Source organism: Erythrobacter mangrovi (genome assembly GCF_013260645.1).
In the GTDB taxonomy this organism is placed as follows: Bacteria; Pseudomonadota; Alphaproteobacteria; order Sphingomonadales; family Sphingomonadaceae; genus Qipengyuania; species Qipengyuania mangrovi.
Map to the genome: position 1 here is coordinate 2,793,080 of NZ_CP053921.1, position 54,251 is coordinate 2,847,330.

The 54,251-nt window shown below is 63.4% G+C and carries 58 protein-coding genes, 2 tRNA genes and 2 pseudogenes (2 of these 62 running past the window's edge); 33 read left to right on the forward strand and 29 right to left on the reverse strand.

Annotated elements, in window-relative coordinates:
- A protein-coding gene (locus HQR01_RS13875) for a M14 family metallopeptidase (RefSeq protein WP_173215560.1) crosses the window boundary here: on the reverse strand, window positions 1-821 show its 5' portion. The gene continues 319 nt to the left of window position 1, outside the view; only the first 821 of its 1,140 coding nucleotides appear in the window; its start codon is at window positions 819-821; its stop codon lies beyond the left edge, outside the window.
- Complete coding sequence (locus HQR01_RS13880) at window positions 818-1,423, reverse strand: DUF4136 domain-containing protein (protein WP_173215562.1); 606 nt, start codon at window positions 1,421-1,423, stop codon at window positions 818-820. Before HQR01_RS13880 ends, HQR01_RS13875 begins: the two co-directional genes overlap by 4 nt.
- A gap of 135 nt (window positions 1,424-1,558) precedes the next feature.
- On the opposite strand from HQR01_RS13880, the gene galE reads away from it, so the two are divergent.
- From galE to HQR01_RS13895, 3 genes are all read left to right on the forward strand, one after another.
- Window positions 1,559-2,572 (forward strand): UDP-glucose 4-epimerase GalE, encoded by a 1,014-nt coding sequence (galE, locus tag HQR01_RS13885; RefSeq protein ID WP_173215564.1) that lies wholly within the window; start codon window positions 1,559-1,561, stop codon window positions 2,570-2,572.
- A gap of 89 nt (window positions 2,573-2,661) precedes the next feature.
- Window positions 2,662-2,787: a type B 50S ribosomal protein L36 gene (ykgO, locus tag HQR01_RS13890; protein ID WP_029941846.1), complete on the forward strand. Its 126-nt coding sequence runs from the start codon at window positions 2,662-2,664 to the stop codon at window positions 2,785-2,787.
- An 89-nt stretch (window positions 2,788-2,876) separates the two neighbouring features.
- Complete coding sequence (locus tag HQR01_RS13895; RefSeq protein WP_173215566.1) at window positions 2,877-3,491, forward strand: HAD family hydrolase; 615 nt, start codon at window positions 2,877-2,879, stop codon at window positions 3,489-3,491.
- 74 nt (window positions 3,492-3,565) lie between these two features.
- Here HQR01_RS13895 and HQR01_RS13900 read toward each other — a convergent pair whose 3' ends face one another.
- Entirely contained in the window at window positions 3,566-3,907 is a 342-nt protein-coding gene (locus tag HQR01_RS13900) for a CC_3452 family protein (protein ID WP_173215568.1), read from the reverse strand.
- A 187-nt stretch (window positions 3,908-4,094) separates the two neighbouring features.
- Between HQR01_RS13900 and HQR01_RS13905 the strand changes: the two genes are divergently transcribed.
- Window positions 4,095-4,649, forward strand: coding sequence for a winged helix-turn-helix transcriptional regulator (locus HQR01_RS13905; protein ID WP_173215570.1), 555 nt, complete (start codon window positions 4,095-4,097; stop codon window positions 4,647-4,649).
- A gap of 12 nt (window positions 4,650-4,661) precedes the next feature.
- Here HQR01_RS13905 and HQR01_RS13910 read toward each other — a convergent pair whose 3' ends face one another.
- Window positions 4,662-5,480, reverse strand: a complete 819-nt coding sequence (locus HQR01_RS13910) for a hypothetical protein (protein WP_173215572.1) — start codon at window positions 5,478-5,480, stop codon at window positions 4,662-4,664.
- Window positions 5,481-5,688: 208 nt separating this feature from the next.
- Between HQR01_RS13910 and HQR01_RS15150 the strand changes: the two genes are divergently transcribed.
- On the forward strand, window positions 5,689-6,036 hold the full coding sequence (locus tag HQR01_RS15150) for a hypothetical protein (protein WP_188115103.1): 348 nt from the start codon (window positions 5,689-5,691) through the stop codon (window positions 6,034-6,036).
- A gap of 1 nt (window position 6,037) precedes the next feature.
- On the opposite strand, the pseudogene HQR01_RS13920 reads toward HQR01_RS15150, so the two are convergent.
- Window positions 6,038-6,643 (reverse strand): annotated as a pseudogene (locus HQR01_RS13920) (ATP-binding protein); the annotation flags it as partial.
- A 63-nt stretch (window positions 6,644-6,706) separates the two neighbouring features.
- Between HQR01_RS13920 and HQR01_RS13925 the strand changes: the two are divergent.
- Together HQR01_RS13925 and HQR01_RS13930 are read left to right on the forward strand one after the other, a co-directional pair.
- Window positions 6,707-7,144, forward strand: a complete 438-nt coding sequence (locus HQR01_RS13925; protein WP_173215574.1) for a hypothetical protein — start codon at window positions 6,707-6,709, stop codon at window positions 7,142-7,144.
- A gap of 142 nt (window positions 7,145-7,286) precedes the next feature.
- A tRNA-Ala gene (locus tag HQR01_RS13930) sits at window positions 7,287-7,373 on the forward strand.
- A 304-nt stretch (window positions 7,374-7,677) separates the two neighbouring features.
- Here the strand turns inward: HQR01_RS13930 and HQR01_RS13935 are convergent.
- Complete coding sequence (locus HQR01_RS13935) at window positions 7,678-8,631, reverse strand: IS1595 family transposase (protein WP_173215576.1); 954 nt, start codon at window positions 8,629-8,631, stop codon at window positions 7,678-7,680.
- A 104-nt stretch (window positions 8,632-8,735) separates the two neighbouring features.
- Between HQR01_RS13935 and HQR01_RS13940 the strand changes: the two genes are divergently transcribed.
- Complete coding sequence (locus tag HQR01_RS13940) at window positions 8,736-8,960, forward strand: DUF6471 domain-containing protein (protein WP_173215578.1); 225 nt, start codon at window positions 8,736-8,738, stop codon at window positions 8,958-8,960.
- Here HQR01_RS13940 and HQR01_RS13945 read toward each other — a convergent pair.
- Together HQR01_RS13945 and HQR01_RS13950 are read right to left on the reverse strand one after the other, a co-directional pair.
- A complete protein-coding gene (locus HQR01_RS13945) occupies window positions 8,955-9,743 on the reverse strand; it encodes a hypothetical protein (protein WP_173215580.1) in 789 nt (262 codons plus the stop codon). The two genes, HQR01_RS13940 and HQR01_RS13945, sit on opposite strands and share 6 nt — an antisense overlap.
- Window positions 9,744-9,880: 137 nt before the next feature.
- A pseudogene (locus HQR01_RS13950) lies at window positions 9,881-10,795 on the reverse strand (YifB family Mg chelatase-like AAA ATPase); the annotation flags it as partial.
- A gap of 159 nt (window positions 10,796-10,954) precedes the next feature.
- Here HQR01_RS13950 and HQR01_RS13955 point away from each other — a divergent pair.
- The 7 genes from HQR01_RS13955 to yihA all read left to right on the forward strand — a co-directional run bounded on the left by HQR01_RS13955 (window position 10,955) and on the right by yihA (window position 15,296).
- The gene (locus tag HQR01_RS13955; RefSeq protein ID WP_173215582.1) at window positions 10,955-11,266 is read left to right on the forward strand and encodes a hypothetical protein; all 312 of its coding nucleotides are present in this window, start codon (window positions 10,955-10,957) and stop codon (window positions 11,264-11,266) included.
- A gap of 12 nt (window positions 11,267-11,278) precedes the next feature.
- Window positions 11,279-11,893: an alpha/beta hydrolase gene (locus HQR01_RS13960; RefSeq protein WP_173215584.1), complete on the forward strand. Its 615-nt coding sequence runs from the start codon at window positions 11,279-11,281 to the stop codon at window positions 11,891-11,893.
- Window positions 11,894-12,011: 118 nt separating this feature from the next.
- Complete coding sequence (gene rpmH, locus HQR01_RS13965; protein ID WP_006833929.1) at window positions 12,012-12,146, forward strand: 50S ribosomal protein L34; 135 nt, start codon at window positions 12,012-12,014, stop codon at window positions 12,144-12,146.
- 88 nt (window positions 12,147-12,234) lie between these two features.
- The gene (gene rnpA / locus HQR01_RS13970; RefSeq protein WP_173215586.1) at window positions 12,235-12,618 is read left to right on the forward strand and encodes a ribonuclease P protein component; all 384 of its coding nucleotides are present in this window, start codon (window positions 12,235-12,237) and stop codon (window positions 12,616-12,618) included.
- The gene (yidD, locus tag HQR01_RS13975) at window positions 12,615-12,824 is read left to right on the forward strand and encodes a membrane protein insertion efficiency factor YidD (protein ID WP_173215588.1); all 210 of its coding nucleotides are present in this window, start codon (window positions 12,615-12,617) and stop codon (window positions 12,822-12,824) included. Before rnpA ends, yidD begins: the two co-directional genes overlap by 4 nt.
- 70 nt (window positions 12,825-12,894) lie before the next feature.
- Window positions 12,895-14,655: a membrane protein insertase YidC gene (yidC, locus tag HQR01_RS13980; protein ID WP_173215590.1), complete on the forward strand. Its 1,761-nt coding sequence runs from the start codon at window positions 12,895-12,897 to the stop codon at window positions 14,653-14,655.
- The gene (gene yihA / locus HQR01_RS13985; protein WP_173215592.1) at window positions 14,652-15,296 is read left to right on the forward strand and encodes a ribosome biogenesis GTP-binding protein YihA/YsxC; all 645 of its coding nucleotides are present in this window, start codon (window positions 14,652-14,654) and stop codon (window positions 15,294-15,296) included. The genes yidC and yihA overlap by 4 nt, the downstream gene beginning before the upstream one ends.
- Before the next feature lie 86 nt (window positions 15,297-15,382).
- On the opposite strand, the gene HQR01_RS13990 is transcribed toward yihA, so the two are convergent.
- Window positions 15,383-16,126 (reverse strand): thioesterase family protein, encoded by a 744-nt coding sequence (locus tag HQR01_RS13990; RefSeq protein ID WP_173215594.1) that lies wholly within the window; start codon window positions 16,124-16,126, stop codon window positions 15,383-15,385.
- Window positions 16,127-16,246: 120 nt separating this feature from the next.
- Between HQR01_RS13990 and HQR01_RS13995 the strand changes: the two genes are divergently transcribed.
- Window positions 16,247-17,122, forward strand: a complete 876-nt coding sequence (locus tag HQR01_RS13995) for a LysR substrate-binding domain-containing protein (RefSeq protein WP_173215596.1) — start codon at window positions 16,247-16,249, stop codon at window positions 17,120-17,122.
- Between the two features lie 102 nt (window positions 17,123-17,224).
- On the opposite strand, the gene HQR01_RS14000 is transcribed toward HQR01_RS13995, so the two are convergent.
- Window positions 17,225-17,428 (reverse strand): hypothetical protein, encoded by a 204-nt coding sequence (locus HQR01_RS14000; protein WP_173215598.1) that lies wholly within the window; start codon window positions 17,426-17,428, stop codon window positions 17,225-17,227.
- Window positions 17,429-17,513: 85 nt separating this feature from the next.
- A complete protein-coding gene (locus HQR01_RS14005) occupies window positions 17,514-17,933 on the reverse strand; it encodes a VOC family protein (RefSeq protein ID WP_173215600.1) in 420 nt (139 codons plus the stop codon).
- A gap of 208 nt (window positions 17,934-18,141) precedes the next feature.
- Here HQR01_RS14005 and HQR01_RS14010 point away from each other — a divergent pair, with 208 nt between their 5' ends.
- Entirely contained in the window at window positions 18,142-18,801 is a 660-nt protein-coding gene (locus tag HQR01_RS14010) for a glutathione S-transferase family protein (RefSeq protein WP_173215602.1), read from the forward strand.
- Between the two features lie 16 nt (window positions 18,802-18,817).
- Here HQR01_RS14010 and HQR01_RS14015 read toward each other — a convergent pair whose 3' ends face one another.
- Complete coding sequence (locus HQR01_RS14015; RefSeq protein WP_173215604.1) at window positions 18,818-19,285, reverse strand: cupin domain-containing protein; 468 nt, start codon at window positions 19,283-19,285, stop codon at window positions 18,818-18,820.
- Window positions 19,286-19,314: 29 nt separating this feature from the next.
- On the opposite strand from HQR01_RS14015, the gene dapE reads away from it, so the two are divergent.
- Entirely contained in the window at window positions 19,315-20,451 is a 1,137-nt protein-coding gene (gene dapE, locus HQR01_RS14020; protein WP_173215606.1) for a succinyl-diaminopimelate desuccinylase, read from the forward strand.
- Between the two features lie 112 nt (window positions 20,452-20,563).
- Window positions 20,564-21,802, forward strand: a complete 1,239-nt coding sequence (locus HQR01_RS14025; protein WP_173215608.1) for a dicarboxylate/amino acid:cation symporter — start codon at window positions 20,564-20,566, stop codon at window positions 21,800-21,802.
- Window positions 21,803-21,886: 84 nt separating this feature from the next.
- Here the strand turns inward: HQR01_RS14025 and nth are convergent, their stop codons facing one another.
- The 3 genes from nth to dapB are packed head-to-tail and all read right to left on the reverse strand — an operon-like array spanning window position 21,887 to window position 24,141.
- A complete protein-coding gene (gene nth / locus HQR01_RS14030) occupies window positions 21,887-22,537 on the reverse strand; it encodes an endonuclease III (RefSeq protein WP_173215610.1) in 651 nt (216 codons plus the stop codon).
- Window positions 22,534-23,394 carry an ion transporter gene (locus HQR01_RS14035; RefSeq protein ID WP_173215612.1) on the reverse strand — a complete coding sequence of 287 codons (861 nt, stop codon included), beginning with the start codon at window positions 23,392-23,394 and terminating at the stop codon, window positions 22,534-22,536. The genes nth and HQR01_RS14035 overlap by 4 nt, the downstream gene beginning before the upstream one ends.
- Before the next feature lie 18 nt (window positions 23,395-23,412).
- Window positions 23,413-24,141: a 4-hydroxy-tetrahydrodipicolinate reductase gene (dapB, locus tag HQR01_RS14040; protein ID WP_173215614.1), complete on the reverse strand. Its 729-nt coding sequence runs from the start codon at window positions 24,139-24,141 to the stop codon at window positions 23,413-23,415.
- 35 nt (window positions 24,142-24,176) lie between these two features.
- Between dapB and HQR01_RS14045 the strand changes: the two genes are divergently transcribed.
- Window positions 24,177-24,887, forward strand: coding sequence for an NAD-dependent deacylase (locus tag HQR01_RS14045; RefSeq protein WP_173215616.1), 711 nt, complete (start codon window positions 24,177-24,179; stop codon window positions 24,885-24,887).
- Window positions 24,888-24,958: 71 nt separating this feature from the next.
- Here the strand turns inward: HQR01_RS14045 and HQR01_RS14050 are convergent, their stop codons facing one another.
- The 5 genes from HQR01_RS14050 to rpsT all read right to left on the reverse strand — a co-directional run bounded on the left by HQR01_RS14050 (window position 24,959) and on the right by rpsT (window position 30,950).
- A complete protein-coding gene (locus tag HQR01_RS14050) occupies window positions 24,959-27,181 on the reverse strand; it encodes a TonB-dependent receptor (RefSeq protein ID WP_173215618.1) in 2,223 nt (740 codons plus the stop codon).
- Window positions 27,182-27,462: 281 nt separating this feature from the next.
- Window positions 27,463-28,242, reverse strand: coding sequence for a HesA/MoeB/ThiF family protein (locus tag HQR01_RS14055; RefSeq protein ID WP_173215620.1), 780 nt, complete (start codon window positions 28,240-28,242; stop codon window positions 27,463-27,465).
- Window positions 28,239-28,661: a DUF983 domain-containing protein gene (locus HQR01_RS14060; protein WP_173215622.1), complete on the reverse strand. Its 423-nt coding sequence runs from the start codon at window positions 28,659-28,661 to the stop codon at window positions 28,239-28,241. Before HQR01_RS14060 ends, HQR01_RS14055 begins: the two co-directional genes overlap by 4 nt.
- A gap of 112 nt (window positions 28,662-28,773) precedes the next feature.
- Complete coding sequence (dnaA, locus tag HQR01_RS14065; RefSeq protein WP_173215624.1) at window positions 28,774-30,237, reverse strand: chromosomal replication initiator protein DnaA; 1,464 nt, start codon at window positions 30,235-30,237, stop codon at window positions 28,774-28,776.
- A gap of 452 nt (window positions 30,238-30,689) precedes the next feature.
- The gene (gene rpsT / locus HQR01_RS14070; RefSeq protein ID WP_173215626.1) at window positions 30,690-30,950 is read right to left on the reverse strand and encodes a 30S ribosomal protein S20; all 261 of its coding nucleotides are present in this window, start codon (window positions 30,948-30,950) and stop codon (window positions 30,690-30,692) included.
- A gap of 201 nt (window positions 30,951-31,151) precedes the next feature.
- Between rpsT and msrB the strand changes: the two genes are divergently transcribed.
- Window positions 31,152-31,562 carry a peptide-methionine (R)-S-oxide reductase MsrB gene (gene msrB / locus HQR01_RS14075; protein WP_173215628.1) on the forward strand — a complete coding sequence of 137 codons (411 nt, stop codon included), beginning with the start codon at window positions 31,152-31,154 and terminating at the stop codon, window positions 31,560-31,562.
- Window positions 31,563-31,650: 88 nt separating this feature from the next.
- On the forward strand, window positions 31,651-33,813 hold the full coding sequence (locus HQR01_RS14080; RefSeq protein WP_173215630.1) for a PBP1A family penicillin-binding protein: 2,163 nt from the start codon (window positions 31,651-31,653) through the stop codon (window positions 33,811-33,813).
- Between the two features lie 75 nt (window positions 33,814-33,888).
- Here the strand turns inward: HQR01_RS14080 and HQR01_RS14085 are convergent, their stop codons facing one another.
- From HQR01_RS14085 to hflK, 3 genes are all read right to left on the reverse strand, one after another.
- On the reverse strand, window positions 33,889-35,415 hold the full coding sequence (locus HQR01_RS14085; RefSeq protein WP_173215632.1) for a Do family serine endopeptidase: 1,527 nt from the start codon (window positions 35,413-35,415) through the stop codon (window positions 33,889-33,891).
- 143 nt (window positions 35,416-35,558) lie between these two features.
- On the reverse strand, window positions 35,559-36,395 hold the full coding sequence (hflC, locus tag HQR01_RS14090; RefSeq protein ID WP_173215634.1) for a protease modulator HflC: 837 nt from the start codon (window positions 36,393-36,395) through the stop codon (window positions 35,559-35,561).
- 1 nt (window position 36,396) lies between these two features.
- Window positions 36,397-37,533: a protease modulator HflK gene (gene hflK / locus HQR01_RS14095; protein ID WP_173215636.1), complete on the reverse strand. Its 1,137-nt coding sequence runs from the start codon at window positions 37,531-37,533 to the stop codon at window positions 36,397-36,399.
- 117 nt (window positions 37,534-37,650) lie between these two features.
- On the opposite strand from hflK, the gene HQR01_RS14100 reads away from it, so the two are divergent.
- From HQR01_RS14100 to HQR01_RS14115, 4 genes are read left to right on the forward strand one after another with little or no spacing between them, the layout of a single operon-like run.
- Window positions 37,651-38,613, forward strand: a complete 963-nt coding sequence (locus tag HQR01_RS14100) for an Mrp/NBP35 family ATP-binding protein (protein ID WP_173215638.1) — start codon at window positions 37,651-37,653, stop codon at window positions 38,611-38,613.
- Window positions 38,592-40,889, forward strand: coding sequence for a xanthine dehydrogenase family protein molybdopterin-binding subunit (locus tag HQR01_RS14105; protein ID WP_173215640.1), 2,298 nt, complete (start codon window positions 38,592-38,594; stop codon window positions 40,887-40,889). The genes HQR01_RS14100 and HQR01_RS14105 overlap by 22 nt, the downstream gene beginning before the upstream one ends.
- Complete coding sequence (hemH, locus tag HQR01_RS14110) at window positions 40,886-41,914, forward strand: ferrochelatase (RefSeq protein ID WP_173215642.1); 1,029 nt, start codon at window positions 40,886-40,888, stop codon at window positions 41,912-41,914. The genes HQR01_RS14105 and hemH overlap by 4 nt, the downstream gene beginning before the upstream one ends.
- A gap of 38 nt (window positions 41,915-41,952) precedes the next feature.
- The gene (locus tag HQR01_RS14115) at window positions 41,953-43,356 is read left to right on the forward strand and encodes a cytochrome P450 (RefSeq protein ID WP_173215644.1); all 1,404 of its coding nucleotides are present in this window, start codon (window positions 41,953-41,955) and stop codon (window positions 43,354-43,356) included.
- Window positions 43,357-43,472: 116 nt separating this feature from the next.
- Here the strand turns inward: HQR01_RS14115 and HQR01_RS14120 are convergent, their stop codons facing one another.
- Window positions 43,473-43,631, reverse strand: coding sequence for a DUF1674 domain-containing protein (locus HQR01_RS14120; protein WP_173215646.1), 159 nt, complete (start codon window positions 43,629-43,631; stop codon window positions 43,473-43,475).
- Between the two features lie 55 nt (window positions 43,632-43,686).
- Between HQR01_RS14120 and HQR01_RS14125 the strand changes: the two genes are divergently transcribed.
- On the forward strand, window positions 43,687-44,925 hold the full coding sequence (locus HQR01_RS14125) for an RsmB/NOP family class I SAM-dependent RNA methyltransferase (protein WP_173215648.1): 1,239 nt from the start codon (window positions 43,687-43,689) through the stop codon (window positions 44,923-44,925).
- Here the strand turns inward: HQR01_RS14125 and HQR01_RS14130 are convergent, their stop codons facing one another.
- The 3 genes from HQR01_RS14130 to msrA form a co-directional block, all read right to left on the reverse strand.
- On the reverse strand, window positions 44,926-45,747 hold the full coding sequence (locus tag HQR01_RS14130) for a hypothetical protein (RefSeq protein ID WP_173215650.1): 822 nt from the start codon (window positions 45,745-45,747) through the stop codon (window positions 44,926-44,928).
- A 75-nt stretch (window positions 45,748-45,822) separates the two neighbouring features.
- Entirely contained in the window at window positions 45,823-46,653 is an 831-nt protein-coding gene (locus HQR01_RS14135) for a hotdog family protein (protein ID WP_173215652.1), read from the reverse strand.
- Between the two features lie 227 nt (window positions 46,654-46,880).
- On the reverse strand, window positions 46,881-47,411 hold the full coding sequence (gene msrA / locus HQR01_RS14140; RefSeq protein WP_173216441.1) for a peptide-methionine (S)-S-oxide reductase MsrA: 531 nt from the start codon (window positions 47,409-47,411) through the stop codon (window positions 46,881-46,883).
- Window positions 47,412-47,514: 103 nt separating this feature from the next.
- Here msrA and HQR01_RS14145 point away from each other — a divergent pair, with 103 nt between their 5' ends.
- Genes HQR01_RS14145 through folK form a run of 3 tightly spaced genes read left to right on the forward strand, consistent with a single transcriptional unit; the run spans window position 47,515 to window position 49,854 of the window.
- Window positions 47,515-48,405, forward strand: coding sequence for a class I SAM-dependent methyltransferase (locus HQR01_RS14145; protein WP_173215654.1), 891 nt, complete (start codon window positions 47,515-47,517; stop codon window positions 48,403-48,405).
- A gap of 40 nt (window positions 48,406-48,445) precedes the next feature.
- Window positions 48,446-49,321 (forward strand): N-carbamoylputrescine amidase, encoded by an 876-nt coding sequence (gene aguB, locus HQR01_RS14150; protein ID WP_173215656.1) that lies wholly within the window; start codon window positions 48,446-48,448, stop codon window positions 49,319-49,321.
- A 50-nt stretch (window positions 49,322-49,371) separates the two neighbouring features.
- Window positions 49,372-49,854, forward strand: a complete 483-nt coding sequence (folK, locus tag HQR01_RS14155) for a 2-amino-4-hydroxy-6-hydroxymethyldihydropteridine diphosphokinase (protein ID WP_173215658.1) — start codon at window positions 49,372-49,374, stop codon at window positions 49,852-49,854.
- On the opposite strand, the gene HQR01_RS14160 is transcribed toward folK, so the two are convergent.
- Window positions 49,811-50,383, reverse strand: a complete 573-nt coding sequence (locus HQR01_RS14160) for a DapH/DapD/GlmU-related protein (RefSeq protein ID WP_173215661.1) — start codon at window positions 50,381-50,383, stop codon at window positions 49,811-49,813. The two genes, folK and HQR01_RS14160, sit on opposite strands and share 44 nt — an antisense overlap.
- A gap of 128 nt (window positions 50,384-50,511) precedes the next feature.
- On the opposite strand from HQR01_RS14160, the gene HQR01_RS14165 reads away from it, so the two are divergent.
- A tRNA-Lys gene (locus tag HQR01_RS14165) sits at window positions 50,512-50,587 on the forward strand.
- Between the two features lie 99 nt (window positions 50,588-50,686).
- Here HQR01_RS14165 and HQR01_RS14170 read toward each other — a convergent pair.
- The gene (locus tag HQR01_RS14170) at window positions 50,687-52,045 is read right to left on the reverse strand and encodes a sugar-transfer associated ATP-grasp domain-containing protein (protein WP_173215663.1); all 1,359 of its coding nucleotides are present in this window, start codon (window positions 52,043-52,045) and stop codon (window positions 50,687-50,689) included.
- A 142-nt stretch (window positions 52,046-52,187) separates the two neighbouring features.
- On the opposite strand from HQR01_RS14170, the gene HQR01_RS14175 reads away from it, so the two are divergent.
- Window positions 52,188-54,152, forward strand: coding sequence for a TIR domain-containing protein (locus tag HQR01_RS14175; protein WP_173215665.1), 1,965 nt, complete (start codon window positions 52,188-52,190; stop codon window positions 54,150-54,152).
- Window positions 54,153-54,189: 37 nt separating this feature from the next.
- Window positions 54,190-54,251: the 5' end (the start) of a hypothetical protein gene (locus HQR01_RS14180; RefSeq protein ID WP_173215667.1), read on the forward strand. Its footprint extends 190 nt past the window's final position; 62 of the gene's 252 nt are visible here — the first part of the coding sequence; its start codon is at window positions 54,190-54,192; the stop codon falls past the right edge of the window.

The window sequence follows — 54,251 nt, forward strand, 5'->3', positions numbered from 1 at the left end:
CCGGCCAGGAACGCCACCGGGATCGCCTCGTCGCCGTGGACGTCCATCGCGAAGTCGACGCCCGTTTCATCCATGGCGTTGCGGATGGCGAGCACTTCGGGGCTCTTTTCGGGCGTCGGGGTTTCCCATTCGCGGTTGAGGTTCACGCCTACCGCGTTGGTGCGCAAGTGCCCGCGACGCGAACCGTCGGGATTTGCGTTAGGCACGACATGGATGCGGCAACGCTGGCGCAGCTCGCGGCCTACGCTGTCGGTGGGATCGGTGAGCACTTCGAGTGCGCCTTCCATCCACCATTCGGCTTGCGTTTCGCCCGGGTGCTGGCGGGCATAGAGCCATACCTGGAATTCGCCTTCACCCATCTCAAGACAGTCGATCGGCTGCCCGTCGAGCGTGGTGCCGAGATGGCGGTAGGTAACGCCTTCAGACGCGGCGGCTTCGGCCACGAGATCGTGGTGCCGCTCCATGGAATAGGGCGCGAAGTAGGCGAAGTAGGCGATGTCGCTGGCCGGGGCGTAGCGGATGGTCAGCGTGCCGTTGTCGGCGTCCTTGTCCCAGCTTGAGGCTGCTCGGCCCCAGTAGTCGCGGTCCTCGGAGGCGCATGCATCATAGCCGGGCCAACCGCCCGGGTAGGCGCTGCCATTGAGTCCGGTGATCTTCAGTTCCAGCTCGCGCCCGTCGGCACCACTGACGCGAAAGTGGAACCATTGCGCGAATTCGCTCATGTTGTCCTTGCGAACGGCCAGCTTTGCCGTCGCACCGTCCACCGACAGCACTTCGATGTTGCCGCTGTCGAACCCGCAATCGATCCTGATATCGCTCACTCGGAAACCTTCACTTCTATCGTTTCGCCATTGTTGCCGGGGAAGTCCCGGAACAGCGCGGAGGCGACCGTCTGAGCGTTCGCCGCCCCCTGTGCAAGGGGTGAATTCTCGGGTGGCCGGAAATCGGCGCGGCCCTCCCACAGGCTGGAATCGCCATCCTTTTCACCGATTCGCACCGTGAGTTCGGTGCCGATCCGATCCTTGGGGCCGCCGCCAAGATTGATGCCGATGCCAAGGCCTACGCCCGAACCATAGCTGCCGGTCGATCCGCCGACGCCGACATTGACCGGACCACGGCGCTTGCCCGCTTCGATCAGGCCGCGCTGGACACCGACATGCGCGATCAGCCGGGCCGATCCCCGATCGGCTTCGATGAAGCCAAGCCGCACCAGTTCAGCCGCGACTGCCGCCTTATAGGGGGCCAGCTCGAGCGTACTGGAATCGGCACCTGGCATGGCTTCGACAAAGAAGGTTCCACGGCCAACTTCGCTCAGCCGTTCGGGCGCCACAAAGCGCGTGACCTCGACGGGCCCCGTTGGTGTGGCACAGGCTGACAAGGCAAGCGCTGCGGCAAGGCCGAATAGTGCGTGTGAGGCTTTCATCCTGCGATCCTTTCACGTCTCTTCGTGTGGTTGTGACACCGGGCAAGCTGCTGGCAACCACAATCCGCATGGGGACGCTTGCGGGGGCCCCTAGATTCCTTGCCGTTACCAAATCGTATGCTAGGGCCGCGGCTCATGGTCGATAGCAGAAAAGTGCCCGTGCTCGTTACTGGCGGAGCTGGCTATATCGGCAGCCATGCCGTGCTTGCGTTGGTTGACGCCGGCTGGCCCGTCGCGGTCATCGACAATCTTTCGACCGGATTTGCCTTTGCGGTGCCCGACGGTGTGCCCCTCTATGAGGGGGATACCGCCGACGAGGCACTGCTCGCCAGGATCATCGCCGAACAGGGGATCGACGCAATCATGCATTTCGCCGGGTCGATCATCGTTCCTGAATCGGTCGAGAATCCGCTCAAGTATTATGACAACAACACGGTGAAGAGCCGTGCGCTGATTGCCGCGGCCGTGGCCGGCGGGGTCGATCACTTCATCTTCAGTTCGACCGCTGCAACCTATGGTATCCCTGCGGTCGAACGGGCGGCGGAGGATACGCCGAAAGAGCCGATCAACCCCTATGGTTGGTCGAAGTTGATGACCGAACGGATGCTGGCCGATGCCAGCGCTGCGCATGGCTTCAACTTCTGCGCGCTGCGCTATTTCAATGTCGCGGGGGCCGATCCGCAGGCACGCACGGGTCAGTCGACCGCGGGGGCGACGCATTTGATCAAGGTCGCTTGCGAAGCGGCCACGGGCAAGCGCACGCATGTCGGCGTGTTCGGGACTGACTTCGACACGCCCGACGGCACGGGCGTGCGCGATTATATCCATGTTAGTGACCTCGCCGCGGCGCATGTGCTCGCGCTCGAGGCGCTGATCGAGCAGCCGGATCGCTCGTTGACCTTGAACTGCGGCTACGGGCGGGGGTTCTCGGTGCTCGAGGTACTCGATGCGGTCGACCGCGTCACCAATCGTACGATCGAACGGCGGATCGAGCCACGCCGGGCGGGGGAACCGGGACAGCTTATTTCCGATCCTTCGCGGATTCGTGCTACGCTGCCATGGCAGCCGCAATATGCCGACCTCGACACGATCGTGGCCCACGCACTACAATGGGAGCGCCGCCTCGCGGAAATCCGTGGAGACGGTTGACGGGAATCGCTTCCCCCGTTAACGGGCGCGCTTGAATTCGGCGCGTCGGGGGCCCAACTCCGGCGCGTATTTATTTGATGAGATAGACCATGAAGATCCGCAACAGCCTCAAGTCGCTCAAGGACCGCCACCGGGATTGCCGTGTGATCCGTCGTCGCGGGCGCACCTACGTCATCAACAAGACCAACCGCCGCTTCAAGGCCCGTCAGGGCTGATTCGGGCGCGCCGCCCCTTGGCGGCGGCAGTCTTGCAGGCCGGCCCGGCTCCGAAAGGAGCGCGGGCCGTTCGCGTTTGAGGTGACGAAGTGACAGTCTCTGCCGTGGTCTTCGACGTGGGGCGGGTACTCTACCAATGGGAACTCGCCTATCTGTTCCGCCAGATCGTCGACGACCCCGTCCGGCTCGAGAAAGTGATCTCCGAAGTTGTCACCGAAGAGTGGCACTTTCAGCACGACGCGGGCCGTCCGCTGGCGGAGATGGTGCCCGAACGGATCGCGCTTTTCCCGGATTTCGAAGCGGAGATCCACGCCTACGCGACGCGCTTCAACGATACCATTCCAGGGCCTGTGCCCGGCAGCCATGCATTGGTGGACAGGCTCGATGCCGCGGGCGTGCCTCTGTTCGCGATCACCAATTTCGGGGCCGACCTATGGGCGGGATTTCGGCCAACCGCGCCGCTGTTGGATGTCTTCCACGATATCGTGGTTTCGGGTGAGGAGCGGCTGGCGAAGCCCGACCCCGCGATCTTCGCCCTGGCCGAGCAGCGGTTTGGCCATCCTGCCGCAACCATGCTGTTCGTCGACGATAACGCCGCCAATATCGCAACTGCACGTGCCTGCGGTTGGCAGGTCCACCATTTCACCGAAGCCGCACGGCTCGAAACCGATCTCGTCGAGCGCGGTCTCATCACGCAGGCATAAAAAGAGGGCTCCGGCGAACTAACGCCGAAGCCCTCGAGGAAACCCACCGATGGAGAGGGTGGGGGGAAGTCAGATCAGCCGTTGCACTTGGCCAGGGCGTCTTCCGCTAGGGCTTCGCCACGGGCGGTGAAGCCGGTAATGTCGCCATGCTCCTTCTGAAGCTCGCGACACACGCGCAGCGGGCGCGAATTGCTCTTCGGGGCGACGCACTTGGTGCCCTTGCAGCTCCAGGCGACGCCACCGGCGATGACGGTGCCCTTCTCGGCCGGCTTGCTCAGCTCGACGGTGTAGAAGGGTTCGCTGGCGGCAGCAGCGGCTGGGGTAGGGGTGATCGCTGCGCCAAAGGTCAGCGAAGTCCAGGCAACGGCGCCAATGATTGCTCCAAGGCTGGTCGAGCGGGGGAGATTGAGGGTCATGGGGAGGGTCCTTCTCGCTTGCAATTTTCTCAACAGTGATTGCTATTTCTGCAATATAAGTTTCAATTAGCAACCCGTTGCGAATCGCTACCTAGTGGTTTAAGTTGCGCAAAGCAACCCGATTTTTTGAAAAATTTGGCTTCTGAGATTTTCACGCTAAGTAGGTTGCAGGAAGAGGACTGATCTTATGGGCGATATCCGCGAACCGCTGCGTGAACTTACCGAGTGTGGCTTGCCGCAAGCGCTTGAAGTCATGGGAGAACGCTGGTCTTTCATGATCCTGCGCGCCAGCTTTAACGGCCTGCATCACTTCGAGGAATTCCTCAGCGAGCTCGGGATCGCGCGCAATATCCTTTCGAATCGACTAGCAAAGCTTGTCGAGCACGGCATTCTTAAGCGCGATCCCTGCCCCGACGATCGGCGCAAGATCGAGTATCGCCTGACCGACAAGGGCTTCGACCTGCTGCCTGCGATGGTGGCCCTGCGCCAGTGGGGCCAGAAGTACGGCGCCGAGGTGAGCGAGAATCCCGTCCTTGTGGATGAACGCGACCGCCTTCCGATCGGCCCAACCTCGATTCTCAGCCACGATGGCCGCATCCTTGGTCCGTCCGATCTCTACCTGGTCGAACGCAAGAACCTTGGTGTTCGTGCCGACGGTACCCGCGCCGAACCGGTCGGGGCGCTGCAGGCCGGTTCGGTGGTTGCCATCGATGCCGCTCGCGCCGCGCGCGACGCCGCCTGAGCGGATCTTGACCTAGTAGCCGGGAGGCGGAGTGCGGCTGATCGTATAGTCGATCCTGATTCGCACCCATTGGCCGACCTGAGGGCGCCCACCGATCTGCGGTGGGCGAACCTTGAACTGCCAAGCGGCCGCGAGCACCGCGCGGCCGATTCCCGACCCCTGCGGCGATTCACCCACCAGCACGCAGTTCTCCACCCGGAATTTCGGGGCGGTCTGGCAGTTGATCAATCCCCAGCCTGGCCCGGACGCCGTCGAGAGGTAACCAGCCAGCTCGTCGTGCGTCGGCTCGCGATACCAACGCGCTGCATAAAGCGGTTCGCCATTGGGGCCACTGCCTGCGATTCGCTGCGAGTCTCCCGACCGGGCCGTGTCGGCCGGACCCACCGGCCCGGCTGCCTGCGCCGGCTTTGCTGGCGGGACGCGCGCGATGTCTAGCTGCCGCATGGTGTCGGGCGATACGGGAATCAGCGCAGGCGGCTGCTTCTCCGGAGTCGGGATTTGCGGGGTCTCGGGCGGTTCTCTCGGCGGTTCAGGCCGGGGTTGGGGCTGTGCCGCGGCATCTTTCGGGGCCTTATCGGGCTCCTCCGCAGGCTCGGGCGCATCATTCACGTCACTCGCAGCGAAAGTCACCAGCGATTCGTTGTCGGGTTCGCCCTGCGGCTTTGCGGCGCCCAGCGACAGCAACAAGGCGATCAACAAGGCTTCGAACAGGACGGCAAGCGCGATCCCGATCACGCGCTGACGCGTTTCGGGCGGCAATTCGGACCATGCGACGCGCGAGGGCGCACCACCGCTGGAACGAAACTCGGCAATGCGCTGCAGCAAGGACATCGACCTCAAAATCGGCCCAAGGCCGCGCCCGTTTACCGGTCCCCCTCCGCGGCCATGGGCGGGATTGCGGGCGAATTCAAGGCCGCCGTGACGTCACCATAAACCGCAAAAGATAGTTTGGCTGCGTGACGTCATCGTTAAAGTGATCTCAACACGTCGTGGCCATAGAGGACCCAATTCGCGAAGTTTTGAGTGAGCCGGATTCGCTGTGATCGATATCGAAATCCAAAATGAGACGCACCAGACGGTCTTCCAGATCAAGGTCGTGACCGTACCACGCATCGGTGAGGGCATTCGCCTGAAAGAGCCGAACGGTTCCTGGGCGTCATACGACATCCTCGATGTTTGGTACCAGAAGGCCGACTATGGAGACGTGTGGATGCCCTATATCCATGTCCGCATGACGCCGGATGAGCTGAGGGCAGTCGAGATGGCCAAGTCGAACCCCATGGTTGACCGTAGCCAGGCCATGCCGATCGAGCAGTTCCTCGCCAAGTTCGAGGGTGATCGGGAACATGAGACGGTGAGGCTTAACCTCGACCTGAGCGAGGATTGAGTCAGGCGCGCGGAGCCATCCGGCGGTAGCTGAGCGCTTCCGCCAGATGGATACGCCCGACCTCTTCCACTCCTGCGAGATCCGCGATCGTTCGTGCCACTCGCAGCATGCGGGTGTAGCCGCGCGCCGACAGGCGCATTGCGGTCGTTGCCTGCATCAGCAGGTGGCGGCCCTGTTCGTCAGGCGTGGCGAATCGCTCGAGCGCGTCCCCGTCGAGTTCGGCATTGGTGCGTACCCCGGTCTCTCCGGCGCGCGCCGTTTGGCGCTGCCTGGCGGCGAACACACGCGCAGCAACTTCCGCACTGCCTTCTGACGGTGGCGGCAACGCCAGATCGGCGGCGCTGACGGGGTCGACTTCGACATGCAGGTCGATCCGATCGAGCATCGGCCCACTGACCTTGCCCTGGTAATCCGCGGCGCACCGTGGTGCACGACTGCAGGCGAGCGCGGCATCGCCCAGATGTCCGCAACGGCACGGGTTCATTGCCGCCACCAGTTGGACATTGGCGGGAAAGGTGACATGCGCGTTGGCGCGGGCAACGTCGACCTTGCCTGTTTCGAGCGGCTGGCGCAGCGAATCGAGCACAGCGCGCTGGAATTCCGGCATTATGTAGCAAGCGCACCAAATAAGAGGCGGACGCCTACGCCTACGATGTGATACGTATCGAATATGGGGACACAGCACGCAATCACTGCCCTACGCGACAAGCGCGGGGAACTCGCCGGGACCATCGACGCCTTGCAGGATCAACTTCGGCAAGCATTCATCGACATGGACCACATAGACGCCACGCTGCGCATGTTCGTGCCGGATATCGAACTGGACGAGATAAAGCCCAAGCCGCTCCCACCACGTCACAGGGCCTTCAAGGGACAGGTCACGCGCGCAATCCTCGCCATGCTGCGCAAGGAAGGGCCGATGGACGCGAAAGCTATCACGTTGCGCCTCATGGCCGAACGCGAGCTAAACGTGAACGACAGCGGCCTACAGAAGGCGATGCACAAGCGGATAGGGGCGGCACTACGGAACTTGCGGGAGCGAGTGCTGGTATGTTCGGAGAAAGGAAAAGGCGGGTTGCTGGTGTGGAGCCTAGCCAAAAACCCATAGGGCAAAGCCAAGCAGTATCAGGCCGAGCAACAAGGCAAATTCTATCCGTTCTTTCATTTTCGACCCTGTGGATAACTTACGGACGCCTGAAAAGGTGATTCGACTCAACACGCTAGGCGAAGTATTAACCATCCAGACCTTTGGCCGCGTGGCGGAATGGTAACGCACCCCTTTTGCAATGGGGAAGTCCTGTGTAGCGCAGGTGCAGGTTCGAGTCCTGTCGCGGTCTCGCAAAAAGGTTGGAACGGTGAGCGCGCTACACGCTCACCAACCCCCTCATAAATCGAGTCAGTGAATCAGTCAGGCTGGATTCATCGACAAAATCCTATAGCAAAATTGTTGGAATTTTTACGCGCTGCGCGTAGTGCAGCACAGAACGCTCAATTTTCTGCATCGCTACCTGACGTTTGTCAGTGCATTAAATTGGGACGTTCGGCGGGCAGAAATGCCCGTCTCTGGAGAGAGACCAGAGTGGAGACCGCTACAGGTCAAAGGTTGAGGGGGTCAGTCGTAAGGCTGGCCCCCAAACTATTTTAGCGCTGCCAGTACCCCGCCCACTGGCGGCTCTGACGCGATGCCATAGCGGCTTCCAACACCATCGCAGCCTGCCCGCCATTCGAGACGCGGCGGTTATCCTCGCGGAACGAAGCCTCATGCGCATAGGCTTGCAGGTACGGACCTGCGATATGGTGGTGCGTACCAACTTCCATCCGGCGAAGGCGCGAGAAGAAGCTTTCCGCCTGATTGGTGCAAGCAATGCCATCCGAGTACGCAACCGTGTGGTTGATGCGGTACGTATCGAACTTGGCGTGTAGGTCATCCCAGTGCGAAGCTTCGTCGGCATGGACGGTCGACATGTGGTGGATGCTCGCGGAAATCATTTCCCCGCCGCGCGCTTCGCTCTTGGCGACGATGGCAAGCGACTGACCACCGCGTTCGCGGCCCACGACCACCACCTGGCGCTTGCCAGTCTGATTGATTGCAAGGCGACGGTCACGGCGATTGTCCTTGCGATTTGCGGGGCGGACGTGACCGCCAAAATAGGCACCGTCCAATTCGACTTCGCCGGAAAGGGTGCGGCCAATATCTTCGCGCGCCATCGCTTCGCGCAGTTTGTGCGAGAGGACGAAGGCAGTCTTGTATTGCACGTCCAGATCACGGCTCATTTGCAGGGCGCTGATACCCTTTGCGCCATTCACGAAGATGACAATCGCAGCGAGCAGGTCGGTGTACGACAGCTTGCGCGAGGCAAAGATCGTACCGCTGGTGACGCTGTACTGGTGGTAGCAGGCAACGCACTTGAACTTGCGGCGGGTCGAGATGTGATAGGCGTCCGTGCAGCCGCACTTGGGGCACACAGGCTCACCGTCCGTGTCCGGCCAACGCAGGTCACAGAATACACCGTAAGCGGCATCCTCGCCCATGCGAAATACCTTCGCCAGCGAGAGAGTGCGGGCCTTTGCGGAGAGAAGAAAGTGTTGTGCCATGTCATCGTTTCCAGTGCTTATGCACTCTTTATGATGACATCATGTACTCTTGTCAATGGCAAATGCATCGCGTATAGTGATATTTAGCATCACAGGAGCGGCATATGCCCGTCAAGGAAAAGGAATGGGAGGACCGCGTTAAGGGCCTCCTGAAAGCCGAGTTAAAGCGAAAGAACGTGACCTATGCCGAGCTGGTCGGGAGACTGGCGGACATTGGGGTTCACGATACCGAGCCGAACATTCGCAACAAGATCAGTCGCGGTAAGTTTACTTCGGTGTTTCTTGTTCAATGTCTGACGGCAATCGGGGTGACTGAGTTGCGCCTATGACTGATTGTCCTTCAATTTTCGGCGGAGGTCATCGCGCACTTCGCGATTATAATATTCCCCGCCCAACTCTCGTATCTGCTCCTTGAGTTCGGCCAAAACGCCCTTCGACGCGAAATTGCATTCCCCATCTTCGTCCTCAATGACGATTGCCAACTCTACCAATGTGAGGTCGTCATTCACATGATCTTCCTTGTGCAGAAGCTTGAACACCAGCTTTCGGCGCTCCCACAAGGTATCGCGCCCATCCCTTTCCCCTGAGATCAGGTCGATGCAATAGTCTCTGAAATGCAGTGCGGCCACTCTCACCCGGTAGTCATAAGAGAGTTGATTGATGAGGGTGTCGATCTCAACAACAAGCTTATTGATCTGATCGGCGCTATAACCAGCCTGCAACATCGGCTCTGTTTTGAGGTTGGCGATGGCTGACAGCTTCGCCAGCGCCACGCTCAGCGCCTTGCGGTTATCTAGGCTAAATTGGCGCAGGTCGGCCCTGAGAAGCCGCTCGGGCCTTTCGATCTCCCCGACCAGCGCCTCTTTTTCGTCCTGGTCCTCTTTCCAGACGAAATAAGAAGCCGCGACCAAGCGCAGGACAACCACAGCGAGGACTGTCATTGCAACGCCTAGGAAAAGGGTCTCTTGGACTGAGTCTGTCATCTCAGCACCCGCCATCCAAAGCGCGAGCGTGGCAAATGGCACAATTAATATTGTCAGCCTGTCGGTCAGAAGAACCGACTTCTGGGCGGCCCGATTGAACAGCAAGCCAAGATACTTGAGAAAGTTCATAGTAGAGTCTTGCTCCATTTCGCCGCCAAAATGGATTCGGTTCTAGGCGAGGGTCAATCGCATCGCCAGTGATTACAGCCGCCCTCATGCGCAGGGCTTCCGTAATCGGTTTGGTGCGCTTGCTACATAATGCCGTGGAATTCGGGCAATTCGTCGAGGAACAGCACGCCGAGATGGGCAAGGCTCACCTCTCCCGGCTTGACCTTGAGGCCGCCGCCGGTGAGCGCAGCCATGCTCGCCGAATGATGCGGCGCGCGGAACGGCCGGGCGCGGCTGATACGCCCATCCTCCAGCGTGCCCGCGACCGATTGGACCATGCTGACCTCCAGCGCCTCGGCTGGGGTCAGGGGGGGCAGGATCCCCGGAAGGCAGCTCGCCATCAGCGACTTGCCTGCGCCCGGCGGTCCAACCATCAACAGGTTGTGCCCACCTGCGGCAGCGATCTCCAGCGCTCGCTTGGCACCTTCCTGCCCTTTTACCTGCTTGAGATCCGGCCCGGCTCCCGGTTCTTCCACTTCCCCTGGCACGGGTTCGGGCAGGCGTTGCGTGCCCTTGAGGTGGTTGAGTAGGCTCGCCAGGTCGGGAGCAGCGCAGACCGGCACCTCGCTCGCCCAGCGTGCTTCGGAACCCTGCGCATACGGGCAGATCAGGCCCAGCTCCTGCTCGCTGGCATGCAGCGCGGCGAGCAGGACGCCGGGCGAGGGCACTACTCGCGCGTCGAGCGCCAGCTCGCCCACCGCAATCCAGTCGGTCAGCTGCTCGGCATCGGTAACGCCCATCGCCGCGAGCAGCGCGAGCGCGATCGGCAGGTCGTAGTGGCTGCCTTCCTTGGGTAGGTCGGCTGGCGAGAGATTGATGGTGATGCGCTTGGGCGGCAGGGCCAGCCCCATGCTAGCGAGTGCGGCACGCACCCGCTCTTTGCTTTCGCCCACGGCCTTGTCGGCCAGTCCGACGATGTTGAACTTCGGCAAGCCCGGGGCGACCGAGCATTGCACCTCTACGCCGCGAGCCTCGAGCCCGAGATAGGCGACCGTTTTGACCAGCGCGACCAGCGTTAACTCCTACCTCGTGGCAGTCCCCAGTGGATGCGCGCAAGAAATTGATTTGTCGAGAGGAAACCGGACCGTTTCGGTAGTCAAGCGATGCCCTTGCCGGGGTGTTAAGCATGAGCCTTGGGGAGCTGGCAAGCAGCCTGGCTGCATCGGTTCGGCATGCTTCGACTCGCGGCCGCCCTGTTTTCGCTATTGGGTCTTGCCATTGCCGCACCGGCCGCGGCTCAGTCGCTGAACCTCGTCGCCATGCCGATCGTCTATGTGTCGAAGCCAGTTGTGCAACAGGTCCATGCCGGTCGTGCGATTGCTCCCGCAGTGCAGTCCACCACCCGGGTCAAGCAGCAGGAACCCGCCGGCCTCGCGGCCGCACGCACGCAGTACCAGATGTCGGCGACCCCGCTGCCGCTGTGGAAGGCTTCGCCCGCCATCGACCGGCAGTATCGCAACTACAATCGCGGGATCGCGCAATAAGGCCCGTTCCTGGTGCTCGATTCGCGCCGGGTCGCGCTGGTGGGCGAAACCGACCACGGCTCGCCGGGCGCCTTTCGCGCCATGCTGCGCGATTTTCCCGGGCTCGAGCAACTCGACATGGTCGAATGCCCGGGCACGCGCGATGATGTGGCCAACATGAAGCTGGGGCGGATGATCCGCACGGCGGGGATGGTGACGCATGTCCCCTCGATCGGCTCGGTCCGTTCGGGCGCTGTTGAACTGTTTCTTGCCGGGATCGAACGCGACATCGCGGATGGCGCCGAGTTCGCGGTGCATAGCTGGATCGACGACTATGGCCGCGAAGCTGCCGACTACGCCGCCGACGCACCGGAGAATCGCAAGTACATCGACTATTATCGCGAGATGGGGATGAGCACCGAACAGGCACGAGCCTTCTACGATTTCACCAATTCGGTACCCCATCGCTCGGCCCTGTGGTTGGGCGCGCGCGATATGCGTCGCTGGGTGCGCCCGGCATTCCCTGCGTTCGGTGAACGCCGCCCCGTTTCGCGCACGATCGCTCCATCACGAGCGGTCCGCGAAGAGGTGAAGCCGGCTGCGCAAGCCGCCCCTAAACTGGCCTATGCCGACATGACTTTCTCTTGACGGCAAGCGCGCGCTTCCTTATGCGCGCGCCATTCAAGCGGTCACCCCGCCAGGGTGGCCCTTTTTGTTGGTGGCGCATTCCGCTACCGGAACCGGAAATTTTTGAAGGACACTTCCGATGAAGCGGACTTTCCAGCCCTCGAACCTCGTGCGCGCCCGTCGCCACGGTTTCTTCGCGCGCAAGGCGACCCCAGGTGGCCGCAAGGTGCTTCGCGCTCGTCGCGCCCGCGGTCGCAAGAACCTCTGCGCGTGATCTGATCCGCTGCGCCTCGGCGTAGCGAATCACATCGACGACAGCATGCGGGCTCCCCTCGGGGGGCCCGTTCGCGTATGTAAGCCCGATGAAGCGCGACCTCCAGGTGATCCGCAAGCGGAGCGATTTCCTCGCCGCGAATCGCGGGTTGAGGATCGCACGCCCGGGCTTCGTCCTACTCGCCCGCCCCAATGACGGGCACGGCAAGCGCTATGGCATCACGGTCACCAAGAAGATCGGCAACGCCGTGGTCCGCAACCGGATGAAGCGCCGCTTTCGCGAACTGCTGTGGGACGCCCTGCCCGATCAAGGGATGCCCGATCACGATCACATATTGATCGGCCGCGAGGGCGGAGTGGAACGCGATTTCGCCCTTTTGCGCGACGAACTGGCCGCCGCGCTGGCCCGCGCTGCCGAGGGCAAGGGCGACCGGTCACGCCCACCACGCAAACCCCGGAGCCCGCGCGCATGAAATACATATTCATCTTCATCGCCCGTGCCTGGCAGTGGGGACCGAGCCGGATCCTGCCGCCATCCTGCCGCTATGCGCCCTCGTGCAGTCAGTATGCCATCGAGGCGCTTGGCAAATATGGTGCGATCAAGGGTGGATGGCTGGCGACTAAGCGTATAATGCGCTGCCACCCATGGGGCGGCCATGGCTACGACCCGGTGCCATAACAGCACTGTCTTGACTGGCTAAAACACCTCCCCACATTCTGAACTTCGACTGATTACGACAGGACCGACCTTGCAGAACCAGCGTAACCTGATCCTGGCCATCGCGCTTTCCTTCCTGCTGCTCATCGGCTGGGACTATGCGATGCAATATTTCTACCCACAGCCGGAATCGGCCACGGTGGAGAGCCAGCAGGACCCCACTCGCGCCGCCGAGGCCCAGGCACAGAAGACCCAACATTCGCGTACCGGCGGGCTGGTGGACCCGATGGCGCAGGCGCTGGAGAAGACCGAGCTTAAGGCCGCGCTCGCCTCGCCTGAGCGGGTGCAGATCGACGCCCCGCGCGTCGCCGGCTCGATCAACCTGAGGGGCGGCGTGGTCGACGACGTGGTGCTCAAGGACCATCGCGAAACGGTCGACAAGGATAGCGGCCCGGTCCGCATCTTCTCGCCCAACGGTACCGAAGCCCAGTATTTCGCGCAGTTCGGCTGGGTCGGTTCGAACCTCAAGGTTCCCGGCCCGCAGACGCTGTGGCAGGCCGACCGCACGACCCTGACGCCGGCAAACCCGGTCACGCTGCGCTGGGATAATGGCGAAGGCCTGACCTATTCGATCCGCTACAGCATCGACGACGACTACATGATCACCGCCGAGCAGGCGGTGGCGAACACGGGCCCCAACCCTGTGGTGGTGCAGCCCTTTGGCCTTATCAACCGCACCAGCAAGACCGCGAGCCAGGACCTATGGGCCGCACATTCCGGACCGATGGGTGTGTTTGGCGAGATCGCTGATTACGACATCGACTACTCGACGCTTGACGAAGACATGAAGGTTACACCTGAGGGTCGCACAGACTGGGCTGGTTTCGCAGACATATACTGGCTCTCTGCCTTGGTGCCCCAGGATGACAGCGCACCTGAGACTACCTTCCGCGCGATGGGCAACGAGATCTACCGTGTCGACATGATCTATGAACCCAAGACGGTGGAGGCGGGCCAGCGCTTGGCCAACACCTCACGCCTCTATGCGGGGGCCAAGGAAAGCGTGACGCTCGACCGGTATCAGGATGCGGGGATCGAGAAGTTCGGATTCGCCATCGAATGGGGCTGGTTCCGCTGGTTCGAGAAGCCAATGCTGTGGCTGCTGCGCCAGCTGTTCGATGCGGTTGGCAATTTCGGTATCGCCATCATGCTGCTGACACTGATCGTGCGCGGGATCATGTTCCCGATCGCGCAAAAGGGCTTCGCCAGCATGGCCGCGATGAAAGCCATTCAGCCGAAGATGAAGGAAATCCAGGAGAAATACGCCGACGACAAGCCCAAGCAGCAGCAGGAGATCATGGAGCTCTACAAGCGCGAGAAGGTCAATCCGCTCGCCGGCTGCCTGCCCATGTTGCTGCAGATCCCGGTGTTCTTCGCACTCTACAAGGTGCTGATCCTGGCGATTGAGATGCGCCATCAGAAGTTCCTCTGGATCAGCGACCTTTCGGCCCCCGATCCGGCGAACCTTGCCGCGCTGCTCTCACTGGGCGGGATTACCGTGCCCACCTGGCTGATGTTCATCTTCGGCCTCGGCGTGCTTGGCGTGCTGCTTGGCGTGACGATGTGGCTGACCTTCAGGCTCAATCCCACCGCGATGGACCCGGTCCAGCAGCAGATCTTCAACATCATGCCCTGGGTGCTGATGTTCGCGATGGCACCCTTTGCCGCGGGCCTGCTGCTCTACTGGGTGACCTCCAACGTCCTGACGCTGGCGCAGCAGAAGTATCTCTACTCGAAGCACCCGCAACTGACGGCCGCGGCGCAGGCCGATAAGGCCAAGGCAGCGGGATGACCGAAGAGGAGCTCCTTACGCTCGAGCAGAGGGCGAACAAGCTGTTCTCGGGCCGGGTGGAATTCCTCCTTTCGGCGCCCCAGCTCAAGTTCCTGCCCGAACCCGACGTGCCCGAGATCGCTTTCTGCGGTCGCTCGAATGTCGGCAAGAGCACGCTCCTGAACGCGCTCACCGGGCGCAAGGCGATCGCCCGCGCCTCGGTCACGCCAGGGCGCACGCAGGAACTGAACTTCTTCGAGGTGGGCGAGCCGACGCTGTTCCGCCTGGTCGATATGCCCGGCTATGGTTTTGCCAAGGCACCGGTGAAGGTCGTCGAGAAGTGGAAGCAGCTCGTGCGCACCTATCTGCGCGGCCGCCCGGTGCTGGCCCGCACGCTGGTGCTGGTCGATGCGCGCCATGGCCCCAAGGAGGTCGACCGCGAGATGATGAAAATGCTCGACGAGGCGGCGGTCGGCTATCGCGTGGTCCTGACCAAGGCCGACAAGATCAAGGCGAGCGAGCTCGAGAAGGTCGTGGCCGAAACCCAGACCGAGGCGAGGAAGCATATTGCCGCCTATCCGGACATCCACGTGACCAGCGCGGAAAAGGGCATGGGCATAGGCGCGCTTCGCGCAGCGGTGCTGGCCGACGCGGGGGTTTGACCGCTAGGCCACCAAGAACGCATCCTCGTTGGACAACTCCGCTGCGGCAGCGAAGTGGCCGATCATCGCCAACTCCCCACTGTGGGCTAGCCAAACGGCGTGAGGGCGACGGACATCATGACCTGGCCGAACGGGCCGTTGCGATCGAGCAGAATGCCCGAGCCTAGGCCGATCCCGTTGGGCATCCATGTGGTGCGCGAGCGGATGCCGATATCGGGACCTTGCGGGAAATGCGTGACGGCAATCTGGAGGTTCACGTTCGGATCCGCGAGCCTGGGCTGGGAGGGGCGTCCGATGCCGTGCGTCCAATCGGCGGGTCCAAGGATCCGCGCGAGCGGCCTCACGCCTTCGACGATATCCTCGGTGTAGCGGAACCACGCGATCCCGTCGTCGGACCTGCGCGTCTCGAAATTGTCCATCATCCATGGGCCTCCGTGGGGCGCTTTGCGCCTTGGAAGGACGGGCAGGGCGCCGGGATCCAAAGGCATTCGCGGTGCCGGTTCGATAGAACCGATCTCTGTCGTCGCGATGAACACCACCGACGCGCGCGCCGATACATTGCCATTGTCGATGACAGTGCCTGAAAGCACGCTGACGCGGCGGCCTTTTCGGATCACATCGCATGTGGTCAGCAGTGCCCCAGAGCCGGTCGGACGGAGAAACTCGACCGATACCGAGACGGGAAGGCCGAGTCCCTGTTTCTCAGCCTCGGTTTCCAACTCGTGCACCAGCAGCCCGGCGACGGCACCGCCCTGGAGCCCGGCAAAGGGCCCCATCGCCGATGGTGTGCTTTCCCATGAACCATCTTCACGTCTTACAAATGCGGGCATGTCGCCAGAACTCCTCTAAAGCAGTCCTTGGTAGGCATCCCAGATCGACGGGCCTAATGAGTTCGCTTCAAGATTAGTGAAAGAAGTTCATCGATGGCGAAGAGGATCGATCTCCCTTCCATGCCCGCACTGCAAGCGTTCGAGCGAGCTGCGGCACGGTCCTCCTTTGCCGATGCGGCGCGCGATCTCGGTCGGACGCCCTCGGCGGTTTCACACGCGATCAAGGACATGGAGACCCGCCTTGGGGTCACATTATTTGAACGCGTGGGACGAACAGTCCGCGTCACCCAGGCCGGAGCAGCCTATCTTGAAGTGGTGGAGGCCGCGCTCTCGAGCCTCAGGGCGGCGACCCAGCGGATCGCCCGGAGCGAGGAGCGCAATGTGATCCGGATCAGCGCGCTGCCGTTCTTTACCAGCGCCGTATTGCTCCCCAACCTGCCGCGGTTCGAGGCGGCGCATCCGCACTATGACCTGCGCATCGAGACCACCAACGCCTATGCCGATGTGTTGAATGGCGAGGTCGACATCGCGCTTCGTTTCGGTGAGGAGCGTAGCGAGAATCTGATCTGCAAACCGCTGATCTCGGTCTGCGGCCAGCCCGTTGCATCGCCCAGCTACCTGCGTTCCGCTCCGCCGATTAGAGAGCCCTCGGACTTGCAGCAGCACACCCTGATCCATGTCCGATCCAATGTGCAGGCCTGGGATGAATGGTATCGCGCAATGGGTGGCGATCGGCTTGGCTCGACCAGGAATCTAAGCTTCGATTCGATCCTGGGAGCCCTGGACGCAGCGACGAAAGGGCTCGGTATCGCACTCGGCATGTACCCGCTGATCGGCGCTCACAGTGGATATGGCGAGGATCTGGTTCCTGTACTGGGGCCGGCCGTGGCGTGGTCCACACGATACAACTTCATCTGCCAGCGAACAGCTTTGGAGAGCCGCAAGATCCAGGCGACGCTGAAGTGGTTGGAGGATTCGCTCGCAGCCTTCGTCTAGCGGGGGCGCGAGGAATGTCCGCAGTCGGGCCCCTAGCAGAATTGCCGCCCTTGGTTTCCGGAGTTCACCGTCAAAGGTCTGATTATGGGCGGCTAGCTGACCTTAGGTTTCGAGCCAACCTGGTTCGCCGCCTGCCCTTATTCGTTCGATGCGGCGACGGAGCTTGCTTCGATAGGCTTCGGTGTAATTCAAATTGAGTATTTCGCCTTGAAACAGGATGAAATTGGGACGCTCTGCGTCACGCAATTGTCGCATCTGTACCTCAATTGCTCTCCGCCAGATTTCTTCCGATGCCCATTTGCTCATACGAACAACCTATTGATTTTGACTACGTCCGCAATCGGGTCGTCAGCAGAATGTCTGCAAGTATTAGATGACGACCCCAAGCAGGCTATGTGGCAAACAGCATGTCGTCGCTGGCGAAGGCCTTCATCTCCAGCGCATTGCCGCTGGGATCGCGGAAGAACATCGTTGCCTGTTCGCCGGGCTGGCCCTTGAAGCGGATCGTCGGCTCGATTGCGAATTCCACCCCGGCAGCGCGCAGGCGATCCGCCAGCTCCTGCCAGTCCTCCATCCGCAGCACGATGCCGAAGTGGGGCACGGGGACACCGTGGCCATCGACATGGTTGTTCGCCCGGTCGCCCGCCTTGCCCGGGGCGAGATGCGCCACGATCTGGTGGCCGTAGAAATCGAAATCGATCCACTCGTCCGAACTGCGTCCTTCGGCACAGCCCATCGCCCCGCGATAGAAGGCGCGCGCGGCGGCGAGGTCGTCAACGGGAAAGGCGAGGTGGAACGGGCGCAGGCTCATGCCCGCCTTCTATCGCCGCGCATGGCATTTTCCTACAGGCGATCCGGCGTGCCAGCCTGCCGGCATGCTGCCCCAAATCACGCCAGAAAACGCTCGCGCCATCGTGGCGGAATACATTTCAGAACTGTGTTCCATGTGTTCCACCGTTCAGCGTCGACACCGCCGCGATGAACGCCTAACCCCCGACTCGCAGCAGGAAAGGCACCGCATGAAGCTGATCATCGGCAACAAGAACTATTCGAGCTGGTCACTGCGCGGCTGGCTGGCGGCCAAGCAGTCGGGCCTCCACTTCGAGGAAATCGTGGTGCCGCTGTTCGGGGAGAATTGGGAAGCCGACAAGCAGAGCGGGCAGATCCGCCCCTCTTCGGGCAAGGTCCCGCTGCTGTGGGATGGCGATGCAGTGGTGTGGGACAGCCTCGCCATCCTTGACTATCTCGCCGACAAGGTCGGGCGGGACCGCTTCTGGCCCAAGGACGAGGCTGCGCGGGGCATGGCCCGATCGATGGTTGCCGAAATGCACTCATCCTTCCAGGCCCTGCGCGGCGAATGCCCGATGAACGTGCGCAAGCGCTTCGACGGGTTCGAGCCGAGCGAGGCCTGCACCGCCGATATCCTGCGCATCCTTGGCCTATGGGCTGAAGCACGCAGCCGCTTCGGCAGTGGCGGGCCGTTCCTGTTCGGCACCTTCGGCGCGGCGGATGTGTTCTTTGCTCCGGTGGTCAGCCGCTTCATCAGCTACCAGATACCGGTCCCGGGATTTGCCGTGGCCTATATGCAGGCGCTGTGGGAGCACGAATGGATGCAGGCGTGGATCGCTGCCTCGGAGGACGAGGAATGGGTGATCGAGCAGTATGAGACCGTCGGCTGACGGGCTCGCGGGCTCCTCATGGTATCCGGCTGGTTGGGTAGCGTGTGCCGTCCTTGTGGGCATAGCCATCGGGGTCGAAGACCATGTCGATATCGGGATATTCGCCTGAATCCCGATCCTTGTCGCCGGCGCTGATGGCGACGAAGACACACGGTTTGCTTGAGCGGTTGTGGAGGCGGTGACCGTTTTCGACACCAGCGGCCCAGGCCAGCACGTCACCCGGGCGGACCACGGTTTCACCTTCGTCCTCGATCAGTACGGCCTCGCCTTCGAGCATGACCAGCAGTTCATCCTCGAGCCGATGCCAGTGGCGCTGCGAAGAATAGGCACCGGGTTCGAGCAGGACGTGGCTCGCGCCCATCTGGGTGAGGCCTGCCACCGGGGCGAGTCGACGGTACCAGCGCCCCTGGACCTCGGCGTCGAAGGGGGCGGGGTAGCCGGTGGCATTGGTGCGGGGGATGGCGTCGAGATCGAGCTTGGGCATGGGTGGGGTCTCCTGCTAGCGAGTGTCTCATGACCGAAGTACTCGACCTCGCCAAGCGCCTGATTGCCGCGCCCAGCGTGACCCCTGCGACCGGCGAGGTGTTCGATGAACTCGAAGCGATGCTCGCGCCGCTGGGCTTTGCGGTCCACCGCTTTCGTGCCGGTCATGCACCCGAAGGACCGGTCGAAAACCTCTTCGCTATCCGGCCAGGCCCGGCTGGCTCGAAACATTTCGCCTTTGCTGGCCACCTCGATGTGGTGCCACCGGGTGAAGGCTGGACCAGCGGCGCCTTCGAGCCGAAGGTTCGGTCCGTGCCGGGGGGCGACCTGCTCTACGGTCGTGGTGCGGTCGATATGAAGGGTTCGATCGCCTGCATGGTCGATGCGGTAGCCGGTATCGCGACCGATGCCGGTACGATCAGCTTCATCATCACCGGTGACGAGGAAGGGCCGGCGATCTTCGGCACCCGCGCGCTGATCGACCATATGCGCGAGACGGGGCATCAGCCCGACCTGTGTCTCGTCGGTGAACCGACCAGCGTTCATCGGTTGGGCGACATGATGAAGATCGGGCGTCGCGGTTCGCTCAATATCTGGCTCGAGGTCGAGGGGAAGGAAGGCCACGTCGCCTATCCGCACCTCGCCGACAATCCGATCCCGAAACTGGTCGCTATGCTCGCGGAGCTCGATGCGTTGGTGCTCGATGAAGGCAGTGACTGGTTCCAACCCTCGAATCTCGAGATCACCGACATCGAGGTCGGCAATCCCGCGACGAACGTGATCCCGCACCGGGCAACCGCGCGGCTCTCGATCCGTTTCAACGATCACCATACCGGGGCCGAACTCTCCGAGCGCGTGATCGAGATCGCGACCCGCCATGGCGGCGCGGCACGCCCGGTGATTTCGGGCGAGCCCTTCCTGACCCCGCCGGGACAGTTCAGCGACATCGTGGCTGCAGCAGTGGCTGCAGAGACCGGGCTCAATCCGGAACCCTCCACCACCGGCGGCACCTCGGATGCGCGCTTCCTGCGGGCAGTCTGCCCGGTGATCGAATTCGGCCTGTGCAACGCCACGATGCACAAGCGTGACGAAGCGGTGGCGGTGGAGGATCTTGCGGTCCTTACCCGGATATATCGCCGGATTGCGATGGCAGCCCTGGCATCTTGACCTATCGACCAGTCATTGCGAGCGTAGTGATGCAGCCCATGGACCCGCACCGTGAGTTGCCGCGTCGCCTGCGACTCCTCGCAATGACGATCACCTTTGGGGGAGTACTGACTTGCTGACGACCTGGTTCAAGATTCCGCTGTGGCGGCGCGTCGTCGCCGCTCTCGTCCTTGGCATCGCCACCGGATGGTTCTGGGGCCCCGAGGCGGAAAGCATCAAGTGGATCGGCGATTTCTTCATCAAGTCGATCAAGATGCTGGTGGTCCCGCTGATCTTCTTCAGCCTGGTTTCGGGCGTTGCTGCCATCGGTGATCTCAGGAAGCTTGGCGCGGTCGGCGGGCGCGCCATGCTGCTGTTCGTCGTCACCGGACAGATCGCCGTGTGGCTGGGCCTTGGGCTCGGCACGCTCTTCCAGCCGGGTAGCGGCGTCGACACCTCCGCCATCGCCAAGGGCGCAACGCCCGAGCCCAATCCGACCACCGCGGTCGATATGATCCTCTCGATCATTCCCGAGAGCCCGGTCAGGGTAATGGCCGATGTTGCGGTGCTGCCGCTCATCGTCTTCTCGCTGCTGGTCGGCATCGGCATCCTCATGGCCAAGGAAGAGGGGGAGCCGGTCCAGAAGGTTTTCGATAGCGGCGCGGTCATCATGCAGAAGGTCACCATGCTGGTCATGGAGCTGACCCCCTTCGGCGTCTTCGCGCTGATGGCCTGGGTGGCCGGGACGCTGGGGCTCGATGCACTATCTGCGCTCGCACAGCTGGTCGCGCTTAACTATTTCGGCTGCCTGCTGATTATCTTCGTGATGTACTCGGCGATGATCAAATTCCTCGCCAAGCTGCCGGTCGGTGATTTCTTCCGCGGGATTATCGACGCGATGGCGGTGAGCTATTCGACCGCCAGCTCCAACGCGACATTGCCCGTCACGCTGCGCTGCGCCGAACGCAACCTTGGCGTGTCGAACTCGGTCGCGAGCTTTGTGATCAGCCTCGGCGCGACGATCAACATGAACGGGACCGCGATGTATCTCGGCCTCGCCACCCTGTTCGGGGCGCAGGTGTTCGGGGTGGACCTGTCGATGGGTGATTATTTCCTCATCTCGATCCTCGCCACGCTGGGTGCGGTCGGTGCGGCGGGCATCCCGGGCGCGGGCCTGATCATGATGGCGCTGGTCTTCGGTGCGGTCGGCGTGCCGCTGGAAACCATCGCCTTCGTCGCCGGTGTCGATCGGATCATGGACATGATGCGCACCACCACCAACGTCAGCGGCGATGCTGCAGTGGCGACTACGGTGGCGGTGATGACCGGTGAGATCGACCGTGCCGCGATGGTGTCGGCGGACGATGTCTGAAGCCGTCCTTTAGGGATTCTCGACGCTGGCAGGCGAAGGCGCGCTTTTTGGGTTGGCGATGTTCTGCCTCAAAGATGAACTCGCCTACCGCCCCTTCGGCTTTTCCAGCACCTTCTTCTTGTAGCTGCACAGGTCCGCGACTTTGCAGCGCCAGCATTCGGGTGTTCGCGCCTTGCAGACATAGCGACCGTGCAGGATCAACCAATGATGCGCACCTAGCCGGAAGGGCTGGGGTACGCGCTTCTCGAGCTTCGCCTCGACCTGTTCTGGCGTCTTGCCCTTGGCGAGGCCGGTGCGGTTCCCAACGCGCAGGATATGGGTGTCGACCGCAAAGGTTTCCTGTCCGAACCAGCAATTGAGCACCACATTGGCGGTCTTGCGCCCCACGCCGGGCAGGCGGACGAGGTCTTCACGCGTATCCGGCACCTCGCCGTCATACTCGTCAATCAGCAATTGTGAGAGCGCGATGACGTTCTTTGCCTTGGAGTTGAACAGGCCAATCGTCTTGATGTGCTCCTTGAGCCCGTCTTCGCCCAGCTCGAGCATCTGCTGGGGAGTCTTGACCTCGCGAAACAGCGCGCGCGTTGCCTTGTTCACGCCGACGTCGGTCGCCTGCGCCGACAGGGCAACCGCTACAACCAACTGGTAGGCATTGCCATATTCCAGCTCGGTCTCGGGCGAAGGATTGTCCTCCGCCAGGCGGCGGAAGAACTCGAATATCTGGTCTCTGGTCATGGATGTGGTTTGTTCGCCCGTTCCAATGCCGCGATCTTGGCTTCGACTTCCTCGTCAACCTCGTCGAGGCGGGCAAGGTGCCTGCGCATATCTTCGATCTTCTGGTCGCGGCGACGCTGCATCGCTTCAGAGAAGGCAGCGGCAATGATACCGGTCGGCATGGCGACAAAGGCGACGCCCGCAAGCGCCATGATGCTGGCGAAGACCTTGCCCAGGCCGGTGACCGGGTAGACGTCACCATAGCCCACCGTGGTGAAGGTCATTACCGCCCACCACAGCGAACGTGGAATCGAGCCGAAGGCCTCGGGATGGATGTGCCCTTCGGTCATATAGAGCGCGGTCGCGCCGAGCAGGATGAAGACGAAGGCCAATGCAGCCGTGACGATCAGATCGTCGACGCGGTTCGCGACGGCCGCCCAGACTTCGGTAATCGCCCTGGAAAAACGCCCGAACTTCATCACCGCGACCACGCGCAGCAGTCGCACAGTACGCAGCATGGCCGCATCGGCGGTGACCAGCGGTACCAGGGTGGAAATCACCACGATCAAATCGATCAATCCGATCGGCGAGCGGATGAAACGCCAACGCTTTGACCAGGAGGATTCTTCGCCGGGCTCCTCCGCCGCGGCATAGATGCGGGCGATGTATTCGAGCAGGAAGATCACGCCGAAGACCAATTCGCCGATCACGAGCACGTTGTGCCAGCCTTTCGGAATGGTCGGTTCAGTCGACAATGCGGCGGAAGCCACTGCAAGGATGATCGTAACGATCAGCAGGCGGTTGAGGACGGTGAGGTGGCCGTCGAGCTCCGCGCCGACGAACAGCTGGTGATGCAAGGTGCTGCGCAGTCCCGCCATGGCCTCCCCCGTCTCGAGCTAAAGCTCGAGCACATCCTCCATCGTGTAGCGGCGCGCGGGCTTGCCGATCAACCACTCGGCGGCACGGATCGCCCCGCGCGCGAAAATACTGCGGTCCTCGGCGCTATGCGCAAGTACCAGCCGCTCCTGTTCGCCGGCGAGGATCACGCTGTGTTCGCCCGCAACCGTGCCGCCGCGCAGCGAAGCAAAGCCGATCGTGCCCGGGCGGCGCGCGCCGGTGTGCCCGTCGCGCCCGCTCTCGCGGTTCGCGGCCAGTTCGATCCCGCGACCCTGCGCCGCTGCCTCGCCAAGCAGTAGCGCGGTCCCGCTAGGGGCATCGACCTTGCGGCGGTGGTGCATCTCGACGATCTCAATGTCCCAGTCCGGTCCCAGTCGGGCGGCAGCTTCGCGTACCAGGTGGGCAAGCAGGGTGACCCCCAGCGAGGTATTGCCGGTTTGCAGGATTGGCACCACGCGCGCTGCATTGTCGATCGCGGTGTGGTGCGTGGCGTCGAGACCCGTGGTGCCGATCACGAGCGGAATGCCCGCCCCGATTGCTGCGTGGAGGTTGGCTTCGAGCGCTTGCGGTGAAGAGAAATCGACCAGCACGTCGCTTTCATCGGCCAGGCCGGCAGGATCGCCGCCCTTGTCTACGCCGCCCGACAGTGCGTGGCCGCCCGCCGCGATTACGCTGGCGAGGGCATGGCCCATTGCCCCTTCGCTGCCGATTATTCCGATACGCGCCATTGCCACTCCCTGGGTGCCTGTGTTTCATGGAGGCGATGACCGAATTGCGCAACATCGTGATCCTGACCGGGGCGGGGATATCGGCCGAAAGCGGGATCGATACGTTCCGAAGCGAAGGCGGCCTGTGGGAGCAGCATCGCGTGGAAGACGTCGCAACGCCTGAAGGCTTCGCCCGCGACCCGGACCTCGTGCTGCGTTTCTACGACATGCGGCGCGAGGCGATCCAGGCCAAACAGCCCAATCCTGCACATGAGGCGCTGGCGCGGCTGGACGAGGCGTGGGATGGAGAGCTGTTGATCGTCACCCAGAACGTCGACGACCTGCACGAGCGGGCAGGCGCACGCCGCGTACTGCACATGCACGGGACGCACCTCAATGCCTGGTGCACGGCGTGCGATGCGCGCTCGCCCTGGACCGGGCCACTCATAGACCGACCGCCATGCCCGGCTTGCGGGACGAGCGCCTTGCGCCCGGATGTCGTGTGGTTCGGTGAGATGCCATACGAAATGGAACGCATCTACGCGTCAATCCGCCGTGCCGACCTGTTTGTGAGCATCGGCACTTCGGGTGCGGTCTATCCGGCGGCGGGCTTCGTGCGCGATGCGCGTGAGCTGCGGGTGCGAACGCTCGAACTCAACCTGGAACGCAGCCAGGGTTCGCACTGGTTCCATGAAAGCCGGCAAGGCCCGGCGACGCAGCTCGTGCCGGCCTGGGTGGAAGAAACGCTCGCGCAGCGCCTTGGGTAATGTTCAGGCAAAGGGCCTGCGCACGAATGCCATGCGCAGGCCCCTCACCATTACTTCGCCCGGATTCCCCGTCAGTTGCCGCCGAGCGACCAGCCGAACTTGAGGCCGAACTCGCTTGCATCATTGGCAAGGATGTTAAGAACATAGGGGCCGACATCCAGTGCGCCCTGGGTATACCGTTCGTCAGTGATGTTCTTGCCATAGGCGGTAATCGACCAGTTGGCGCCGTCGGGTTCATAGGTGACGTTGAAGCCCAGCAACTCGCGGCTATCAATGAACGCGGTTGGCGAGTTGTTGGGCTGGCCTTCCAGGCTGCCGCGGTACGAGTAGTCAGCGCGCGCGGTGATCCTGCCGCCACCCACGTCGAACTCGACCTGCGGGCCGACTGCCACGGTCCAGCGCGGAGTCAATGCCGCGCGGTTGCCATCGGCCAGGCTGCTGCCCGGTTCGACGTTGCGGAAGGTTGAGTCAATGTAGCCAACCGCTGTGTTGAGCGAGAACGCGCCCAGCCGGACATTGCCTTCCCATTCGACGCCGATCGAACGCAGGTCGCCGGCATCGTCGGTTACGGTGATGAACCCGTTCGGCCCGATCGTGCTGACCTGTGCGGGGAAGGAATTGTAGGTGGTGTGGAACACCGACAGAGCCATTTGCAGCCAGTCGGTCGGTTCGCCCTTGATCCCCGCTTCGTAGTTGATTGCCGTCACCGGATCGGTGGCGAAGAAGGTATCCGCCCCGCCGAATGGGCGTGCCGGGAATTGCCCAGACTGATAGCCGCGCGCGACCGTTCCGTAGATGTCTAGGCGATCGGCGAGCGCATAGGTCGCCGATGCTTCCCAGGTCACTTCGCTGAAGCTGGCCGAGCCGCCGAATTCGGGAGCGAAGCCCAGGTCGGCGGTCGCGTCCTTGCTGTCGTGGGTGAAGCGTAGACCGCCGGAGATGCGCAGTGCCTCCGTCACGCGAACGCCGAGATTGGCATAGGCCGCATAGCTTTCGGTCTGCTGGGTCTGCTCGAACAAGCCGTCGCCAAAACCGTTGAAGGTGGTCGGCTGCTGGAAATTGAAGCCGTCTTCGTTGAAGTAGTAGAGGCCGCCGACATAGTCGAAGATCCCCGATTGCCCACCCAGCTGCAGTTCGAATGAATACTGCTCCGCCTCACCGACTTCGGGGAAGGAGAGGAAATCCAGCTCGGCTCCGTCATCGTCGAGCCCGCCTTCATAGTCCGAGAAACGGTAGCTGCCGATGAATTTGAGGTTGAGCGCATCGCTCAGCGCATAGTCGATGATCCCGCTGAAGCCATAGGCGGAGTTCGAGGTCCGCGCGAGGTCGGCCTGACCCGAATTGGTGTCGAACGGATTCTCGGACTGGCTGGTCACCGGATCAAGCCCGCCGGCGCAGGCGACCGCGTAGGGCCCGAACAGATCGGCGATGTCAGCCGCGGTGCAGCCCCCCGGGGGTACCTTGATCGTGGTGGTGAACGGGTTCTGTCCGTTGGTGCCCTCGTTGCCGTCGGCGGTAAGCTGGATCGAAAGCCGATCGCTTGGCGTCCACTTCAACGCTATGCGGCCATGGATATCCTCCAACTCGCCCACGCGTGCTTCGGGGTTCGGGATGTTGAGGAAATCGCCCAGCCCGTTGCGCCGGTCGATGCCGAAGCTGATCGACGCGGCTAACGTATCCGACAGTCGGGTATTGCCATAGAAGTCGGCGGCCAGCCGACCGCGCGTGCCCGCCTGCAGCTTGACCGAGGCGGTTTCCTCGTCGCCCGGCTGGCGGGTGACGATATTCACCGCGCCCCCGACCGAGTTGCGCCCGAACAGCGTACCCTGCGGGCCACGCAGCACTTCGAGCCGCTCGATGTTGTCGAGGTTGAGGTTCTGGCCGATCTGGCGCCCGAGATAGACGCCGTCGACATAGACGCCCACGGTGGGATCGATCACGATCAAGTGATCCTGGAAACCGATCCCGCGAATGCTGGGGAATTGCGAACTCGGATTGCCCGCACCGAAGTTCGTCACGGTCAGGTTGGGCACATATTTGCCGATATCGACGATGCTGTCGGCATTGCGGCTGTCGAGCGCTTCGGGGCTGAATACCGTCACAGCGACGGGCGCCTCGTAAACGTCCTGCGCGGTGCCCTTCGAGGTCACGATGATGACGTTGAAATTGCTCGTGTCGTCGTCGCCGTCGGTGTCCGCGGCCTGCTGCGCCATCGCAACCTGGGGGAAGGCGCCAATCGCGAAGAGTGCGGTGGTTGCAGTCAGAAGATTTCGTAGTTCTCGTTTCATACCCATGTCTCGATACCTCTTTGGGCCATGCTCATCCGATCCGCGCTTACTGGTGAAGCAAGTTCGGAAGGGCGTTCAAATGTCGGCTGAGGGTCTGGCTAGAACCAGCCAGCGAGGAATTGCAAAACCAGCCCTTAGCCCGACTGCAAGTTACTGGGGAAAGGCGTAATATTGTTGCGAATTTGTCGCATTATCGTGCCCTTGGGCCTCACGACTCCAGATTTTGGACTTTGGCTGCGTCGCGAATTAGGCGCTGGGGTGGCGAATCGATTGTTCCCGTAGCGGGCTCAGTATCCTGGACCGAGGCCACAGGTCGTACAGGCTGGGTCCTTGGTGATCCTGAAGTTTCGCAGTTCGGGCCTGAGCCCATCAAGCAGGAATACTGTTCCCCATTGCGGCTCACCCAGCCCGCCGAGAGGGGCAAGCAACACGCGTATCGCCTGCAGTGCCGCGAAGGTGGCGGCCCATCCGGCCATCGCGCCCAGCATGCCGTCCTCGGCGCAGGTGTCGCAGTCTTCGGCATCGAAGGCATCGCCGACGAAGCAGCGGTAGCAGGCCTCGCCCGGCAGGTGTCCGGCGAAGGCCCCGACCTGTCCCTGGAAACGGCCCACCGCGGCTGACAGGAGCGGTACGCGTTCTGCCACGCATGCGTCGGAAACGGCCAGACGAGTGGCGAAATTGTCGGTCCCGTCGAGGACCAGGTCGGCGCCGGCAACCAAGTCGCCGACATTTGCGGCAGTGATCCGGCGGTCGGAAATGGCGACGTCGAGTGCGGGATCGAAGCCGGTCACCCAGCGCTTCGCTACCACGGCCTTGCCGTGACCGATGTCGCGCGTGTTGTAGAGCGTCTGGCGCTGGAGGTTGGAGACCTCGACCTTGTCATCGTCGACCAGGGTGAGCTTCCCGATGCCCGCCGCCGCAAGGTATTGCAGCGCAGGCGAACCGATCCCGCCGAGCCCGACCAGAACCAGATGCTTGCCCGCCAGTGCAACCTGGCCCGCGCCGCCGATCTCGGGCAGCACGATGTGGCGTGCAAAGCGATCGAGCCGCTCGGGACCGAGGGTCACGCCTGCGGGTCCTCGGGGCGACGCTCGCGCCGAAAGCCGTGCATGCCGTGCCACCATTGCAGGGCAATCACGGCGCCCTTGGCGGGCTGGAGGAGGAGGAGCATGAGGACGATGGAGAGGGGGATAATCGTCGCGATCACCACCCAACTGGGAATCGCCCAGTCGAACAGCATGAGGACAAGAATCGGCGCCAGCAGGTGCCCCGTCACGAACATCGCGATGTAGGCGGGAAAGTCGTCGGCGCGCTGTTCGGACAGGTCCAGCGCACAGGCGGGGCAGTGTGCCAGCGGCTTGAGCCACTTTCCGAAGATCCGCGCCTCGCCGCAACGGGGGCATTGGCAGCGCAGTCCCCGCAGCAACATTTCGGTTGGCGAGGCGGGAAGGGTGACGTCCGGTCGGAGGGATGAGGGCTGAGTCATGGCACGCCCTTTGGCCTTTCGCGCGCGCGCTGTCGACAGCCCTGTGGAGAGGGCTGTCGACTTGTTGTGCAGCGATGGTGAAGCGAACCGAAGGGCTGCGTGGGTTATCCCGTCAGCTTTCGAGCTGTCTCAACAGGCTACGCACATCGCCGTCCATGTCGGCATCGCGCTGGCGCAGGTCTTCGATCAGGCGAACGGCGTGGATTACCGTGGAGTGGTCGCGACCGCCGAACTTGCGCCCGATTTCGGGATAGCTGCGCGGGGTGAGGACCTTCGACAGGTACATCGCCACCTGGCGCGGGCGAACCACTGCCCGGGCACGCCGCTTTGACGACATTTCCGATCGGTCGATGCGGTAGAACTGGCACACGGTGCGCTGGATCTCGTCGATGGTAATTCGGCGCCGGTTGGCCGAAAGGATATCGGTCAGCTGCTCTTCCGCGAGCTGCAGCGACACTTCCTGTCCGGTGAGCTGGGCGTAGGCGATCAGCTTGTTGAGGCCGCCCACCAGTTCGCGAACGTTGCGGGTGATCGTGCGGGCGAGGAATTCGAGCACATCTTCCGGCACCTGCAGCGGGGCGAACTTGGTCAGCTTCGAATGCAGGATCTTCTTGCGCAGCTCGATGTCGGCCGCCTGGATGTCGGCAACGAGCCCCATCGACAGGCGGCTGAGCAGGCGCGGTTCGACCCCATCGAGCGCCTGCGGCGCGCGGTCGGCGGCGAAGACCAGCCGCTTGCCTTCGGCCAGCAGCGCATCGATCGTGTAGAGCAGTTCCTCCTGCGCACTCGCCTTGCCGATGATGAACTGGATATCGTCCACCAGCAACAGGTCGAAGCTGCGCAGGCGGGCCTTGAATTCCAGCATCTGGTTGGCCTTCAGCGCCTGGACGAATTCGACCATGAAGCGTTCGGCACTGCAGTAGAAGATGCGGCTGCGCGGGTGCGCCTGCAGGAAGGCATGACCGATTGCGTGGAGCAGGTGCGTCTTGCCCTGGCCGGTGGCGGCCTTGAGATAGAGCGGGCTGAACTGCGGCTTCTCGGTCGCCGACATGCGCTGTGCGGCATTGAAGGCGAGTACGTTGGCTTCGCCGGTAATGAAGGCAGCGAAGGTCAGCAGCGGGTCGAGCCCGACCGACGAGGTGAAGCCCCCGTCGCCCAGCGTATCCGCGCTGATCGCCATCATCGAATGGTCGCCGTCATTAGCCGGGCGACGGCCATTGCCGTGCAGGCGCAGGTCGGTGACGTGGCGACGGCCCGGATGCACGCCAATGCGCACTGTGCGCACTTCGCTGCGCGCAATCTTCCATGCCAGGCTCAGCCGGTCGGCAAAGCGATCGTTGACCCAGTTGGCGCTGAATTCGGTCGGCAAGAAGAGATCGAGCGTGCCGGTTGCCTTGTCGATCCCCCCCACCTGGATTGGCTTGATCCATTGGCTGTGGAGCTGGTGACCCAGGTCCTTGCGCAGGCCCTGGCTAATATCGGCCCAATCGGCGGCCAGGTTAACTGCTTCGAGATCTTCCATCGATTCGTCTTGTACTTTCCGCTTTGCCCCCACGAACTCGGATGTTTTATCCATGTTGTGATCCGTTCCCCCAAGCCGACGCTTCGCAGCGCGGCGATCCCAGAATAATAGCGCGTGGGTGGCTGTGGGCAAAGCGCTGCCCTTCACCGGAATTGGGTCAATTCCGGTGTCCCCCCATGCAAATCGAATATGGAGCCTAGGCTGTCCCGTCCTTGGCTGATGAAGACCTGTCTAAGTCCCGTGGCGAATGAGTCGCAAGGGGGATAACCGCAAAAAAACTGAAATAATCTGGTTGACTTGCCTCAACCCCGCAGGCTGCCGTTGAAGTACATGATTTATCTACATATTGCTCCCGCGAAGGTTGCGAATCGCGGGAAAAGCGAGGTTTTGGTTACGTTACGGTTACAGTGCTGCGGCGCAGCATGGCCCGGATACGACAAAGGGGCCGCGGCCCACGGGCCCGGCCCCTTGTAGATTTGCGACAGCAGCCCTCGCGGGCCAGCGAATCAGAGCGCCGCGACTCGCTTGGTCAGGCGGCTCAGCTTGCGTGCGGCGGTGTTCTTGTGGAGCACACCGCGGGCGACACCGCGTGCCAGTTCCGGCTGTGCGCTCTTGAGAGCGGCCGCAGCGCCATCCTTGTCACCGCCTTCGATCGCGGTTTCGACCTTCTTGACGAAGCTGCGGATGCGGCTGATGCGCGCGCCGTTGATTTCGGCACGGGCGGCGTTGCGACGGATGCGCTTCTTGGCTTGCGGCGTATTGGCCATGTCTGTCCTCGTCAGGCCGCACCGACTGGCGCGGCGGTAAATCTCGTCTGGGCGTTGCGAAAGGGCAGCCAGGGGCCGCCGGAAAGCGGCGCACTTAGCGGCGGGCCTGCGAATCGTCAAGCAATTGCTTGGTGTGCGTAACGGTGGACTAACGCCCAGCGAACCCTACATCGCACAGGCAAGCCGGAAAGGATACCGACCGTGACCGACAAGACGATCCGCAGCGATACAGAATGGCGCGCCGCGCTGACCCCCGAACAGTACCACGTCCTTCGCGAAGCGGGAACCGAACGCGCGTTCACCGGAAAGTATGACAAGCATTTCGATGACGGTGAGTACACCTGCGCCGGGTGCGGGCAGAAGCTGTTCGACAGCGACAGCAAATTCAACAGCGGCTGCGGCTGGCCGGCCTTTACCGCTCCGGCGGATACCCAGTTGATCGATGAGCGGCGCGACACCTCCTATGGCATGATCCGTACCGAGGTCATGTGCTCGAACTGCGGCGGGCATCTGGGCCATGTCTTCCCCGACGGTCCGCGCGATCGTGGGGGGCTGCGCTATTGCATCAACAGCGCGGCGCTCGACTTCGCGCCGGAGGCGGGCGAGGAATAGGCGGGCCGTTCAGCGAGCGTTAGACCTCGCCAATCCAGCGTGTGACCGATATAGCGCTGCCAGCAGCTAAGGGGATTTCCCGGGTCACATGGATAAGAGAGGGAGCCGCCGCAAGCGCGCGGCGCGTAACGAACGGGCCCGCCGGGCTGCGGCAGACAGGCCGCAATCACGCTTCAGGATGTGGATGCGCCGCGCCTTCATCTGGGGTGGGGCGCTGGCGCTGCTCGGTGCCCTGTTCCTGGGGCTTGCGGTGGCCTTCTCCGCGCGCTCGATGCCCAGTTACTACCAGCTCAAGGCGACCCAGAACGCGCAGACGATCATTGTGCGTGCGCGTGACGGCAGCGAAATCGTCGCACTCGGGCCCAGCTACGGCAAGTGGCTGTCATCCAACGAAATCCCGCAGGTCATGAAGGATGCGATGATCTCGGTCGAGGATCGTCGCTATTACTCTCACTTCGGGATCGACCCCTATGGCCTCGTTCGCGCAGTCTATGAGGCTGTGACCGGCGATGAGCGCATCTCGGCGACATCGACCATCACCCAGCAGCTGGCGCGCAACGTCTTCCTCAACTCCAACCGCTCGCTCGACCGCAAGCTGCGCGAGGCAGTCCTGGCGATGGCGCTGGAAGCCAGGTTCTCGAAGGAGCAGATCCTCGAGCTCTACCTCAACAAGGTCTATTTCGGCGGCGGCGCCTATGGCATCGATTCCGCCAGCCGGAAGTTCTTCAGCCATCCGGCGACCGAGCTATCGACCGCCGAGGCGGCGATCATTGCCGGACTGGTCAAGGCACCGAGCCGCTACTCGCCGACCGCTGACGTCGATGCAGCGGTGGGCCGCGCCAGCGTGGTCTTGCGGTTGATGAAGGAACAGGGGCGAATTCCAGCCGATGTCACGGTCGATCCGTCGACGGTCAATCTCAAGGAAGAGAAAGGTCAGAATTCGGTTCGCTATTTCACCGACTGGGCTTTGCCCCAGCTCGAACTGCTGCTGCCCGAAACCTATGAACCGATCGAGGTCTGGACCACGCTCGATGTGGGGATGCAGCGCGCGGCCACTGCCGCGATCAAGTCCAACACCCCCGACGGCGCGCAAGGTGCCTTGGTCAGCCTCGATCGCGATGGTGCGGTGCTCGCCATGATCGGGGGGACCGATTACGTCGAAACCAGTTACAACCGCGCCACCGATGCGATGCGCCAACCCGGATCGAGCTGGAAGCTTTTCGTCTATCTCGCGGCACTCGAAGCCGGCTACAAGCCAGACGACCGGGTGGTCGATACGCCGGTGACGATCGAAGGCTGGACTCCACGCAATTCCAACGGCCGCAATGTCGGCGAAATCGACCTGCGAACCGCCTTTGCCTATTCGATCAATACCGTCGCAGCACAGCTCGGCAACGAGGTCGGCTTCGGCACCGTCGCCTCGATGGCGCGGCGCTTTGGCATCACGACCGAGATCAGCACCTATCCGTCGATGGTGCTGGGGTCGAACGAAGTGCGCCTGCTCGACATGACCCGGGCCTTCGCCGCGATCTCCGACAAGGGGCATTCGGTCGAACCCTATGGGATCATCAAGGTCACCACCGGTGAAGGCCGCGTGCTCTATGAACATGAGCGGCGACGCCAGTCGCAGCTGGTGCCCGATTACGTCGCGGCGGGCATAACCGACCTTCTCCAGACAGCGGTCAACACCGGGACCGGGCGCGCCGCGCAGATCGGCCGGCCGACGGCGGGCAAGACCGGTACCACCAGCTCGAACAAGGATGGCTATTTTGTCGGCTTCTCCAGCGGGGTCACCACCGGTGTATGGATGGGGCGTGACGACAATTCACGCGTTGGCGGATTGCAGGGCGGCACCGCCCCGGCGCGGGCCTTTGCCGCCTATATGCGTTATGCGGTGAAGAACCGTCCGGTCGAGGAATTCGATACCGACCTCCAGCTTCCCGAATGGCAGCTCGAGCCGGATGACGAATACATGTTGGGCGACCCTGACGACTATTACTTCATCGACGAGCAGGGGAACCTGATCGAACCCGGTCGCCCTACCGATGAGCGGGGCGATCCCTTCGGCGAGGGGCCCGTGCGGCCCGAGGATGGCCAGCGTCCGCGCCAGCCTCCGGCGCTGCCGCAACGCGGAGCCGATGGCGGACCCCAGGCGATCGGCGACGATTTCCTCGACGAGGCAACGGGGGCCGATCGGGACCGTCGTGCGCGGCCGGCCCCGCAGCAGACGCCCATTCCGCCGCGCCGCTAGCGATTGGAGCGGCCAAAGGAAAAGGCCCCCAGCCTTGCGGCAGGGGGCCTTCAGCATTTCCATTGCGCAACGCGATCAGCGCAGTCGCACCGCCACAAACTGGGCTGGCCGACCGCGACGCTGGACGCGCAGGAGCACCGCTTCGCGCTTGTCGGCCTGTGCCGAGCGAATTGTGCTCTCGAGATCCTCGAGGCTCGCCACCGTGCGATTATTGGCCGAAAGGATGATGTCTCCGCGCTGGAGACCCTTGCGTGCCGCATCCGCATTGGGATCAACGCCGGCGACGACAACGCCCTGCGTTTCGGCCCCTACGCCAAGCTGGCGCGCGATCTGCGGACTGAGTGGTAAGACCTGCAGCCCAAGGCTTTCCTGGATCGTCTCGCTATCATTCGACTCGATGTCGTCCTGCTGGTCCGCGTCGGGGTCGAACTGCTGTTGGCGCAGTTCCTCCTCTGAAGGACGCTTGCCCACCGTGGCATTGACACGCTTGCTGGCCCCGTCGCGGATCAACTCGATCGGAACCGTCGTGCCCGGACGGATATTGGCGACAAGATAGGACAGCGTCTGCTCGGGCGTGACCTCTTTGCCATCGACCTTGAGCACGATGTCGCCCGGCTGAATGCCGGCCTTGTCGGCGGCTTCGCCCGGCTGGACCGACTGGATGAACTCGCCGCGGTTGCGCTCGACACCGAGCGAGTCGGCGAGGTCCTCGGTTACCGGCTGGATGTTGACGCCCAGGTAGCCGCGCTCGATTTCCACGCCGGCGCGCAGCTTCTCGACGATCGGCGCGGCGATTTCAGCGGGGATGGCGAAGCCGATACCCACGCTGCCGCCCGAGGGTGAGAAGATCGCGTTGTTGATGCCGATGACCTGACCATGCATGTCGAACAGCGGGCCGCCCGAATTGCCGCGGTTGATGGCCGCGTCGGTCTGGATGTAGCGGTCATAGGCGCCGCCCTGGCCGGTGTTGCGATAGACCGCCGAGACGATCCCCGAGGTTACCGTGCCGCCAAGGCCGAAGGGGTTGCCGATCGCCACCACCCAGTCGCCCGGCCGCGCATGGGCGCTGTCGCCGAATTTGACGAAGGGGAAGGGTTCGCGGCGATTGATCTTGAGCACCGCGAGGTCCGATTGTGGGTCGGTCCCTACGAGTTCGGCCTGGTACTCCGTCCCGTCGGGCATGGTCACGGTAATCTCTTCCACCGTCCCGCGCCCGTTCGGGCTGACTACGTGGTTGTTGGTCACCACATAGCCGTCAGCCGAGATGATAAAGCCCGAACCGAGCGACTGGCCTTCCTGGAAACGCGGCTGTTGCTGTTGCTGGCCGCGATTGCCGAACAGTCCTTCGAACGGAGTCCCGGCGAAGGGGTTGCCTTGCTGCGGGATTTCGATCCGCTGGCGGGTGGAAATATTGACCACGGCTGGCTGCAGCTGTGCGGTTAGGTCAGCAAAGCTTTCCGGTGCGCCGGCGCGCGGAACCACGCGGGCCATGTGGGCATCGTCGTTCTGGGCGACCTGCGCCCCGGCGGGATAGCCGGTCGCGAGCGAAATGGCTGCGCCCCCCAGCAGGAGCGCACTTGTCACGGAGTATGCGTATCGCACGGGCTTCACGTCCTTTTCGTCCTCTTCCTTGTCAACGCACCAACGGCGATTTTGTCACCGGGGCACGGAATGGGTACGGAGGCGACATCTCGCCTTTCCCGCTTAACCGCGTTTGAACGGCCAGTGGCCGGGTCGACGAACCGTCAACGCCGTCCGCGAAACTGCCGCAGGTACTCGTTGTCCGGCGACAGGATGATGCTGCTGCTGGCGTTTCCGTTCTCCGGCGCAAAGGTCGCATCATAGCTCTGCATGGCGCGGTAGAAATCGTAGAACCCGGGATCCTTGCCGAAGCTGTCGGCATAGATCTTCGCCGCCTGGGCATCTGCTTCGGCGCGGATGATGCGGGCATCGCGAGCGCCTTGCGCGCGGATGGTGCGCGCTTCGCGTTCGCGATCGGTCTCCATGCGCTGGAAGGCCGACTGCAGCGGCGCGCCATCGGGCAGGTCGGTGCGCTTGATCTGCACGTCGATCACTTCGGCCCCGTATTGCCGCGCCTGGCGGTTCAGGTTGTCGCGGACATTGGCGAGCGCGGTCCCTCGTTCGGCCGTGAGCATGGCCGAAAAGGTACGACGACCCAGCTCCTGCCGGAGCACCGAGTTGAGGATCGGTTCGAGCGCGATGCGCACACCTTCCGTGGTCCCGGCGCGTTCGACCATGCGGATCGGATCCGAAATGCGGAAGCGGGCATAGGCATTGACCAGCAGGCGCTGCTGATCGTTCGACAGCACTTCCTCGTCCGTCATGTCGAGATCGAGCACGCGTTTCTCGATCCGCGCCACCCGTTCGTAGAACGGAATTCGCAGGTAGATCCCGGCCTCGGTCTTGCCGCCCGGAGTATTGACCGTGCGCACCGGTTCACCGGCAGCGATCACGACAACCTGTTCTTCCTCGGGCACGATATAGGCGCTCAGCATAAAGCCGATCAGTGCCGCCCCGAGTGCGATCACCGATGCGCGGTGTTCCTCCCAAATGCGTCCCATCTTACTGGCCCTCCTGCGGTGTCACGGTGGTGGTCGACTGGGCCTGCTGCGCCCTGCGGCGCAATTCGGGCAGCGCGAGGTAAGGTGTCACACCCGGAGTTTCGACGATGGTCTTGTCGGTCTTGCTCAGCACGCGTTCCATGGTCTCGTAATAAAGTCGCTGGCGGGTAACTTCGGGCGCCAGGCGGTATTGCTCATAGACCTGGTCGAAAGCCTCGGCCTCGCCCTGTGCCTGGGCGATCACCTGCTGTGCATAGCCGCTTGCCTGGTTGCGCGCGGCATCGGCGTTCTGTTCGGCGACCGAAACGTCACGGAAGGAATCGACCACGTCGGCCGGAGGGTCGGCCTTGGCGATTTCCACGCCGAGCACCTCGATGCCCGAACGATAGGCATCGAGCGTGCGTTGCATCCGCAGTCGGACCCTCTGCTCGATTTCCGCACGGCCCTGGCCGGAGAAAGTCTGGTCGAGCGTCTTTTCCGCGACCGACGCGCGCATCGCCGCTTCGGCCACTTCATTGACCGTCTCGACCGGTTCGGCGAGCGAGAACTTGAAGTTCTCTAAGCTCTTGATGTTCCAGCGCACGATATAGCTGAGATCGACGAGATTCTGATCGCCGGTCAGGATCAGCTTGGCCTTCTGCCCCGTTTCCGGGATGCGCACCACGCGAACACCGGTGACGTCCTCGACATCGACTACCTCGATCGGGAAGGGTGCGGAAAAACGCATCCCCGAATCGAGCGTGCGGGTGTAATTGCCAAGCGTCTTGACGACCGCCTTTTCCTGCGGGTCGATCAGGTGGACGCTGGTTGTCAGCAGGCCGACACCGATGATGCCGGCCACAGCCACCGGGAACCAGCTTTTGCCGCCGGGGCGCGGGGGCAGGCGGAAACCGGGACCACCGGTGCCGCCGCCACGGCGCGGGCCTTCGGGGCCGCGGCTCCTGAAGATATCTTCGATATTGGGCGCGCGTCGCCCGCCGTCTTCGGAACCGGGCGGCAGCCAGGGGTTGCGCGGGCCCTTGGCCTTGTCGGAACCCGGCTCGTCGTTGCCCGAGTCACCGTTTTCGCCAACCGGCCCGTCGCCATCATCCGGTCCCTTGCCGGAACCGCCACCCCAAGGGCTCTTTTTGCCCGCCATTCCTAGCCAGATCCTCTGCCGAAACCCGTCAATCACTCTCATGCCTTCCGTTATAGGTGTGGTTTGCAGGAAAAACAGGGTTGAACGGTGCTTTTTGATGCTACAGCAGCCGGGCCCATGAGTTCGACGGACCCGAAAGCCTTCCTTCCCGCCGCGGTTGCGGAGCGCGTGACTTCCCTGACCATCGTCAATCGCCGCGCAATCGCCGTGGTCGACGTGGGCGGCCTGGACGAGCGTGAGCGGAGCGAACTGGAGCAGGCGATCACCGATATCCTTGCCGATCGCGAGGAGATCGACGAGGTCCGGGTGGCGATGACCGCCGAGCGCAAGGCGCGCAAGATTATCGCCGTCGGCAGCGGAAAGGGTGGAGTGGGCAAATCCACGCTGACCGCAAATCTCGCCATCGCCTTGGCGCGCAAGGGGCGCAAGGTCGGGCTGGTCGATGCCGATATCTACGGCCCGTCGCAGCCGGTCATCTTTGGCAACCAGGGCCAAAAGCCGGTCGCTCATGATGAAAAGCTGGTGCCGGTAGCCAGCCGATTCGGCGTGCCCATGCTGTCGATGGGGCAATTGGTCGAACCGGGTCGCGCAATCGCCTGGCGTGGGCCCATGGCAGCGGGTGCGCTGACCCAGCTGCTCGATGCGCATTGGGGCGATGCCGAAATCCTGATGGTCGACTTGCCGCCGGGGACCGGCGACGTCCAGCTGACCATGCTGCAGAAATTCAAGCCGGCGGGGGCGGTGATCGTCTCGACCCCGCAGGATCTCGCCCTGATCGACGCCGCCCGTGCGGGCCAGCTGTTCGACCAGGCCGGCGTTCCGGTGATCGGTCTGGTCGAGAATATGGCGGGCTATGCCTGCCCGCACTGCGGCGAGGTTTCCGATCCCTTCGGCAAGGGCGGGGTCGAAACGACCGCCGCTCGCCTCGAACTGCCCTTCCTCGGGCGTATCCCGCTCGATCTGGCGATCCGCCAGGGCAGCGACCGGGGCGAACCTCCGGCCGCCACCGATGGACCGATAGCCGAACCGTTCCTCGCCATAGCCGATAAGCTCGACGCATGGATTGGCGCAAACAGCTGAGCGAACTTCCGGTAACCCGGCGCCAACTGGTCGCCGGCGCCGCGGTTGGCGGTGGCCTCATCGTCGCCTGGTCATTGTGGCCGCGCCACTACGCCAGCCCGCTGGCGCCCGGTGCGAACGAGCGTGATTTCGGCGGCTGGATCACCATCGGCCGCGATGGCGTGGTCACCGTTGCCGTGCCCCAGCTCGAGATGGGGCAGGGCGTAACCACCGTCCTCGCGCAGGTAGTGGCCGTGGAACTGGGAGCCGACTGGCGCCAGGTCGCGATCGAGCCGGCACCGCCGAGCGGCCTCTACGCCAACGTCCCGTTGGCGGCGCGCTGGGCCGAACTGTGGTCGAGCCTGCCACGCTTCGCCAGCGACCCCGACAGCCGATTGGCGGAGAATTTCGCCCGACGAAACCGCTTTGTTGCCACTGCCGATGGGCTCTCGCTCGACGCCTATGAGGCGCCGTTGCGCGAAGCGGCCGCATCAGCGCGTGCCATGCTGGCAATGGCCGCCGCGGATCGCTGGGGCGTGCCGTGGGAAGAGTGTTCGATCGACAACGGTCTTGTCCGCCATGGCGAGCAACAGCTTAGCTTCGGCGAGCTGGTGATCGACGCGGCGAGTTACGACCCACCCGATCCGCCGCCGCTCCGCGTCGAACCCGCCGCAGAGGTTCCGGTGGCGGGCGCAGCCGAAATCGAGCCGGTCTTTCCGCGCCTCGACCTGCCGTCCAAGGTCGATGGCAGCTTCCTGTTTGCGGCCGACATCCGCCTGCCGGGGCTCGTCTATGCCTCTGTTCGCCACGCGCCGCACGGCGGCTCGTCGCTAACCCGCTTCGACGCCGACGCCGTATCGGGCATGCCCGGATTGGTCGGAGTGGTGAAGTCGAAGCGGTACCTTGCCGCAGTCGCGCAGAGCTGGTGGATTGCCGAACGGGCGGTAAAGGCGATGAGGCCGACTTTCAGCGGTGGCCGCCGCGTTGAAAGCGCTGCGGTCTTCGAAATTCTCGGCACCGCTTTCGAGCGGATCGAGCCTGAATCCGTCTACGGTGTCGGTGATGCGAACGACCTGCTTGCGCGACCCGACCTGACCAAGCGCTATGCCGTTGCACCTGCCGTCCATGCGACGATCGAAACCGCCAGCGCCACCGCACGTTACGAGGACGGCAAGCTGGAATTGTGGATTGCGTCGCAGGCGCCTGAACTGGCGCGACGTGCGGCAGCAAGGGCGGTGGGCCTCAAGGAAGCGGATGTGGTGCTCTATCCCACCGCGGCAGGGGGCAGCTTCGATGCCCGGTTGGAAAAGCTGCACGCCATCGAAGCGGCACAGATCGCCAAGGCGATCGGGCGCCCGGTCCAGCTGACCTGGCCCCGCGCGCAGGAATTCCAGTCGGTGCCGCCGCGCACCCCGGTCACGGCGGAACTCTCGGTGGCTTTCCATCCGGCGACAGGGGGGCGCATCGCTGCCTGGCGGACGCGGCTGGCCATGCCGGCGACGGCGCGCGAATTCGGCCATCGCCTGTTCGACAATCTCACCCCCGAAGCGGCCATCGAGAAGGCTTCCGGCCAGGCCGATGCGTTGGCCTGCGCGGGGTCCGTCCCGCCCTATGGCATCGACAACGTGGCGGTAGAGCACCTCCCGGTCGAAATCCCGCTACCAACGGGGCGCATGCGCGGAAACGCGGTGGCCTATGGCACCTTCTTCACCGAATGCTTCGTCGATGAACTGGCGGAAAAGGCGGGGCGCGATCCCTTCCTCTATCGCATGGAGATGCTCGGCAAGATGCCGCGCATGGCAGAAGTGCTGCGCCATGCCACGCGGCTCGGCAATTGGGATGGCGGGCGGCGCGGAACCGGGCAGGGACTTGCCATGGCCAGCATGGGCGCCACCGACGCCGGTGGGCGGATCGCCTGCGTGGCGCAGGCTTCGCTGGCAGAAGGCGGGCTCAAGGTTACGAAGCTCTTCGCCTCGGTCGATATCGGCCGCATCGTCAACCTCGATATCGCGCGCCAGCAGATCGAAAGTGGGCTGCTGTTCGGGGTCAGCCTCGCTGCTGGTTCGAGCATCGCCTACGAACAGGGCAAGCCAGTACCAAACCGCCTTTCCGCGCTATCCCTGCCGACGCTGGCCGACAGCCCGGAAATCGTGGTCGAATTTATTGCCAGCGACGCGGAACCATTCGACCCCGGAGAACTTGGTGTGGCAGTCGCGCCCCCGGCGATCGCCAACGCGCTCTATTCTGCTACCGGCACGCGCTTCCGCCACCTGCCCTTGTCATTGGAGGACCTATGACCTGGCGTGACCAACGCCTTCCGCCCGACCATCCGCCGGTGAGCGCGGGCAAGGCCGGGGTATTGCTGGTCAACCTGGGTACGCCCGACGCGCCCGATGCGGCATCGGTGAAACGCTACCTGGCCGAGTTCCTTTCGGACAAGCGCGTGGTCGAAATTCCCGACCTGGTCTGGCAGCCGATCCTGCGTGGCCTGATCCTGACGACGCGCCCCAAGCGCAGCGCTGCCGCCTATGCCAAGGTGTGGACGCCCGAGGGGTCGCCGCTCGCGGTGATTACCCGCCGGCAGGCCGAGGCGATGCAGGCGCGCCTTGGAGAGGGCGTGCGCGTCGACTGGGCGATGCGTTATGGCAAGCCGTCGATCGGCGAACGGTTGCAGGCGATGATGGAGGCTGGATGCGAGCGCATCCTGCTGGCTCCGCTCTACCCGCAATACAGCGCGGCGACGACCGCCACGGTTGTGGACAAGGCTGGGGATTGCCTGCGGGAAATGCGTTGGCAACCGGCGCTGCGCACGCTCCCCGCCTACCACGACGATCCGCTGCATGTCGATGCGCTCGCGGCCGACCTGTCGCGCCAGCTCGACGCGCTGGACTTCGAGCCCGAGGTCCTGCTGCTGAGCTTCCATGGCATGCCCGAGCGCACCCTGCATCTTGGCGATCCCTATCATTGCCAGTGCCTCAAGACCTCCCGTCTGCTGGAAGAGGCGTTGGGGCGGCCGGGCCTGCGTTTCCGCACGAGTTTCCAGTCACGGTTCGGGCGTGCGAAATGGCTCGAGCCGGCGACCGATGCCTCGCTGATCGAGGAGGTTGAAAGGGGGACCAGGCGAATCGCGGTTGCCTGCCCCGGCTTTGCCGCCGACTGCCTCGAGACCCTGGAGGAAGTGGCGATGGAGGGGCGGGACGCGTTCCTCAAGGCCGGGGGCGAGCGTTTTGCCGCTCTATCTTGCCTCAATACGTCCGATGCGGGGGTCGCCATGCTGGAAAAAATGCTCCGCCGCGAACTGTCAGGGTGGATTAACGAATAGCGATTACTTACACTAGGGTAAGTTGTCAGGAGAGACCTGTGGCCACCCTAGCCCCCCATCAGACCACCGAGGCTACCCCGCCGAAGCATTGGACCGAAGGCAATCCCAGCGACGCCGAGCTGGCCCATATCCCGGGTGAGGGCGGTTGGCCGGTGGTCGGCAATACCTTCAAGATGCTCGCCGACCCGCATGCCTTTGTGAGCGCGGCAGTGGCGAAGTACGGGCGGGTGTACAAGAACCGTGCCTTCGGCGGATGGAACATCGCGCTGATCGGCGCCGACGCCAACGAGCTGGTGCTGTTCGATCGCAACAAGATCTTCTCCAACGAGCAGGGCTGGGGCCCGATCCTCGACAAGGTCTTTCCGCGCGGGCTGATGCTGATGGATTTCGACCATCATCGCGCCGACCGCCGGGCCCTGTCGATCGCCTTCAAGCCCGAACCGATGCGCCACTATGCGGGCGCGCTCAATCGCGGCATCGCCAAGCGGGTCGAGGAATGGGGTGCAGGCAACATGCGCTTCTATCCCGCGATCAAGGAGCTGACGCTCGACCTCGCGGCAGACAGTTTCATCGGCATTCCCTGGGGGCCCGAGGCCGACAAGATCAACCAGGCCTTCGTCGACATGGTCCAGGCCAGCGTCGCACCGATACGCGCGCCGCTGCCCTTCACCCAGATGAAGAAGGGTGTCGACGGGCGGAAATTCCTGGTCGAATACTTCACCGCCGAAACCCATCGTCGCCGCAAGGAAGGCGGCGGGCAGGACATGTTCAGCCAGTTCGCCACGGCCACCCATGAAGACGGCTCGCTGATGGCGGTCGACGAAGTGGTCGATCACATGAACTTCCTGATGATGGCGGCGCATGACACCATCACCTCCTCGGCAACTTCGCTGGTCTGGCTGCTCGCCAAGAACCCCGAGTGGCAGGAAAAGCTGCGGCAGGAAGTGCTGGCAGTGACCGGCGGTGTCGATGCCGACGGGCGCCCGCGCGACCTGGCCTATGACGATCTCGGCAAGCTCGATCTCGTTGAGATGGCGTTCAAGGAAGCGCTGCGGATGGTCCCGCCGGTGCCTTCGATGCCGCGTCGCGCGCTCAAAAGTTTCGAATTCGGCGGCTATCGCATCCCGGCCGGCGCGCATGTCGGGATCAACACCCATTACGTGCACCATGACTCCGAGATCTGGGACGATCCCTACACCTTCGACCCGATGCGCTTCACGCCGGAGAAGGTGAAGGCACGGCACAAATACGCCTGGGTCCCCTTCGGTGGTGGCGCGCACATGTGCCTGGGCCTCCACTTCGCCTACATGCAGGTGAAGATCCTCATGGCCCAACTGCTCCCGCGCTACGAAATCGCGCTGGAGGACGGGGACCCTTCATGGCAGGCATGGCCGATCCCCAAGCCGCGGGATGGCCTGAAGATCGTGTTGAAGCCGCTCTAGGACTCCGCACCGACCTCCGTCGGTGCGTCGTCGGTGCAATTCCTCCGCATCGCTACAGGCACCTGCGGGCGGGCGGTCGCCCTTGCCGGGCCTCCGTCGGCCCGGCATCCCGTCCCTTAGAAATCGACGGCGATGCCGTCCTTGACCCAATCGCCGTAACGGGTTGGGCTCAATTCCTCGTCGACCTTGGCCTCGGCAGGCTTGGGCGGCGGGTCGTTGGTCCAGTGGGCCGGCTTGGCGAAGCCCTCTGGCCGCTTGATTGCGCGCTTTTCCATCTCCGCAAGATGATGTCGCTGGCGGCATTGCGCAAGTGGGGGTAGGGGCGCGCGCATGGCCCAGCCCACCGGTATCCACGCGCGCCGCGCCGCGCTCCGCCTGCTCGACGCGGTATTGCGCCGGGGCGAGACCATGGACATTGCCTTCGCCGCCGCGACCAAGGACGTGCGCAAGTTCGAGGACAAGGCGCTCGTCCGGGCCATCGCGGGCGAAACGCTGCGCTGGCTGACCGACCTCGATGCGTTGATCGACAGCGCGACGAAGCAGAACCTGCCCGACGATGCCAAGCCACGCATGGTGCTGCGGCTGATGCTGGCGCAGTGGCTGCGGCTGGACACCCCTCCGCATGCGGTTGTGGCCACCGGGTTGGACCTGCTTTCGGGCGGTCCGCGCAGGCTGGCGCACGGCGTGTTCTCCACGCTGACCAAGCGCGAGGCGCGGCTACCCGCTGTGCCGACGCTGCCTGCCGATGTCGCCGCCCGTTGGGGCGAGCGGGGGCCTGCTATCGCCGCCGGCCTTTCCACACCGCCCGCGCTCGATCTGACCCTGCGCGATCCGGCAGAGACTGCGCATTGGGCCAACCAGCTTTCGGCCGACAGCCTGATGCCCGGTCACCTGCGTCTGCCGCGCGGTGCCAATGTCGAAAAGCTGCCGGGCTTTGGCGAGGGTGCATGGTGGGTGCAGGACCTCGCCGCCTCGCTACCCGCGCATCTTCTGGGGCCAGGCGAGGGCCGCCACGCGCTCGACCTGTGTGCCGCGCCGGGCGGCAAGACGCTGCAACTCGCCGCGCAGGGCTGGAATGTCACGGCGCTCGACATCTCCAAGCGACGGCTCGAGCTCCTGCGTGAGAACCTCAAGCGCACCGGGCTGAAAGCCGGGATCGTCCGTGCCGACGCGCTAGACTGGGAGCCGAAGCACCGCTTCGATGCGATCCTGCTCGATGCGCCCTGCACCGCGACCGGTACCGCACGCCGCCACCCTGACGTGCTGCACCGCATTGGTGCGCGACAGATTGAGGAGATGGCCGAACTGCAGGCCGCGCTCCTCGAACGGGCGCAGGGCTGGCTCAAACCCGGCGGGGTGCTGGTCTATGCCACCTGCTCGATCGAGCGCGAGGAGGGTGAAGACCAGGTGAAGGCGGTTGCACTGGAACCCACGCCGATTGCAGCCAGTGAGCTGCCGCAAGGCCTTGCCCCAACAGATGAGGGCTCGCTGCGCACCGACCCCGGCATGCTCGCCGATGCAGGTGGTCTCGATGGCTTCTTCGTCGCTCGGTGGCGATTGCCCGGTTGATCAAGCTGGGCTCACAGCCACTTTCTCCTTCGGACGCGATCCTGCGGTCCATCCCAGATAGGTCACGACAACCCCGGCAAACGCGCCGGCCGCCATGGTGAGATTGCCGGGGATCTGCCCATAGGCGTCAAACATCGGGCCCAGGAATGCCATGTCCGGTGCGAACCACATGACCACTGCCTGCAACAGCACGAAACCGATCGCGACCAGCCACGGGGTGCCGTGCTTGCGATCGCGAAAGTAAAGGGCAAGGGCAAAGCAGGCGACCAGCACATCGCTGACCACGATGGTATCGAGGACCGCCCTTGGCCCTTCGCTGCCGATCACGTTCAGCCACGGCAGGAACTGGTCGATGACCCGGCTGAACGGGGATTCGAACAGGATCAGGGGCGTGGCCAGCATGTATCCGGCATGCAGCCGGACATTCCGGCGGTTCTTCAGCGCGTTATAAAAAAGCACGAGATAGGCCGCCAGGGCGATCACCATCCCGATGCCGAAGGCCGGGCCCAGAATCATGATGAAGTCGCTCTCGGCTGCGACATAGCGTGCCGACGAGAGATTGATGATCGCGACAAAGCCCAGCATCAGCAAAGGGAAAAGGACGAAGCTCGCCTGGCCCAGCGTCTTGTGGAACGCGTTCTTGCGACGGTGGATGGCCACGCTCTGGACGATCAGGAATGCCAGCCATGTCATGGCGGTGATGGCATGGACGTGGAAGGCCAGCGGCATCGGGGCAGTCGGCACGAAGTAGCTCGCCCAAAATCCGGCCACCGTTACTGCGAGAACGAAGCCGACGAAATAATGCGCATAGCGGTACGGCATGAGTATCCCCCCTCATTCACCGCGACCACATTTCCTAGCGTCACCGCACTTACCACAGGGTGACAAGCAAGGGAATTAGGCGCTGGGCACGTCCTGCAAGTGGAAGGTGATCCGGGTGCAGTCGCGTCCCGCCTGGCGCACCTGCATTGAAATTGCCTCGTCGCCAGTGGCGTCGACTCGCTCGACCTCGAATGGGCTGCCCAGCTCCACATAGTGATCGAAGCGCATCTCCGCGCCGGTGACGCGGAACGGCTTCCCGCCGCGCAACAGGCTGGCGAACTGTCGCGCAACTTCCGCCAAATGTGCCGAATTCACATGATCGCCCGATCCGTCGAGCCAGGGGTGGCCAGGGGGCATGCCATTGGCCGCGTCGATCAGCGCGGCGGCGCTGTCCCCGTCCAGCGGTGAAAGGAACGGCCGTTCGCCCGGCGCCAGGCCAAGCATCGCGGCGCTGGCATAGGCGAAGCTGTCCGACAGCGCCTTGGGAACCGCCTGCTTGTCCGGCTTGCGCCACGTCTCGAAATCGCGCGTGCGAAACACCACGCCGCGGCCATCGAGGCGGCAGATATCCCTGCCTGCTGCGTCGCGCAGGAAGACCGAAAAGCTCTCTTTCCCGTCTATCGTGCTGCGGTGATAGGTGCCGCCGGCCAGTCGCCCCACGCCCGAATCGCCGCATTGCCAGCGCGTCCAGGTCAGGGCCGACCACTTGTCCGGGTCCCACTTGCCCAGCGCCATGGCGCTTTCGACGCTGACCCAATAGCTCAGCGCCTGGATCGCGCCGGGATGGTGCGGATCGAGCGCCGACCACGGCCACAGCCTGTCGTCCTGCGAACAGGCAAAGTCGACGCTGCCGTCGGGATGGACGACATGGTTGCTGGTGAAGGCCTTGCTCGCGGGTCCCGGCATGGTCGCGAGTTTTGCAGGCAATCGGCTTTCCTACAATCCCGCCAGCGTGGCAGCCCGTTGCCATGCCCGAAACACTTGCCCGCCCGAACCGCGAGAGGCCTCACAGGACCGCTCGCCGGTCGGGACGATTTCTTTTCCAGGACCGTGTTCCATGTGTTCCATCCAGACGGACAGCACAGCGAAGTTCCAACTCCGGCCCTACACGGCCCGTTCGGGCCGGTCGCGCCTCAGGCTTCGGGCTTGAGGTACTTCTGAAAGCTCTTGCGCAGCTTCATCAGCTTGGGCGGGATCACCGCGAGGCAATAGGGATTGCGTTGGCCTTCGCCCTCCCAATATTCCTGGTGGTAGTCTTCGGCCGGATACCATTCGCCGCCTTCGATGGTGGTGACGGCGCTCTGGCCGGGGTGTTCTTCGTTCCAGCGCGCAATGGCGGCTTCGGCTGCCTCGCGCTGCCCCTCGAGCGGGAAGATCGCGCTGCGATACTGCGTGCCGACGTCGTTGCCCTGGCGGTTGAGCTGGGTCGGATCATGGGTGCCCATGAACACGTCGAGGATTTCGGCGAGGCTGATGGTGTCGGCATCGAAGGTCACGCGCACGCCTTCGGCATGGCCGGTGGAGCCGCTGCACACTTCCTTATAGGTCGGGTGCGGCTTGCTCCCGCCGATATAGCCACTCTCGACCTCGGTCACGCCGATCACGTCCTTCATCACCGCCTCGGTGCACCAAAAGCACCCCCCAGCGACGATCGCCTGTTCCATTGCCATGCTTGTCTCCTTTGCCTGCCAAATAGGAAGCGGGCTCCACCTTGTCATCCGTTGGAGTCGCGGGCAGGACACGCCACCCATTCGATGGAGAGAATCAATGCGTTACCTGGTCGCTTCCTGTTTCGCCGCCGCTCTGCTCGCGTCTACGGCTCCCGCCGCTGCACAGGAGAGTCATCCAAACCACGGCCTATCCGACCAAATTCCCAATGTAATTCTGGGACCTAGCGAGGACGGGATAGGCTCGGCACAGGCTGCCAAGCGGATGGAAAGCGTGCTCGCCGCGCCGCGCCGCGACAAGGATCGTGTGCGCGATGTTTGGCGGCATCCGGCCGAAACGCTGGCCTTCTTCCAGGTCGAGCCGGGCATGACTGTGGTCGACTACATTCCGGGCGGTGGCTGGTATACGCGCATCCTGGCACCGTATCTCGGTCCGAAGGGGCTCTACATCGGGCTGACCCCGGACCCGCGCGTCGCCGACAGCGACGATCGGAGCGATTACTACACCAGGCTCCCGGGGCGGTTCCGCGAAGGCGTGCCCGGCTGGTCGCTGGCCGGTGCGCCGGTCGCGATTTACGGATCGCAGGAGCTGCCGGCTGCGCTCAAGGGCCAGGTCGATCGCGTGCTGATCTTCCGCGAGATGCACAACATGCTGCGGACCGGCGTACTCTATGCCGAGCTTGTCCGAATGCGCGAGCTGTTGGCCGAGGATGGCCTGCTCGGCATCGTGCAGCATCGCGCCAAGGCCGATGCGCCGAGCGACTACACGCTTGGCGGCAACGGATATATGCGCGAACGCGATGTGATCGCCTTGGTCGAGGCGCATGGTTTCGAACTGGTCGAGAGCAGCGAGATCAACGCCAATCCCCGCGATACCGCCGATCACGAAGGCGGCGTATGGCGGCTTGCCCCTGTCTGGTCGGGACGCAAGGCAGAGCTCAAGGATATTGGCGAAAGCGATCGCATGACGCTGCTGTTCCGCAAGCGCTGAGCGATGGACAGGCGGCGGGCATCATTTTAGGGCCATGGCCATGAGAGAACTGACCGTCGCCGTCCTGCAACTGCCGCTCGCCCGCGCCGCGGAAGCGGACAATATCGCCGCCGTTTCGGCCCTGGTCGAAGAGGCCGCGGGCAAGGGCGCCCAGCTGATCCTGCCGCCCGAGCTCTTCTCCGGCGAGTATTTCTGCCGCGAAGAGGACGAGGCGCTGTTCGCGCTGGCCCGCCCGACGGCGGAACACCCCAGCGTGCTGGCGATGCAGGAGCTCGCGAAGAAGCTTGGGGTGGCAATCCCGACCAGCTTCTTCGAACGCGACGGGCATCACTATTACAATACGCTGGCCATGATCGGCCCGGATGGGACGATCATGGGTACCTATCGCAAGAGCCACATTCCCGATGGGCCGGGCTACGAAGAGAAGTACTATTTTCGCCCGGGCAATGACGGCTTCAAGGTGTGGGACATCCCCTGCACCGGCGGCGAAGTCAGGATCGGCGTCGGCATTTGCTGGGACCAGTGGTATCCCGAATGCGCGCGGGTCATGGCGCTCAAGGGCGCCGAGGTCCTGCTCTACCCGACTGCGATCGGATCGGAGCCCTATGACGCAGATCTCGACACCAGCCGCATGTGGCGACGCGCGATGATCGGTCATGCGGTGTCGAATTGCATGCCGGTCTGCGCCGCCAACCGCATCGGCCACGAAGGGCCGGAAGATCGCGCGCAGAGCTTCTACGGCCACAGCTTCATCAGCGATGAATGGGGCGATCTGGTGGCGGAATACGGCGCCGGGGAAAGCGGCGTGCTGATCGCGACGCTCGATCTGGTTCGAGCGGCCAAGCACCGAGCCGGCATGGGCTTCTTCCGCGACCGTCGACCGCAGCTCTACGGCCGGATCAGCGAGGATATCTGAGGCGCTGTGTGGGCGGCCAGAGCCAGCGCCAAGCGAGGGAGCAGGCGCTCATGAGCGAGGCCTATGTCCTTGCTCTGGGTTCCAACATGCGGGTGCCGGGTATTGGCGGGCCGCGCGCGGTCATTGCTGCAGCCTTGATCGCGCTCGAACACGAGGGGATCGCGCTAAGGGTCGCTTCTCGTATCGTCGACAGCGCTCCTGTCGGCCCTTCGCGGCGCCGCTATACCAACGCTGCGGTGGTCGTGGAGACAGAGCTGGCTCCGCCGGAGCTCCTCACCCGGTTGCAGCAGATCGAACGGGCGTTCGGCAGGAACAGGCGCGGCCAACCCTGGCGCGCGCGACCGCTCGATCTGGATATCGTGGCCTGGAATGGCGGGATCTGGGTCTCGCCGGGTCTGGTGGTGCCACACCCGCGTTTTCGCGAGCGGGGCTTTGTGCTGACTCCGGCTGCGCAGATCGCCCCCGCATGGCGCGACCCGGTGAGTGGGCTTACGCTGCGCCAGCTCGCAGCGCGCGCGGCTTTAGCGCGGTAGCAGGGTTCCCTCGATAAACGGTCCAAGGATCGGCGTCGTCGAACAGCGCGCCGCGTGCCGCCAGCACGGCTCCGTCGCCCATGGTGACGCCCGGGCCGACGAAAGCTTCGGCCGCGACCCAACACCGCTCGCCCAGCGCAATCGGGCGGACAACCAGCTGGAAATCCGGATCCTCGACATCATGGGTGCTCGCGCAAAGGTGAGCGCGCTGTGAGACTACGCTGTCATTGCCGATGGCAATGCGGCCCTGATTGTAGAGGATGGCGCCAGGACCGATCAGGACATTGTCGCCCAGTTCGAGCTGCGCGGGGAGCCACACCTGCACGCTGGCATGGACCCGGCACCCCCGCCCGACGCGCGCTCCGAACAGTCGAAGTAGCAAGACCCTCCAGCGATGGAGCGGGGGCGGCGTCCAGCGTGCCAGCACCAGCCAGCACGCTTGCCACACCACGCGCGCCAGCCGGTTGCCGAGTGGGAACGACGGGCCACCCGTGCGGCTGCGCGCCTGCCGTGCATCGAGTGGTCCCACTATGCGTCCCGTTCCATTGGTTATCGTGACCACTGGTATCGTCGGATGTGCTGCCAAACAACCATCACCCGCTTGACCCTGCGCCGAGCCATCCCTAGGTGCCCCTGCGTGCCAGCCACGCGCGGTTGGGGCCCTTAGCTCAGTCGGTAGAGCAACTGACTTTTAATCAGTAGGTCGCTGGTTCGAACCCAGCAGGGCTCACCACCTTTTCCTTCCTATTCACTGACCGGCAGATCCAGATTCTCTGGCCGCTGCCGTTGTCGGGTTGGGAGCCGGGACTGGTCGACGACCCCGTCATGGCATCTACGCCGCCTGCAGTTCGGATATCCGCCTGGAGATGTGGTGGGATATCAACTCCCCATAACGACTGCTGCCGATCAGCGTATTCGAAGCGCGCTGCGCGAGCGCGAGGTCGGGACGAGCGTTTATCTCGAGCACCAGCGGCTGCTCGGCGAGACCGATATCCCATCCGATCTGCACGAAACTCTTGAGAAATTCCCTGTGCGCTCTGAGCGCAACATCCTTGATCTCGGCCCAGCGCTCCAGCGTCTTCCCCTGGATCTGGGCAGAGTTGAATGGATGGACGGCAAATTCACCCTGCCGCGAACGATATCTCGCAGCCGATAGTTCGCCGCTGTCGGGATCGATCGCGGCCATGAGTCCACCCAGATGCGCATTGTCCGCGACCGTGCCGGGCTGCGACGCGAAGCGCATTACCGACGTCACGACTTCCGGCTCGCCCCGTTCGTTGAGCATAGTCGTGACCCGTGCCGTCGGCAGGCAGTCGATTGCCAGTTCGGCGACATCCGAACTCGGATAGACCCGTTGCTGGAGGATATAGGGCCTTGAAGGATCGTCGATAATCCGTCCGATGAACCGCCTGAGCCCATCGTCGCCCAGACGCGCGGCATGCTCAAGGTTGACCTCGAACACCCCGTTGCCGCCCGTGCCGTAGGTCGGCTTGGCGATCAGCACTTGCTGGTCGTCGAAGCGCCGGAAGGAATCGAGCTTACCGTCGTGGACATAGGCAAAGATCTGCGGGTGAGGAATCCCATGCTCTTCGCAGAATTGTGCGAAGGCGAACTTGTCGTGAAACAGGGTCGGATCGCTCGCCATCTTGTCGTCGATGAAGCGGCCGCAGCCAATGTGCTCGAAACGCCGATAGAGGTCCGAGAGTTGCTTGCGGGTGCGGATGTTGAACATCGCCAGGTCGTTGGGATCGGTGAAATACCGAATCCCGACCACGGTCGACCAGCGGCGCCACTTGGCGTTCTTCACCCACCGCCCAGAGACCCGGTGGGCTCGAAAGCGAACGTAGAAAGAAAAGACCAGGTATACGACCGAGTTCAGAAGTATGCTGACGAAGCCGTGGCGCGAATTCCTGTATAGATAGTATTCGTTTAAGAAATCGGCAGATTTATATTTAAACACTCCCGGAAAAATTGCAAAATTAAACCTTATAAAATCATATAGCCTGTCAATCATATCCAAACTGCGACCCTTGGAATTGATGTTTATGTAAATTGTTGGGCGTTGAATGCGGCCTGCGTGGCCGCCATCCACGTCTGGGCCCAATAATTCGTTAATGGCCGTTGCCCAGATATGTGAGATTGTCACCTCATCGGCCTGAGTTTTGCACGAAGTGCCACCCAAATTGGTCAATTAAGTGTGTTGATCGGGCAAGACTTGGTGCCTTCTATTCGAAATAACTACCTCGAAAGGGATCGAGCGACCTTGGGCGAAGCCTGCTGGTCACGCGGAGCGCACCGCGCTAACCTGACTGGCGTCGATCGCGGGGGTGGGCATGGACATGGATGCGGAGGAGCAGGGGCAGGGTAGCGAGCCTGCGCCGCGCGTCTTCGTCAGCTATTCCCGTACCGATCTTCTTCGTGCCCGACCCGTCATCGACCTGCTCGTTCAGGCCGGGATCGACGTGTGGTGGGATGGCCTGCTGGCGGGGGGCGAAACCTATCTTCCGACGACCGAGGCGGCACTCGAAGGGGCCGATTGCGTAGTGGTGCTGTGGTCGGCGGCGTCGGTCGATTCCAACTGGGTACGCGACGAGGCGCAGAGCGGGCGCGATCGGCGGCGGCTCGTCCCCCTGTCGCTCGACGGGACCATGCCACCACTGGGGTTCCGCCAGTTCCAGATGATCGATCTCACGCACTGGAATGGCAAGCCGGGCGCTCCCGAGGCGGACAAGGTCCTCCAGGCGGTCTACGGCATCAGCGGCGCCCCAGCGCCACTGCCAACGGCGCTGAGCCCACCAACAGCACGCGGGCTGCGCGTCTCCCGCCGGACACTGGCGCTGGGTGGAGCGGGCATCGCCGGGCTTGCCGCGATTGGCGTGTGGCGCATGGGGCTCTTGCCGGGCGCTCGCGGGGGCAGGATTTCAATGGCCGTCCTGCCCTTTGCCAATCTTTCCGGCGATGCAGAGCAGCGCTGGTTTTCCGACGGCCTCTCCAACGAACTGCGCGCGGTACTGGCTCGCAATCCACACCTGCGGGTATCGGCTCCGACGACATCCTCTGCACTGGGGGAGGGCGGGGACGACGATTTCGCCGCCGCGCGCAAACTGGGTGTGGCCAATATCCTGCGTGGCAGCGTGCAATTGGCAGACATGGTCGTACGCGTGTCCTGCGAGGTGATTCAGGTATCCGACGGTCTGGTTCGCTGGGCCGACAGTTTCGATCGAAAGATGGACGACGTCTTCGCACTCCAGACCGAAATTGCGCGCACCGTGGCATTGTCGCTGGTGTCCGAGATCGCCGGTGACGCGGAGGCGCGCGACAGCCTGGCGCAACAGGAGGACGTGGGCGGGACGACCAACCTTGCCGCCTATGAAGCCTATCTGCGAGGGCATGCGTTCTACGACCTCTCAGCCGGCGTCGAGACCGACCGCGCCGCGCTGGCCCAGTTCGATGCGGCGATTGCAGCCGATCCGCGCTACGGAGCAGCGCATGCCATGCGCGCGACCATGCTCGCCGCGGTGGCCAATGCGATGTCCGGCAAAGACGAAATCCGTCGGTTCTATGACGATTCCATTGCCTCGGCGAAACGGGCCATCGAACTCGCGCCCGATCTTGCACGGGGCCATCTGGCGCTGGGTTATGCGTTGGCCAACGGCCGTCTCGACCCAAAGTCGGCGCTGCCGCATTACGAAAAGGCGCGCGAACTTGCTCCGGGGGATGCCGACGTCCAGCGGTCGGTCGCCGCCTTCTACGCCTATGGCGCGAAAGCGCAGCTGGGTGCCGAGATCATTGCGGATGTGATCGAGCTCGATCCGCTCAACGCACGGGCTTTCCGCACGGCTGGCTACATTGCCTACCTTGGGCGGGATTTCCCGCAGACCATCAGCCGCATGCGGCAAGCGCTGGACCTGAACCCCAAGCTTGCCAGCTCGCAATCGATGATCGGCAATGCCCTCTACCTGGAAGGGGACCCTGCAGGGGCTCTCAAGGCCTATCGCGAAGAACCGGTCGCGATCTTCGCCTTGACCGGCGAAGCAATTGCCCTGGGTCGATTGGGTGACCGCAAGGCCGCGGAGAAGGCAATGGCGCAACTGGTGGCCGACTATGGTGATGCGACACTCTATCAACAGGCACAGGTGCGCGCGCAGTGGGGCGAACAGGCCGATGCCTTGACCCTGCTCGAACGCGCGTTGGCGATGAACGATCCGGGCATGCTCCTGGCGCCAAACGATGGATTGCTCGACCCGCTGCGCGGCTCGCCGCGCTTCCGCAAGTTGCTTTCGTCGCTGACGTCATGATAGCTAGCTGCGGTCGCACAGACAGGGAGGTTTTTACATGAGAAAGATTACCATGGGGCTGGTCGCAGGGTGTGCAGCGCTGGCGCTGTCCGGGTGCCA

What these genes read in the sequence shown, in the direction of transcription:
- rpsT (WP_173215626.1), bottom strand. Translation starts at nt 30,950, where the DNA reads ATGGCCAATACGCCGCAAGCCAAGAAGCGCATCCGTCGCAACGCCGCC.
- HQR01_RS13995 (WP_173215596.1), top strand. Translation starts at nt 16,247, where the DNA reads ATGCCCGCACTGCAAGCGTTCGAGCGAGCTGCGGCACGGTCCTCCTTT.
- galE (WP_173215564.1), top strand. Translation starts at nt 1,559, where the DNA reads ATGGTCGATAGCAGAAAAGTGCCCGTGCTCGTTACTGGCGGAGCTGGC.
- HQR01_RS13955 (WP_173215582.1), top strand. Translation starts at nt 10,955, where the DNA reads ATGCTTCGACTCGCGGCCGCCCTGTTTTCGCTATTGGGTCTTGCCATT.
- rpmH (WP_006833929.1), top strand. Translation starts at nt 12,012, where the DNA reads ATGAAGCGGACTTTCCAGCCCTCGAACCTCGTGCGCGCCCGTCGCCAC.
- hflC (WP_173215634.1), bottom strand. Translation starts at nt 36,395, where the DNA reads ATGGGACGCATTTGGGAGGAACACCGCGCATCGGTGATCGCACTCGGG.
- HQR01_RS14105 (WP_173215640.1), top strand. Translation starts at nt 38,592, where the DNA reads ATGGATTGGCGCAAACAGCTGAGCGAACTTCCGGTAACCCGGCGCCAA.
- HQR01_RS14125 (WP_173215648.1), top strand. Translation starts at nt 43,687, where the DNA reads ATGGCCCAGCCCACCGGTATCCACGCGCGCCGCGCCGCGCTCCGCCTG.
- dapE (WP_173215606.1), top strand. Translation starts at nt 19,315, where the DNA reads ATGACCGAAGTACTCGACCTCGCCAAGCGCCTGATTGCCGCGCCCAGC.
- HQR01_RS13935 (WP_173215576.1), bottom strand. Translation starts at nt 8,631, where the DNA reads ATGGCACAACACTTTCTTCTCTCCGCAAAGGCCCGCACTCTCTCGCTG.
- folK (WP_173215658.1), top strand. Translation starts at nt 49,372, where the DNA reads ATGAGCGAGGCCTATGTCCTTGCTCTGGGTTCCAACATGCGGGTGCCG.
- HQR01_RS14175 (WP_173215665.1), top strand. Translation starts at nt 52,188, where the DNA reads ATGGACATGGATGCGGAGGAGCAGGGGCAGGGTAGCGAGCCTGCGCCG.
- yidD (WP_173215588.1), top strand. Translation starts at nt 12,615, where the DNA reads ATGAAATACATATTCATCTTCATCGCCCGTGCCTGGCAGTGGGGACCG.
- aguB (WP_173215656.1), top strand. Translation starts at nt 48,446, where the DNA reads ATGAGAGAACTGACCGTCGCCGTCCTGCAACTGCCGCTCGCCCGCGCC.
- HQR01_RS14120 (WP_173215646.1), bottom strand. Translation starts at nt 43,631, where the DNA reads ATGGAAAAGCGCGCAATCAAGCGGCCAGAGGGCTTCGCCAAGCCGGCC.
- HQR01_RS14015 (WP_173215604.1), bottom strand. Translation starts at nt 19,285, where the DNA reads ATGCCCAAGCTCGATCTCGACGCCATCCCCCGCACCAATGCCACCGGC.
- msrA (WP_173216441.1), bottom strand. Translation starts at nt 47,411, where the DNA reads ATGGAACAGGCGATCGTCGCTGGGGGGTGCTTTTGGTGCACCGAGGCG.
- HQR01_RS13990 (WP_173215594.1), bottom strand. Translation starts at nt 16,126, where the DNA reads ATGCCCGCATTTGTAAGACGTGAAGATGGTTCATGGGAAAGCACACCA.
- HQR01_RS13910 (WP_173215572.1), bottom strand. Translation starts at nt 5,480, where the DNA reads ATGTCCTTGCTGCAGCGCATTGCCGAGTTTCGTTCCAGCGGTGGTGCG.
- hflK (WP_173215636.1), bottom strand. Translation starts at nt 37,533, where the DNA reads ATGGCGGGCAAAAAGAGCCCTTGGGGTGGCGGTTCCGGCAAGGGACCG.
- HQR01_RS13945 (WP_173215580.1), bottom strand. Translation starts at nt 9,743, where the DNA reads ATGAACTTTCTCAAGTATCTTGGCTTGCTGTTCAATCGGGCCGCCCAG.
- dnaA (WP_173215624.1), bottom strand. Translation starts at nt 30,237, where the DNA reads ATGGATAAAACATCCGAGTTCGTGGGGGCAAAGCGGAAAGTACAAGAC.
- HQR01_RS14035 (WP_173215612.1), bottom strand. Translation starts at nt 23,394, where the DNA reads ATGGCGGGACTGCGCAGCACCTTGCATCACCAGCTGTTCGTCGGCGCG.
- HQR01_RS13880 (WP_173215562.1), bottom strand. Translation starts at nt 1,423, where the DNA reads ATGAAAGCCTCACACGCACTATTCGGCCTTGCCGCAGCGCTTGCCTTG.
- HQR01_RS14130 (WP_173215650.1), bottom strand. Translation starts at nt 45,747, where the DNA reads ATGCCGTACCGCTATGCGCATTATTTCGTCGGCTTCGTTCTCGCAGTA.
- HQR01_RS14080 (WP_173215630.1), top strand. Translation starts at nt 31,651, where the DNA reads ATGGATAAGAGAGGGAGCCGCCGCAAGCGCGCGGCGCGTAACGAACGG.
- dapB (WP_173215614.1), bottom strand. Translation starts at nt 24,141, where the DNA reads ATGGCGCGTATCGGAATAATCGGCAGCGAAGGGGCAATGGGCCATGCC.
- HQR01_RS14010 (WP_173215602.1), top strand. Translation starts at nt 18,142, where the DNA reads ATGAAGCTGATCATCGGCAACAAGAACTATTCGAGCTGGTCACTGCGC.
- ykgO (WP_029941846.1), top strand. Translation starts at nt 2,662, where the DNA reads ATGAAGATCCGCAACAGCCTCAAGTCGCTCAAGGACCGCCACCGGGAT.
- HQR01_RS14000 (WP_173215598.1), bottom strand. Translation starts at nt 17,428, where the DNA reads ATGAGCAAATGGGCATCGGAAGAAATCTGGCGGAGAGCAATTGAGGTA.
- HQR01_RS14050 (WP_173215618.1), bottom strand. Translation starts at nt 27,181, where the DNA reads ATGGGTATGAAACGAGAACTACGAAATCTTCTGACTGCAACCACCGCA.
- HQR01_RS14100 (WP_173215638.1), top strand. Translation starts at nt 37,651, where the DNA reads ATGAGTTCGACGGACCCGAAAGCCTTCCTTCCCGCCGCGGTTGCGGAG.
- HQR01_RS14060 (WP_173215622.1), bottom strand. Translation starts at nt 28,661, where the DNA reads ATGACTCAGCCCTCATCCCTCCGACCGGACGTCACCCTTCCCGCCTCG.
- nth (WP_173215610.1), bottom strand. Translation starts at nt 22,537, where the DNA reads ATGACCAGAGACCAGATATTCGAGTTCTTCCGCCGCCTGGCGGAGGAC.
- yihA (WP_173215592.1), top strand. Translation starts at nt 14,652, where the DNA reads ATGACCGAAGAGGAGCTCCTTACGCTCGAGCAGAGGGCGAACAAGCTG.
- HQR01_RS13900 (WP_173215568.1), bottom strand. Translation starts at nt 3,907, where the DNA reads ATGACCCTCAATCTCCCCCGCTCGACCAGCCTTGGAGCAATCATTGGC.
- HQR01_RS14135 (WP_173215652.1), bottom strand. Translation starts at nt 46,653, where the DNA reads ATGCCGGGACCCGCGAGCAAGGCCTTCACCAGCAACCATGTCGTCCAT.
- hemH (WP_173215642.1), top strand. Translation starts at nt 40,886, where the DNA reads ATGACCTGGCGTGACCAACGCCTTCCGCCCGACCATCCGCCGGTGAGC.
- HQR01_RS13905 (WP_173215570.1), top strand. Translation starts at nt 4,095, where the DNA reads ATGGGCGATATCCGCGAACCGCTGCGTGAACTTACCGAGTGTGGCTTG.
- HQR01_RS13940 (WP_173215578.1), top strand. Translation starts at nt 8,736, where the DNA reads ATGCCCGTCAAGGAAAAGGAATGGGAGGACCGCGTTAAGGGCCTCCTG.
- HQR01_RS14005 (WP_173215600.1), bottom strand. Translation starts at nt 17,933, where the DNA reads ATGAGCCTGCGCCCGTTCCACCTCGCCTTTCCCGTTGACGACCTCGCC.
- HQR01_RS14045 (WP_173215616.1), top strand. Translation starts at nt 24,177, where the DNA reads ATGACCGAATTGCGCAACATCGTGATCCTGACCGGGGCGGGGATATCG.
- rnpA (WP_173215586.1), top strand. Translation starts at nt 12,235, where the DNA reads ATGAAGCGCGACCTCCAGGTGATCCGCAAGCGGAGCGATTTCCTCGCC.
- HQR01_RS14145 (WP_173215654.1), top strand. Translation starts at nt 47,515, where the DNA reads ATGCGTTACCTGGTCGCTTCCTGTTTCGCCGCCGCTCTGCTCGCGTCT.
- HQR01_RS13925 (WP_173215574.1), top strand. Translation starts at nt 6,707, where the DNA reads ATGGGGACACAGCACGCAATCACTGCCCTACGCGACAAGCGCGGGGAA.